A 56149-nucleotide genomic window follows, 5' to 3' on the forward strand; every position below is an offset into this window, starting at 1 on the left:
TCGAGGTCGGCGACGGCGTGAAGCTGGTGCGGCAGGCCGGCGACCAGCTCGCCCGCATCCTCGCGGCCTCGCAGAAGGTCGCGGCGACCATCGCCGACATCTCGGCGGCGTCGGGCGAGCAGGCCAACGGCATCGACGAGATGAGCCAGGCCGTCGCGCATCTCGACGAGATGACCCAGCAGAACGCGGCCTTGTCCGAGCAGAGCGCGGCCTCGGCGAACTCGCTGTCGGGCCGGATCGAGCAGCTCAACGCGCTGGTCGCGGCCTTCAAGACCCGACGCGAGCCTGCCGGCCAGACTTACGCCCAGCCGGTCGCGACGGCCCCGCGCGCGGTGAAGGCGCCGATGCGGGCGGCTCCCGCCGGCGAACCGGCGCGCCTGCGCCAGCTCGCCGAGGCCGCCTTCGTCCAGTCCAAGGCCATGCCCGCCCCGCGCAAGGTCGCCAATGGCGGCAACGGCCGGGCCAGCGATTCCGGATGGGAGGAGTTCTGAGGCCCAGCCTCCGAACCGTCCTCGATCAAGACACGCGCGGCGCCCGAAAGGGCGCCGCTGGCGTTTCCGGCGTCAGCCTGGGCTCGCCGATTTCACTGCGAACCACCGCCGTCATCCCGGGCTTGACCCGGGATCCATCGTAAGACGACGCGCTCTCCGATGGATCCCGGATCTCCGCTGCGCTCCGTCCGCGATGACGCGGTGGACCTAGCGCCGTTGGTGCTTCCGCGCGATTTTTCGCGGATCACATCTTGCGGAAGCCCGCTAGCGGCCTATCTCCGTGACAGGCGCCGGAGCTTTGCTCCATCACGACGCCGCCCTTGCACATTCATATCGCGACGTTTCTCGGCCGACTCACTGGAGTCGATCGATGCCGCACCGCTTGCTGACAGGTCCCGACGGGGATGTCTGCGACAAGCGGTTTCAGCCGTCACCACGACAGGGAGACGAAAACCATGCAGTTCAGCCAGGTTCTTCAGGCTCTCGGCCAGTTCGCTTCCGGCTTCGCGCCGGCCAGCCGTTCCGTCCGTCCGCTCGAGATCGATTTCGACACCGCCGACACCCTCGGCCCCTTCGAACAGGCCGCGATCGGCCAGTGGAAGACCGAGGACGGGTCGATCCTGATCGATCTCAGGCCCGATGGACAGTTCCACAAGGCCAAGCCCGCGGCCGGTGCCAAGCATGTCGGCCGCTATGCGGTCGATCGCTCGAAGCTCTATTTCGAGGGCGAGACCGGTTGGGTCGCCCTCGGCAAGCTGAAGCGCGGGACGCTCAGCATCGGCGAGAAGCGCTTCCGCAAGGCGTAAGCACGATCGCGAGCCGCTCCGTAACGAAGGGCCGCGCTTCCGGAAGGAGGCGCGGCCCTTCGTTTTATATACCGGGGGTTGCGCTTCCGGAAGGAGGCGCGGCCCTTCGTTTTATATACCGGGGGTTGCCCAATTCCGTCGGAACCGCCCCGTCATCCCGGGCTTACCCCGGGATGACGGCGTGGGCCGTCGAAATTCAGCCAACTCCGGACATGAGATCAATAGCCGACGGTGAAGCGGCGGCGGCCATGGGCCGGCTTCTCCAGCTCGTCCACCAAGGCGATCGCGTAATCCTCGGCCGAGATCGCGCTGTTGCCCTTGTCGTCGACAAGAAGTTGGTCCGTGCCGAGGCGGAACTTGCCGGTGCGCTCGCCCGGCTGGATCAAGGCGGACGGCGACAGGAAGGTCCAGTCGAGACCCTGCTCCAGCTTCAGCAGATCGAGAAAGACGCCGCCCTTCCTGGCTTCGTCGAGATAGGCGGCCGGGAATTGCGGCGTGTCGAAGAGCTTCACGCCCGGCGCGACTTCGAGGCTGCCGGCGCCACCGACGACGAGGTAGCGCTTCACGCCGGACTGCTTCACGGCCGCGAGCAGGACCTGCGGATCGCTCGCCGTGAAATGCACCGCGCTGATCACCGCATCATGGCCGGCGATGAGCCCGGCGAGGGCATCCTTGTCGAAGACGTCGCCCTTGACGGCGGTGACGCCGGGCAGGGCTGCGACCTTCTCGGGATTGCGGGTGATGGCGGTGACGGCATGGCCGCGGGCGGAGAGTTCGGCCAGCAGGCGCGAACCGATGAATCCGCTGGCGCCGATCAAAGCGACCTTCTTGGCGACGTTCATGACAGGGGCTCCTTGTTGTGGTATCCAACGGATACCTGCATTCCAATGGAACCTATGTGATCCTGCTGCGTGGCCCCGTAAAGAAGGCACTTTCACGCGACATGGTCACCTCCGGGAAACCGCCATGCTGAAACGCCCCGATCCTTTCCAGGCGCTTTGCCCGACGCGGCGCGTGCTCGACCGCATCGGCGATACCTGGGCGGTGCTGATCCTGATCGCGCTCGACGGCGGCACCTTGCGCTTCAACGCATTGCGGCGGCGGATCGAGAACATCTCCCAGAAGATGCTGTCGCAGACGCTGAAGAGCCTGGAGCGCGACGGGCTGGTGCGGCGAGAGGTTTTTCCGACGGTGCCGGTCACCGTCGAATACTCGCTGACCGAGCTCGGGCGGACGCTGGCGCAGACGGTGAACCAGCTCACCCTCTGGGCGGAGGCGCATATCGGCGAGGTCGAAGCCGCACAGCAGCGCTACGATCGCGGCGAGACCTCCGCCTAGTCCCGACTCCTGAACGCTGGCGTTTCCCCCGATTTCGTGTATATGCCCGGGCAACCGGCTTAACCTGCCGGCGGCGCGACCCTTCCGCGATGAGGGGATCGCGGACTTCGGACCTTGCTGGACGACATCCCGGCCTGGCCCGCCAGATCAACCCGAACACGAGGATCTCCCGATGTCGATCACCGCCGAGCGCAAGACCGCGCTGCTCCAGGAATACGCCACCAAGCCAAACGACACCGGCTCGCCGGAAGTTCAGGTCGCGATCCTGACCGAGCGCATCACCAACCTGACCGGCCACTTCAAGTCGCATGCGAAGGACAACCATTCGCGCCGCGGCCTGCTCAAGCTGGTTTCCCAGCGCCGTTCCCTGCTCGACTATCTCAAGGGCAAGGACCAGGCTCGCTACAAGACGCTGATCGAACGGCTCGGCATCCGCCGCTGATCGAAAGCTGACGGTTTCCGCCCGGTGCGACCTGCTCCGGGCGGCTCCTTTTCGGGCAAGGCTGCCATGGGGTGCCTGCCTGACTCTCGCGGCAGCCGCATGGGGCGGCCTTCCCGCGTGACCCGCCGGACGCCCAAGACGTCCATGGCAGGATCGCCGAGCGCTCGGGCGCATTCCCTCTCATACCCGAGCGTTCCGCCGTCTTGCCCATGGGCCTGAAGGCACCGGACGGGTCGAACCCGACCGAAAGACGAAACACATGTTCGACATCCAAACCGAAGAACTGATCTGGGGCGGCCGCAAGCTCGTCCTCGAGACCGGCAAGGTCGCCCGCCAGGCCGACGGCGCCGTGATGGCCACCTATGGCGAGACCGTCCTGCTCGCGACCGTCGTCTCCGCGAAGGAGCCGAAGCCGGGCTTCGACTTCTTCCCGCTGACCGTGAACTACCAGGAAAAGACCTTCGCGGCCGGCCGCATCCCCGGCGGCTATTTCAAGCGCGAAGGCCGTCCGAGCGAGAAGGAGACGCTGGTCTCCCGCCTGATCGACCGCCCGATCCGCCCGCTCTTCGTCGAAGGCTACAAGAACGACACCCAGGTCGTCGTCACCGTTCTCCAGCATGACCTCGAGAACGATCCCGACATCCTCGCGATGGTCGCGACCTCGGCGGCGCTCACCCTTTCCGGCGTGCCCTTCATGGGCCCGATCGGCGGCGCCCGCGTCGGTTATATCGACGGCGCCTACAAGCTGAACCCGACCATCGAAGAGATGAAGGAATCGGCTCTCGACCTCGTCGTCGCCGGCACCCAGGACGCCGTGATGATGGTCGAATCCGAGGCCAAGGAGCTGACCGAGGAGGTCATGCTCGGCGCCGTGATGTTCGGCCACAAGCACTTCCAGCCGGTGATCGACGCCATCATCCGCCTGGCCGAGAAGGCCGCCAAGGAGCCGCGCGACTTCAACCCGCCGAACGACTCCGCCGTCCTCGACGCGATCATGAAGGTCGGCGAGGCGGAACTCCGCGCCGCCTACAAGATCACCGCCAAGGCCGAGCGCTACAAGGCCGTCGACGCCGTGAAGGCCAAGGTCGTCGCCGCTCTCGTCTCCGACACGCCGGACGGCGTCGCCACCTTCCCGAAGGACAAGGTCGGCGCGCAGTTCAAGGAGGCCCAGGCCAAGATCGTGCGCTGGAACATCCTCGACGACGGCATCCGCATCGACGGCCGCGACGGCAAGACCGTGCGCCCGATCGTCGCGGAAGCGGGCGTCCTGCCGCGCACCCACGGCTCGGCCCTGTTCACCCGCGGCGAGACCCAGGCGCTGGTCGTGACCACGCTCGGCACCGGCGACGACGAGCAGTTCATCGACTCGCTGGAAGGCACCTACAAGGAAACCTTCCTGCTGCATTACAATTTCCCCCCCTACTCCGTCGGCGAGACCGGCCGCATGGGTTCGCCCGGCCGCCGCGAAATCGGCCACGGCAAGCTCGCCTGGCGCGCCATCCACCCGATGCTGCCGGGCAAGGGCGAGTTCCCCTACACGCTGCGCGTCGTCTCGGAGATCACCGAGTCGAACGGCTCCTCCTCGATGGCTACCGTCTGCGGCACCTCGCTGGCGCTGATGGATGCCGGCGTGCCGCTGAAGGCGCCGGTCGCGGGCATCGCCATGGGCCTCATCCTCGAGGGCGAGCGCTTCGCCGTGCTCTCGGACATCCTCGGTGACGAGGATCATCTCGGCGACATGGACTTCAAGGTCGCCGGTACCGGCGCAGGCATCACCTCGCTGCAGATGGACATCAAGATCGCCGGCATCACCGAGGAGATCATGAAGGTCGCCCTCGAGCAGGCCAAGGGCGGTCGCGAGCACATCCTCGGCGAGATGTCGAAGGCCCTCTCGGCCTCGCGCAGCCAGCTCGGCGAGTTCGCGCCGCGCATCGAGACGATGAAGATCCCGGTCGACAAGATCCGCGAAGTCATCGGCTCCGGCGGCAAGGTCATCCGCGAGATCGTCGAGAAGACCGGCGCCAAGGTCAACATCGAGGACGACGGCACCATCAAGATCGCCTCGGCCGACGGCAAGTCGATCGAGGCCGCGATCAAGTGGATCAAGTCGATCGTCTCGGAGGCCGAAGTCGGCGTGATCTATGACGGCACAGTCGTCAAGATCATGGAGTTCGGTGCCTTCGTGAACTTCTTCGGCGCCAAGGACGGCCTCGTCCACATCTCCGAGCTCGCTCCCCAGCGCGTCCAGAAGGTCTCGGACGTCGTCAAGGAAGGCGACAAGGTCAAGGTCAAGTTCCTCGGCCAGGACGAGCGCGGCAAGATCCGCCTCTCGATGAAGGTCGTCGACCAGGCCACCGGCGAGGACCTGACCGAGAAGCTCAAGGCCCAGCGCGAGGCCGAGAAGACCCGCGAGAAGCAGGGCGCGGCCGAGTAATCGCCGCAAGCCAGCTTGCGTGAGACAGGACGCCCCGCATCGGATGATGCGGGGCGTTTTTCGTTCGCGTCGGCCATTCGTCCCGCCATGTCTGGACGTTGGCTTTGGTAGTCTTCCGCAAACGTCGGAGTGCTTGCCAATGAAATCCTTCACCGTTCCAGATGCTGGCGGTTCGCTGCGCTACCATGACCTGCCGGGCGAAGGCCCGGCTTTGGTCATGATCCACGGCCTCGGCTGCGCTTCGTCCTGCGATTATCCGACCGTCGCGGCGGATCCGGCCTTGCGTGGCCGACGCATGCTGCTGGCCGATCTGCTGGGCTCGGGCTTCAGCGACCGGCCCGAGTCCTTCGGCTATACGATAGATGACCATGCCCGCTGCATCGTCGCGCTGGTCGAGGCGCTGGAACTGCCGCAGGTCGACCTCTTCGGGCACAGCATGGGCGGCGCCGTTGCGATTGCCGCTGCCGCGATGCTGGGACAGCGCCTGGGCAGGCTCGTCGTCGGTGAGCCCAATCTGGATCCGGGCGGAGGCCAGTTCAGCCGGGGGATCGCGGCGATCCCTGAGCCAGAGTATCGCGCCAATGGCCAGGACGCGATCGTTCGCGACGCCCAGGCGGAGGGCAACGATATCTGGGCAGCCTCGCTCGCCCGCAGCGCCGCCTATGCTGTGCAGCGAACGGCGCGTTCCCTTGTCGAGGGCAGCGACCCGACATGGCGGAGCATCCTCATGTCTCTTGCCGTGCCGCGCACGCTGATCATCGGGGAGCGGTCATTGCCTTATGAAGACGCATCGGGCCTCCCGGAAGCCGGGGTCGCGGTCGTCATCGTACCGCAGGCCGGGCATTCGATCCCCTGGGACAACCCAGCCGGTCTTGCCGCTGCCATCGCAGCGGGCTTGTCGACGCCAACTCGCTGATCGCGGGATGGTGACGCACCGCACACAATGGTCTAGACATATGCCGATCCATGGAGACCGGCATGTCCGACCACCGCATTGCCTCGCTCGACGACCTTGCCCGCGCCTATCCCAATCCGGTCGCGCCGGCTTCGACCTTCAAGGAGATCGACCACGTCGATGCGAACTATGCAGCGCTGATCGCGGCCTCGCCGTTTTTTGTGCTCGCGACGGTCGGTCCGGAGGGGCTGGATTGTTCACCGCGTGGGGATTTGCCGGGCTTCGTCACGGTCCGGGACGCGAAAACGCTCCTGATTCCCGACCGAAAAGGCAATAACCGTCTGGATTCATTGAAGAATATCCTGTTCGACGATCGAATCGGAATGCTCTTCCTGATCCCCGGTTGCGGCGAGACCCTGCGCGTGAACGGACGTGCGGAGCTTTCCTGCGATTCAGAGTTGTGTTCGCAGTTCGAGATGGCCGGGAAGCTTCCGGCGAGCGTCATGGTCGTCCATGTCGAGGCCGTCTACTTCCAATGCTCGCGCGCGGTGGTGCGGGCGGAGCTCTGGAACCCGGAGCGGCAGGTCGACCGGCGCAACCTGCCCTCGCCCGGGACAATGCTGCGCGACATCACGGCGCGCAACGCGGAGGTCGCGACCTTCGACGGCAAGGCCTATGACGAGGCGCTGCCGGGCCGGGTCAAGGCGACGCTGTATTGAGAGAGACTCTGGCCCTATCATTCCGAGGCTTCGCAGAGCGAAGAACCCGGAAGCCACGACCGGGTGAGACGGAGCGTTCCGCGGCGCGGCAGGAATTGTAATTCGGGCATCGCCCGGTCGTGGGTTCCGGGTTCGGCCCAGAGGGCCGCCCCGGAATGACAAGCCGTGGCGCTCTCAGAGCAGCCCTTCGTTGCCGGCCAGCGTCTTCAGGCTGACATCGGGGCGGGCGCCGATATGCGAGATGATCTCGGCCGCGGCCAACGCGCCGAGGCGCAGGCAGTCGCGGGTCTCGCGATTCGAAGTCAGGCCGTAGAGGAAGCCGGCCGCGAAGAGATCGCCCGCGCCGGTCGCATCGACCACGCGCTCGACCGGGAAGACAGGCTCCTCGACGATGCCATCCGGCGTCACCGCCAGCGCGCCCTTCTCGGAGCGGGTAACGACGGCGAGGATGTTCTCCGAGCGCAACCAGGACAGGGCGGTGTCGAAATCCGAGGTCTCGTAGAGGCTCTTGAGCTCATGCTCGTTGGCGAAGACGAGATCGACCATGCGGTTGCGGATCAGGCCGATGAACTCGTCGCGATAGCGGTCGACGCAGAAGGAATCCGACAGAGTGATGGCGACGCGGCCACCGGCCTTGTGCGCGATCTCGGAGGCCTTGCGGAAGGCCTCCTTCGCCGCCGGCGGATCCCAGAGATAGCCTTCGAGATAGACGATGTCGGCGGCCTCGACGGCCTTGGCGTCGACATCGGCGACGGAGAGACCCTGGCAGGCACCGAGATAGGTGTTCATCGTGCGCTCGCCATCGGGCGTGACGATGATGAAGGAGCGGGCGGTGGCCGGGCCTTCCGTCGCATCGGCCGTCCCGAAGGCGACGCCGAGCGAGGTCAGGTCATGGCGATAGAGCTTGCCGAGCTCGTCGCCCTTGACCTTGCCGATGAAGGCGCCCTTGCCGCCGAAGGAGGCGAGGCCGGCGATGGTGTTGGCGGCCGAGCCGCCGGAGATGATCCGGGCCGGACCCATGGCGGCGTAGAGCGATTCGGCGCGCGGCTCGTCGATCAGCATCATCGCGCCCTTGGTCAGCTTCTGGGCGATGAGGAAATCCTCCTCGGCCGAAGCCAGCACGTCGACGATGGCATTGCCGAGGGCGAGGACGTCCGTGCGGGTCTGGGTCATGGCTCTTGCTTGCTCTGTCCGGAAGGCGCGGCCCGTCGGCCGATGGGGAAGGTGCTGGCCCTGTCGCATCCGCCTGCCGTGCGGTCAAGCATCGCAGGTCAGGGCGGGCCGCGGCGGGTGGCGGCCTCGTCGAGGATGGTGGCGAGGCGGCGCAGGTCCTCGACCTCCATCAGGCCGATCTCGCGCGACAGCCGGTTGGCGAGGAGCGTCGCTTCCGGTTCCAGCCCGGCGGTGTCGATGACGACGCGGGGATGCGAGAGATCGGCGAGGCGGACGAGCTCGTCGGCCTCGTCCCAGATCACGCCGAGGAGATGGATCGCGCCCTGGATCAGGGTGAAGGTCGGCCGGCCGCGCTTGCCGTGCTCCAGCGCCGAGAGATAGGCCGGCGAGACGCCAAGGCCCTCCGCCATCTGCGCCAGGCTCATGCCGCGCGCTTCGCGCAAGGCCCGGACACGCTGGCCGAACGGCGTCACGGCCCGTGCTCCCGCAAGCGGCGCAGGCGGACATAGAGCGCGCCGGAGCCGCCATGGCGCTGCTCGGCCTCCTCGAAGCCGAGGACCAGCGTTCGCAATTCAGGGAGGCGCAGCCAGTGCGGCACCATCCGGCGCAGCACGCCGCGCTCGTCGCCGAACAAGGCCGGCGCCGGCGCCCCCTTGCCGGTCACCACCAGGGCGATGCGGCAGCCGCGGCGCTGCTCGCGGCGCAGGAAGGCATGGAGCGCCAGATGCGCCTCGTCCTGCCGCATGCCGTGCAGGTCGATGGAGGCGTCGACGCTCTGCTGGCCGCGGCGCAATTGCGTGCGCAAACGGCGCTCGATCGGCGCCAGCGGCGGGGCCGGGGGTGGCGTCATCTTCGCCGGCGCAGCTACCGCGATGGCGCGTGTGGCGGTTTCGATTGACGTCGGAGCTGCCTGTTCAGGCACCGGCTCAGGCTCGATCGGCGCGCGGCCTGGCAGCGGCTTCACCGAGCGCGCGACCTGGCGCCAGAGCGCGATATCGGCCTCCGTCAGCGTCTTTCCGCGGCGGGAGCGCATCTCAGCGCGGCCAGAGCACGGTGAAGGCGACGGGGTGGCGGATCAGCCCGGCGCGATGGCCGGCCGCGGCGCCGGAGCCGACGAAGATATCCATGCGGGCCGGGCCGAGAATGGCGGAGCCGGTATCCTGCGCGATCATCAGGCGCGCCAGATGCTCATCGCCGCCGATGCCGTCGGGGATCGTCGTATCGATCCAGACAGGCAGGCCATAGGGCCAGGCCGTGCGATCGACCGCGATGCTGCGCAGGGGTGTCAGCGGCAGGCCGGCGCCGCCGATCGGGCCGCTTTCAGCCGGCAGGTCGTCGCGGCGGGCGAAGAAGACGAAGGATCTGTTCAGACGGATCAGGTCGCGCGCGAAGCCGGCATCGGCCTTCAGCCGGGCGATCAGCCGGTCCATGGTCATCTGCTCGGGCGGAATGGCCTCGCGCTGGCTGAGAACGCGGCCGAGCGAGGTATAGGGATGGCCGTTGCGGCCTGAATAGGTCAGTCGCGTCACCGAGCCGTCCGGCAGGCGGACACGGCCCGAGCCCTGCACCTGCAGCACGAAACGATCGACGGGATCGCGCAGCCAGAGGATTTCGAGCCCCTGGCCGTCGAGCGCGCCGGTCTCGATCGCGGTCCGGTCCGGGAAGGGCTCGAAACCCCTGCCGGTGCGGCGCGCGGCCGACAGCGTTTTGTCGAGGCCGGGCCAGTCATCCTCGGAGAAGCGCGTCACCAGATCCTTCGGCCGGTCGTAGAGCGGCGTCGGGAAGGCGTCGGAGCGGGTCAGCGAACCCTCGAACTCCGGCTCGAAATAGCCGGTGGTGAAGCCGGTCTCGCCGCCTTCCGGCCGGATACGCCAGAAGGAGAAGTTCTGCTCGAAGAAGGTTCGTGCCTGCTCGCTGCCAAAGGGTCCCGTGGTCGCCAGCGCCTTGGCCTTCTCGCAGACGGCGAGAAGGCGCTCAGGCACCGGTACGCCCTGGCGCAGCGGTGGATCCGCCATGCAGCCCCTGGCGAAGATGGAGAAAGCCTTTGCGTGGTCGTCCTGCACCCAGCCGGGAAGCTCGGCTGGCGACAGCGCCTCGGCGCGGGCTCCTTGGGGCAGCGGGGGCGGCGAGGCCATGGCGGTCACGGATGCAAGGCCCAGGGCAACGGAGAACGCCAGTGCGACACCGGCGCCGCCGCGCTTCACGCGGCGGATTCGGTGGCGACGAGCAGCCAGTTGGGATCGCGGCTGCCGAGCTGGCGCGAGAAGGTCCAGATGTCGTTGACCTCCGAGACCTGCTCGGCGCTGCCGTCGACGACTGCGCCTTGAGCGTCGCGGGTGACGCTGATGAGCTGCGAGACGAAGCCGATCGTGATCTGCGCGGTCTTGCCCTTGACGTCGACGGCGGCGAGGTCGGCCTTGTCGATCGAGACGAAATTGGATTCCGCCTTTTCGCCGCGCTTCTCCCGCTCGGTGATCGCCTGCTCGAAGCCGTCATAGACCTCCTTGGCAAGGAGGCCCTTCAGCATCTTGCGGTCGCCGCGCGCGAAGGCTGTGACGATTGCCTCATAGGCGGCCTTGGCGCCGCCGATGAATTCATGCGGATCGAAGCTGGGCTCCTGGCGGATCACCGCCTCGATGCCGGCACTCACAGGCGAATCCGGGGCAGCCAGGTCCTTCCAGCGCTCGGCTGCCGGCGGCTCCGACGCGACGGGATCGTTGGCGGCGCCGGGCAGGCGGATGACGTTGTCGCGCTTTTCCGCGTTCTGCGGCTGGTCCGGCCGTATCGGCGGGGTCTCGCGGCGCGCGAAAGGATCCTTGGGCTGTTCATGCCCGGTCTTCTGGCCGAGCACGGAGCGAAGCTTCCAGGCTACGAAGACAGCGAGGACCAGGAAGACCAGAGTCTGCATGTCGAAGGAATTTTGCATCGAAAGCTGACCCGCGGCTCCCCGTTATTGGCTTGGCCCTGGCGCATCGCTGCGCCGGGCGTTCACCAATCATATGGTGAGACTGGCTCGTAACATCCACCCCCCCGCTTGTGAAGGCGACTTCTTGTGCCGGCACGGCGTCCATGATAGCCGACGCGCGCGCCGCTCCATAGCATGGAGCGCAGTCCCGCATGCCGGCGAAGGCACGGGATTTCCCGAGACAGCCTGCCAGAACAAGATGGGACCGATGGCCAACGAACTTCCCAACGGCAACGGCGCCGATGCAGAACAGGCTCCGAGCCTGAACGCCCTGATCCAGTACACGAAGGATTTCTCCTTCGAGAACCCGAAGGCGCCGCGCTCGCTCGCCCAGCAGGAAGCCCAGCAGGGTCCGCAGATGTCGCTGCAGGTCAATGTCGGCTCGACCGCGCTCGGCGACGACGATTACGAGACCGTGCTGCGCCTCGAGGGCAAGGCCGAGATCAAGGGTGAGACGCTCTTCGCCTTCGATCTAAGCTATGCCGGCGTGTTCCGCCTGCAGAACATCCCGCAGGAACATGTTCATCCGGTGCTGGTGATCGACTGCGCCCGCCTGCTCTTCCCCTTCGCCCGGCAGATCATCGCCGAGGCCGTGCAGAACGGCGGCTTCCCGCCCTTCTACGTTCCGCCGATCGACTTCGCCGCACTGTTCCAGCAGCGCCTGCAGGAGCTTCAGGGCCAGCAGGGCGCCGCGACCAACTGATCGGTCGACCCGCTCGGCAGAATTCCACGAAAGGGCCCTCACGGGCCCTTTTTTCGTTTATTGCCGATGATTGTTGTCCTTGCAGAGCACGATCACCCTCTCCATCTGATGGGCGCATCGGCGGACGCCCCAGCAGGGACGCCCGCCTTTTCCGTATCCGATGGAGACCCGATGGACCACCTGATGACGCTTGCCGCCGATCCCGCCGTTTGGGCCGCGCTCGGGGCACTGATCGCCATGGAGGTCGTGCTCGGCATCGACAATCTGATCTTCATCTCGATCCTGACCAACAAGCTGCCCGAGCATCAGCGCTCGAAGGGCCGCAAGATCGGAATTGGCCTGGCGCTGGTGATGCGCCTCGGCCTGCTCGGCACCGTCGCCTTCATCGTCAAGCTCACCGCGCCGATCTTCACGCTGTTCGGCCAGGCCTTCTCCTGGCGCGACCTGATCCTGATCGCCGGCGGCCTCTTCCTGGTCTGGAAGGCGACGAAGGAGATCCATCACAAGGTCGATCCCGATCCGGAATCGGTGCTCGCCGAGGGCGGCACGCGCGCCGCGACCCTGGGCTTCGGCGCGGCGATCTTCCAGATCCTGATCCTCGACCTCGTGTTCTCGATTGATTCGATCATCACCGCCGTCGGCATGACCGAACATGTCCCGGTCATGGTCATCGCCGTCATCGTCGCGGTGCTGACGATGCTGCTCGCCGCCGATCCGCTGGCGCGCTTCATCGACAAGAACCCGACGATCGTGATGCTGGCGCTGGGCTTCCTGCTGATGATCGGCGGCACGCTGATCGCGGAAGGCTTCGGCGTCCATGTGCCGAAGGGCTATATCTACGCCGCGATGGCCTTCGCGGCCCTGATCGAGGCGCTCAACATGCTGTCGCGCCGCCGGGCGCGATAGGCTCCGGGCCAATCGAACGCCGTCATGCTCGGACTTGACCCGAGCATCTCAAGACAGAAGGGCGCCCTTTCCGGCATGAGATTCTCGGGTCTGCGCTTCGCTCCGCCCGAGAATGACGCCAGGCCTACTGCGCCGCGTCGTCGGTGATGCCGAGATAGCCCTTCCAGAGCGGCGCCTTGAGCGAGCGGAGAATGAAGGCCTCGTGCGCCTTCCGCGCCTCCTCGCTGAGGCGCGGTGCCAAGGGACGCTGGCGCTGCGGCTTCTCCACCGTCGCCATCGCAAGGCCGGGGCGGCCTGCCGCCGCGTCGACACCCAGGCCGAGCGAGGCCTGCTTGCCGCCGATCAGCTCGATATAGACCTCGGCCAGGATCTCGGAGTCGAGGAGCGCGCCGTGCTTGGTGCGGCGGCTGTTGTCGATGCCATAGCGCGAGCAGAGCGCATCGAGGCTGTTCGAGGCGCCGGGATGCTTGCGGCGCGCCATCGACAGCGTATCGACCACGAAACCCTGCTCGATCGGCGGCAGGCCGAGACGCTTGAACTCCATGTTGATGAAGCCGACGTCGAAGGCCGCGTTATGGATCACCAGCTTCGCGCCGGCGATGAAGTCCGCGAATTCGTCGGCGATCGCGGCGAAGACCGGCTTGTCCGAGAGGAATTCTTCCGAGAGACCGTGGACGTTGAACGCCTCGATCGGCATCGAGCGCTCGGGATTGATATAGACGTGGAAGGTGCGGCCGCTCGGGCAATGGTTGAGCAGTTCGACACAACCGATCTCGACGATGCGGTCGCCGTTATTGGCTTCGACGCCGGTGGTTTCGGTATCGAGAACGATCTCGCGCATCGCTTCAGGACCTCGCTTGCGCACCGCGCCCGGGACGGCCGGCGAGCGCCATCAGGATAGAGCCGACCTGCCGCTCGGCGGCCACGAGGCCGCGCGAGGTGTCCACAAGGAAATGGGCGCGGCGACGCTTCTCCGCATCCGGCATCTGCCGCGACAGGATGGCGTCCAGCTTTTCGGCGGTCATGCCGGGACGAGCGAGAACGCGCTCCCGCTGGACTTCGGCCGGTGCCGTCACGACCAGGACGGCATCGCAGCGCGCCTCGCCCCCGGTTTCGAGCAGGAGCGGCACATCGATGATGGCAAGCTCGGCTCCTTTCTTCCGGCAGCGGGCGAGGAAGGCCTCCTCCTCCTCGCGCACCAGCGGATGGATGATCGCTTCGAGCCGGCGCAGCGCTTCAGGCTTGCCGAGTACGGCGGCGCCCAGCTTTACGCGATCGACCGCGCCATCGATCACCGTGCCGGGGAATGCGGCTTCGATCGGTGCTGCCGCCCGGCCGCGATGCAGGCGATGCACGGCCGCGTCGGCATCATGAAGCGGCACGCCGCGCTGCACGAAGAGCTGCGCGGTCGTCGACTTCCCCATTCCGATCGAGCCCGTCAGGCCCAGCACGAAAGTCATGGCGGCTCCGGCGAATCAGGACTTCAGGATATCGGCTTCGATGAGCGCGCGAAGCGCCGGCGTCACCTGCGGCGTCACGCCGAACCAGCGGGCGAAGCCGGGCACCGCCTGGTGCAGGAGCATGCCGAGCCCGTCGACGGGGACACCGCCGCGCTGTTCGGCCTCCGCCAGCAGTGCCGTCTTCAAGGGCACATAGACGATGTCATCGACGATGGTGCCTGGTCGCAGAGCGGTGAGATCGATGTCCAGTGGCGGCTTGGCGTGCATGCCGAGCGCCGTCGTGTTGACGATGAGATCGGCCACTCCGACGAGATCGCCCCGCCTCGCCCAATCCCCTGCTTCCAATGGATGGCCAAGTGAGGCGACGAGTTCGGTCGCCCGTTCCGGGCTGCGGTTGACCACGAGGATGCGGGCAACGCCTCTCGCCTTCAGGCCGTAGCAGATGCCGCGGGCTGCGCCGCCGGCGCCCAGGACGAGGGCCGTGTCGACCTTGCCCTGCCAGCCCGGCACGCTGGCATCGAGATGAGCGAGGAAGCCCGGCACGTCGCTGTTATCCGCGATGATCCGGTCGTTCTCACGCCAAAGCGTATTGACCGCGCCGACCGCGCGGCCGGCAGCGCTGACCTCGTCGACCAAGGCCATGACCGCTTCCTTGTGCGGCACCGTGACATTGCCGCCGGCGAATTCGCCGGCACGCAAACGGGCGATGAAAGCCGGAAGATCGGCTGGGGCGACATCGATCCGCTCATAGGCGCCGGGAAGCCGATGTTCGCGCAGCCATTCGCCATGGATCAGCGGCGAGCGCGAATGCGCGATGGGATGTCCGATGACGAAGCAGCGAGGCGCCATAAGGGAATCCGTTAGCGGGCGAGGCAATCGAGATCGCGCAACGCGGCGAGCACTGCGAGCAGCGGCAAGCCGAGAATGGTGAAATGGTCGCCCTCGGCCTTGTCGAAAAGCTGAGCCCCCGGCCCTTCCAGTTGATAGCCGCCGACGCTGGTCAGGGCAGCCGAACCGGCGACCGCGAGATAGCGCGCGATGAAATCGGCCTGGAGCGGGCGCATGGTCAGGCGCGCGGCCTCTAGCCCCTCAGCCAGTGGTGCACCGTCGCGGGCGATGACGAAGGCGGAATGGAGCTCATGGGTCCGGCCGGCCAGCGATGCGATCTGCCGTTCCGCTGCGGCGAGATCGGCGGGTTTGTGAAAAGCGGCGCCACCACAGGTCAGGGTCTGATCGGCCGCGAGGACGACACGGCCCGGATGATCGTGGGAGACGGCGAGCGCCTTGGCACAGGCCAGTGCGGCCGCGACCTGATCGGCGGGAACGCCGCGATCGACCAGCGGCTTCTCGACCGCGCGTTCGTCGATCTCCGGCTTCACGACCTCGACGGGAACGCCCGCGGACAGGAGCATGTCGCGCCGGGTCGCGCTGCCGGAGGCAAGGATCAGCGGCTGTGGGTCAAGCCAGAGGCCGGATAAGGGGCTCATGTCGCGATGAACTTCATGCGGTGGTCGCGTAGCAGATCGACGATCGAGGCGGCCGTCTCCTCGATCGAACGACGGGTCACATCGATCACCGGCCAGCCCTTGCGGGCGCAGAGACGGCGCGATTGCGTGACCTCGTCGGCGACCGCGGTCGGATCAACATAGGAGGTGTCATCGTCTGCACGCAGCGACAGCAACCGGTTCTGGCGGATCTGGACGATGCGGTCGGCACTCGCGATGAGGCCGACAATCAACGGCTTCTTGGCGCTTTCCAGTTCCGGCGGCAGCGGAATGTTCGGCACCAGCGGGATGTTGGCGGTCTTGATGCCGCGATTGGCGAGATAGATGCTCGTCGGCGTCTTCGAGGTCCGGCTGATGCCGACCAGGATGACGTCGGCATTGTCGAGATCGCCGCCCATCTGCCCGTCATCATGCAGCAGCGTGTAGTTCATCGCGTCGATGCGGCGGAAATATTCGGTGTTGAGCACGTGCTGCGCGCCGGGCTTCGTGGTCTGGGCCTGGCCGAGATAGGACTGGAACAGCGACAGCACGGGCTGCAGGACCGAGAGGCAGGGGCAGCCGAGCTCGCGACAGAAGCTTTCGAGCTTCTCCTGCCATTCCGGCTCGACCAGCGTGTAGAGCACGACGCCGGGCGAAGCCTCGATCTCGGCGAGGACGCGGGCGAGCTGCGCCTCCGAGCGAACCAGCGGATAGACATGCTCGATCGCCGAGACGCTTTCATATTGCGCGGCCGCGGCCCGGCTGACCGCTATCAGCGTCTCGCCGGTCGCATCCGAGACCAGATGCAGATGGAAATAATTGCGGACCACGGCATCCCCCGGCCAGAAGCGTCCTCTTCCTCTAGCGCGCTTTGAGCCGGACCGGAATCGCCTCGAGGCGAATTGATGCCGGCTCGGCTTTTCGGGCTCCACGAGGCCGAACCGCCGGATGGTTCGGGAATGCGCATTATCCCGGGGCATGGGGAGCGATGTGGACAACTGGTCAGAAAACGGACGGCGGGCGGCGGCTCTGTATAACCCGCCCGGACCATCAACAGGCCGCCGGCTGTGAATGGTAAAGAAAGTGTTTCACGTGAATCATTTCGGAAGCCGGCCGGGTGACCGCCGATTCCAATTCGTTAATAAAGCCTTAACAGCCGGGCAAGGCTCCTCCGGACCCGCGACTCGCTGTCCCAGTGGCTGTGGACTGGTTGTGGACGGAATTGCGGCGGGCTATCTCCCTGCCTCCAAGAGTCAAAACAAAAGATTCTCTCTAGGAATCTTAATTGATGAGAGAGCGGGATGGATGGCCCGTCAGGCATGACGAGAACCGAGACCCCTGCCCTGATCCGTGTGCTTGGCGGCGAAGCCCTTCCGACGCCTCCAATCTGGCTGATGCGACAGGCCGGGCGTTATCTCCCCGAATATCGCGAGCTCAGAGCCAAGGCCGGCAGCTTCCTGGCGCTCTGCTACAATCCCGAATGGGCCGCCGAGGTGACCCTCCAGCCGATCCGGCGCTTCGGCTTCGATGCTGCGATCCTGTTCTCAGATATCCTGGTCGCGCCGCAGGCGCTGGGCCAGAAGCTCTGGTTTGCCGAAGGCGAGGGTCCGCGGCTGGAGCCGGTGGCCGATGCGGCCCGCCTGGCGGAGATCGATCGCGAGGCGGACCAGAGCCGGCTCGATCCGATCCTGGAGACGGTGCGCCGGGTTCGCGCTGCCCTGCCCTCCGGGACCGGGTTCATCGGCTTCTGTGGCGCGCCCTGGACCGTGGCGACCTATATGGTCGCCGGCCGCGGCACGCCAGACCAGGCACCGGCCAAGGAGCTGTTTGCTCGCGATCCCGCGCTGTTCCAGGCGATCATCGATCGGCTGGTCGATTCATCGATCGCCTATCTGAATGCGCAGATCGCCGCCGGCGTCGATGCCGTGCAGATCTTCGACAGCTGGGCGGGTTCGCTCGGGCCGGAGGATTTCAGGCGCTGGTGCATCCTGCCGACGCGGCGGATCGTCGAGGGCGTGCGCGCGGTGCATCCGCGGGCGCGGATCATCGGCTTTCCGCGCGGGGCCGGGCGGCTGATCCCTGAGTATATCGCGGGCACGGGCGTCGATGCGGTCGGGCTCGAAACCGATATCGATCGTGACTTTGCCCGGCATGCGATCCAGTCCAAGGTGCCCGTGCAGGGTCATCTCGATCCGCTGGTGCTGCGTGCCGGCGGCGACGCGCTGGAGCGGGAGGCCGATGCCATCCTGACGGCTTTCGGAGGCCGGCCCTTCATCTTCAATCTCGGCCACGGCATCCTGCCGGACACGCCGATCGCGCATGTCGAGCGCTTGCTGAAACGGGTACGGGGCTGAGGGCTCAGGCAATGTACGAGTGGATCAAGGCTTTCCATGTCATGGCGGTCATCTCCTGGATGGCCGGCATGCTCTATCTGCCGCGCCTGATGGTCTATCACGCGGAGGCGCAGACCGGTTCGATCCAGTCCGAGACCTTCAAGATCATGGAGCGCCGGCTGCTCAGAGGCATCATCAACCCGGCGATGGCGCTGACCTGGGTGCTCGGCCTCTATCTCGCCTGGTATGGATTCGGCTTCAAGGGCGGCTGGCTGCACGCCAAGCTGCTGTTCGTCTTCCTGCTGTCCGGCATCCACGGCGTGCTGGTGAAGCATGTCCGCAACTTCGCGGAAGATCGCAACGTGAAGTCGCCGCGCTATTTCCGCATCCTCAACGAGGTGCCGGCGGTGATGATGGTCGTTATCGTCATCCTCGTCGTCGTGAAGCCGTTCTGAGGCCCTCGCGCTTTCCCGCTTGAGCCTGAACCCGATTCCCGCTATCAGGACGCTGCGCTTCTCCAGCGTCCTCCCTTGTTGTCGACTGTTCGTGAGCCGCCTGCCCTCGCAGAAGCTCATGTCGCGCAACCCCAGCGCAGGTCCGGCCAGGACCGACTAAGTCGATCAATCCAGTACCGTCCCAACCCCTGCCGGTTCGCAGGGCGTTCATGATCCGGGTGCCCCATGCGGGAAATCAAGCTTCAAGAGCTCAAGAGCAAGTCACCGACCGAACTCCTTGCTTTCGCCGAGGAAGTCGAGGTCGAGAACGCCAGCACCATGCGCAAGCAGGAGCTGATGTTCGCCATCCTGAAGCAGCTTGCGGCACGCGAGACCGAGATCCTGGGCGAGGGCGTGGTCGAGGTCCTGCAGGACGGCTTCGGCTTCCTGCGATCCTCCGATTCGAATTACCTGCCCGGGCCGGACGACATCTATGTCTCGCCCTCGCAGATCCGGAAGTTCGGCCTGCGCACCGGCGACACGGTCGAGGGTCCGATCCGCGGTCCGAAGGATGGCGAGCGCTATTTCGCCCTGCTCAAGGTCAACTCGATCAATTTCGAGGACCCGGAGAAGATCAAGCACAAGATCCATTTCGACAACCTGACGCCGCTCTATCCGGATCAGCGTCTGAAGCTCGAGGTGCAGGACCCCACGAAGAAGGATTTCTCGCCGCGGGTCATCGATATCGTCGCGCCGATCGGCAAGGGCCAGCGCGCGCTGATCGTGGCGCCGCCGCGCACCGGTAAGACGGTCCTGCTCCAGAACATCGCGCAGTCGATCACCAGCAATCATCCCGAGTGCTATCTGATCGTCTTGCTGATCGACGAACGCCCCGAGGAAGTCACGGACATGCAGCGCTCTGTGAAGGGCGAGGTGGTGTCCTCGACCTTCGATGAGCCGGCCTCGCGTCACGTCCAGGTCGCCGAGATGGTGATCGAGAAGGCCAAGCGCCTGGTCGAGCATGGCCGCGACGTCGTGATCCTGCTGGACTCCATCACCCGCCTCGGCCGCGCCTACAACACGGTCGTGCCGTCCTCCGGGAAGGTCTTGACCGGTGGTGTCGATGCCAACGCCCTGCAGCGCCCGAAGCGCTTCTTCGGCGCCGCCCGCAATATCGAGGAAGGCGGCTCGCTGACCATCGTCGCGACCGCGCTGATCGATACGGGATCGCGCATGGACGAAGTCATCTTCGAAGAGTTCAAGGGCACCGGTAACTCGGAAATCGTGCTCGACCGCAAGGTGGCGGACAAGCGCATTTTCCCGGCCATCGACATCCTCAAGTCGGGCACCCGCAAGGAAGAGCTCATCACGCCGCGCTCGGACCTGCAGAAGACCTATGTGCTGCGCCGCATCCTCAACCCGATGGGTCCGCAGGACGCGATCGAGTTCCTCATCGACAAGCTGCGCCAGACCAAGCAGAACTCGGAATTCTTCGACTCGATGAACACCTGACGATCGTCAGATCTCATTGGCGCTTCGATTCGCCGCCGTACCGATTCCCGGTGCGGCGGCGAAATCGTTTTGGGTCAGACCAAGGGTGGCGGTGGAAGCTGGCGCTGGGCGCCCTCTTCCGATTCGTATCCGTGACGATTCCCGCGCGAGGCCTCGGGCGAGTTGCATGAGCCAGCTTGCAGACATGTAACGGGAGTCGGTAAGCGGTAGGGCTGGTCGCCGAAATCGGGTCTGACCGAGTCAGACCCAGACTGAGGTTGCGATACCTGTCCAGGCCGTCTCCTGAACGCCGCGGTGGCTGCTGACTCAATCCCGAGCGCATCCGCCTAGCGGCTGCGAGCGCCGCAACACCCTTCACGGCCGTAGCTTTCCGCGATCTGCCCCTCTTGGGTTTTCGCCGTGTGGGAGGTTGATGCGGCCAGCGAAACCGCTCCTTCCGAAGCTGAGACAGCGGTATGACATGGTAGTGCTTGGCAATTCCAACCGAGTCATACCGCGTTGATCACGGTCCCGACGTTGGTTTTGAGCTCCTGGGGTGCTCGCAGCTGGTCTTGATGTCGGGCCTCACCTCGTCCATGACGTCGCTCTCCAGCGCATTTGACCGGTATTAATGGACTCGCACACCTTCACGACGATTGTGGCCCTGTCATCGGCACCCGGCAAAGCGGGCGTCGCCGTGGTCAGAATATCCGGATCGCGCGTTCGATTCGTTCTCGAAACATTTTGTGGGATCGTACCCCGGCCACGCGTTGCGACCTTGCGCAGGCTGACTGACGCCCAAGGCGAGACGATCGACACGGCGCTCGTGCTTTTCTTCGCGGCGCCGGCGAGTTTCACCGGAGAGGATGTGGCCGAGTTCCATGTCCACGGCTCGCGCGCCGTTCTGGCGCGGCTTCTGACCGCTCTCACGGCCTTGCCGGATATCCGCCTGGCGGAAGCCGGCGAATTCACCCGGCGTGCTTTCGAAGCCGGCAAGCTCGATCTGGCGGCCGTGGAAGGCTTGGCGGATCTGATCGATTCGGAAACGGAATGGCAACGCCAGCAGGCTCTGCGGCAAATGGACGGTGCCCTGAGCAGCTTCGTGACGGACTGGCGCAGCTCCCTGATCAAGGCCATGAGCCTGCTCGCCGCCGAGCTCGACTTCTCCGATGAGGGCGACGTCACTGGCCCCCTGCAGCAGCAGGCGCTGGCACTGGCTGCAGATGTCCTGGTTTCCCTCCGGCAGGCCCTAGCTGGCTTCAGCATGGGAGAGCGAGTTCGCGAAGGCTTCGTGGTGGTTCTGGCGGGGCCGCCCAATGCCGGCAAATCGAGCCTGCTGAATGCCTTGGCCCGGCGCGACGTCGCAATCGTCTCGCCTATCGCGGGGACGACACGGGACTCGCTCGAAGTGCGATTGGACCTCGCCGGACTTCCGGTCATCCTGATCGATACGGCCGGCCTGCGCGACAGCTCCGATCCAATCGAAGCCGAGGGCGTCCGGCGTGCCCGCGCCCTGGTCGACCGGGCAGATCTTGTTCTTGGCTTGCGCAGCATCGATTCGGAGCCGTATCGAATCGAAAACGATGGCCGATTGCTCAAAGTCGCCACCAAAGCCGATCTTCCAGGTCCGGTACTGGCAGACGAGCGAGCGATCTCTGTGAAGACCGGCGAGGGCGTGGCCGAACTGCTAGCCGAGGTCGCCCAGCGCTTGCAGCAATTGGGGGCAGGCGAACCCGCCCTCCTGACGCGAGAGCGACATCGCGTTGCCGTGATCGACGCGATTGCCGCGCTGGAACGCGCCGTTACGGCACGACACGGGCAGGCGGAACTGCTCGCCGAAGATATCCGTGTTGCTGTGGTGGCGCTCGAGCGCCTTGTCGGCCGCATCGATGTCGAGGATGTGCTCGATCAACTCTTCGCGGGATTCTGCATCGGCAAGTGATGTGGGCGCGGCGCGCGCCCGGATTCGCCGCGATTGTCGTTGACCGGCCCGCCGGGCTTCGTTAGCGAAATTGCATGTCAATTCATCGGCAGCATTACGACGTCATCGTCGTCGGCGGCGGCCATGCCGGGGCCGAGGCAGCTGCGGCTGCCGCGCGCTACGGCGCCCGCACGGCCCTGGTCACGCATAAGCCGGAAACCATTGGCGTGATGTCCTGCAACCCTGCCATTGGCGGGCTTGGCAAGGGACATCTCGTCCGTGAGATCGATGCGCTCGACGGCATCATGGCGCGGGCAGCCGATCTCGGCGGTATCCAGTTCCGCATGCTCAATCGCCGGAAAGGCCCGGCCGTTCGCGGTCCCCGTGCCCAGGCGGACCGGAAGCTCTATCGCCAGGCCGTGCAGCACCTGCTGGCGGCACAAGACAATCTCGACATCGTCGCCGGCGAGGTTTTCGATCTGGACGTCGAAGCCGACCGCGTTGTCGGCGTGATCCTGGCGGACGGGCGTCGATTCGCCACCGGAACGGTCGTGCTGACAACCGGAACCTTCCTGCGGGGCCTGATCCATATCGGCGAGAAGCGAATTCCCGCCGGGCGCGTCGACGAGGCACCTTCCCTCGGCCTTTCAGCGACGCTGGAACGCTACGGCTTTCCGCTCGGCCGCCTGAAGACGGGTACGCCGCCACGACTCGATGGGCGCAGCATCGACTGGGCGGCGCTGGAGATGCAGCCCGGCGACGAGCCCCCCGAGCCGTTCTCTGCACTCACATCGGCCATCGCCAATCCGCAAATCTCCTGCAGGATCACGCGAACGACGCTGGCGAGCCACGATCTCATCCGTGCCAATCTGCATCGCGCGCCGATGTTCTCCGGCCAGATCGAAGGCCGCGGGCCGCGTTACTGCCCGTCGATCGAGGACAAGGTCGGGCGCTTCGGCGACCGCGATGGCCACCAGATCTTTCTGGAGCCCGAAGGCCTCGATGACGATACGGTCTATCCGAACGGGATTTCGACCTCCCTACCCGAGGACGTCCAGCTCGAACTGCTGAAGACCATTCCGGGCCTCGAACGAGCCGCGATGCTGCGACCGGGCTATGCGATCGAATATGACTTCGTCGATCCGCGCGCCCTCAAGAACAGCCTGGAGACGCGCGCGATCTCCGGGCTTTTCCTCGCCGGGCAGATCAACGGCACAACCGGTTACGAAGAGGCGGGCGCGCAGGGCCTGCTGGCCGGCCTGAATGCGGCCCGTATGGCGGGCGGATCGGAAGCCGCGGTATTCGACCGAACGCAATCGTATATCGGCGTGCTCATCGACGACCTCGTGACGCATGGCGTTACGGAACCGTATCGAATGTTCACCTCGCGCGCCGAGTTTCGACTGTCTTTGCGCGTCGACAATGCGGATGAGCGTCTCACGCCGCTGGGGCAGCAGCTCGGCATCGTCGGCTCAATCCGCCAAGCGGCCTTCGAAACCCGGGACCGCGATATTTCCGACCTGAGGGCGACGCTCCAAGGCCTCTCGCTCACGCCGCAGCAGGCCCAGGCAGTCGGGCTCCAGCTGAATCATGACGGACTTCGCCGCAGCGCCTACCAGATCCTGTCCTATCCGGACGTCACATTCGAGCAGTTAGCGGCGGTCTGGCCGCAACTGAATGACTATGCCGCGCCCGTCGTGGCTCGGGTGACGGCGGATGCGGTCTACTCGGTCTATCTCGACCGGCAGGCGGCGGAGATTCAGGCTTATCGCCGCGACCAGTCTCTCAAGGTCCCGACCGATCTCGACCTCGACGCGATTTCGGGGCTATCGAACGAATTGAAGCTTAAGCTGGCGGCACAGCGCCCGGCCGATCTGGCGCAAGCCGGCCGGATCGAGGGCATGACACCGGCGGCTTTGACCTTGCTGGCGGCCCACGCCCGGAAAGGCCGGGCGGCCGCATTATCCACAGGGTCGACGTGACTGTTGATAAGAACGACCGCCAGCGCGCTTTGAGCTTGACGCCTGTTTCACGTGAAACAGAGGAGCGGCTGGCGCTTCTGGTTGCGGAGCTCGGGCGCTGGCAGGCGGCGAAGAACCTCGTCTCCTCCGCCACGCTTGCCGATGTCTGGACACGGCATATCGCCGATTCTCTCCAGATCTTTGGCTTGGCCGAGGGGCGCGAGCGCTGGCTCGATCTCGGTTCGGGTGGCGGTTTTCCGGGACTCGTGATCGGCATCTGCCTGGCGGAACAGGGCAAAGGCCAGATCGATCTGGTCGAGAGCAATGCGCGAAAATGCGCGTTTCTGCGCCATGCGGCCCGCGTCACCGGGGCTCCGGTCAAGGTTCACACGGCCCGTATCGAAGATGTGATCGGCGATTTCACCGGCAAGGTCGATGTGGTGACGGCGCGGGCCCTGGCGCCCCTGCCCCAATTGCTCGTCTGGTGCGAAGAGCTGTTGAGAACCGGCACGCTTGGACTCTTTCCCAAGGGACAACATCTAGATACGGAATTGACCGACTCAGCCAGATATTGGAAGATTCAAGCGACAACGGTTTCCTCCGTGACTGACGCTGCCGCGCGAATCCTGATGGTGCGCTCGGCCGAGAGACGAGCCGATTCATGACAGAGCTCACATCCGTGACGACACCGCGCCGCCCGCGCGTGATCGCGCTCGCCAACCAGAAGGGTGGCGTCGGCAAGACGACGACGGCGATCAATCTCGGCACGGCCCTGGCAGCCATCGGCGAGAAGGTCCTGATCGTCGATCTCGATCCACAGGGCAACGCCTCGACGGGGCTCGGCGTCGATCGCCGCAGCCGCAAATCCTCGACCTATGACGTGCTCTGCGGCGATGTCGGGTTGGGGCAGGCCCTTCAAGCCACCGCGGTTCCCGGCCTGTCGCTCGCGCCCTCGACGCTCGACCTTCTCGGTGTCGAACTGGAGATCGCTTCGGCTAAGGACCGTGCGCATCGGCTGAAGAATGCGATCGACGAGCTCGTCTATGACCAGCGCTGCCAGGACCTCACCTATATCCTGATCGACTGCCCGCCTTCCCTCAGTCTGATTACGATCAATGCGATGACTGCGGCAGATGCGGTGCTGGTGCCCTTGCAGTGCGAGTTCTTCGCATTGGAAGGTTTGAGCCAGCTTCTGAAGACCGTCGAGCAGGTGAAGGCCGGCCTCAACCCGCGCCTCATCATCCAGGGTGTGGTGCTGACGATGTTCGATCCGCGCAACAACCTTTCCGGGCAGGTGATGGCGGATGTGAAGAGCTTCCTCGGCGACAAGGTCTACGAGACCGTGATTCCGCGCAACGTGCGGATTTCGGAGGCGCCGTCCTATGGTAAGCCGGCGCTGCTTTACGATCTCCGCTGCTCGGGGTCGCAGGCCTATCTGCGCTTGGCGTCGGAAGTGATCAAGCGCGAGCGCGCCCTGCGCGCAGCTGCCTGAAAGACAAGTTTTAGAGGTTGATGAGGATGGCGATGGCCGAAGAACAGGGGCGTTCCCGCCTGGGCCGCGGTCTGGCGGCGCTGATCGGCGATGTGGGTGACGAGATCGGGGCGATCGAGCGTGCGCGTGGACAGCGCCGCGTTCCCGTTGAGTTCCTGCGGCCGAGCGCCCGCAATCCGCGTCGCAATTTCGTTGAGGAGGATCTCGAGGATCTGACGACCTCGATCCGCGAGCGCGGCATCCTCCAGCCGATCATCGTTCGTTCCATTCCCGGAATGATGGATGCTTATGAGATCATCGCCGGCGAGCGTCGCTGGCGCGCGGCGCAGCGCGCCGAGTTGCATGACGTGCCGGTTATTCTGGTCGAGGCGGATGACCGGGAGGCGCTGGAGATCGCCATTGTCGAGAACGTGCAGCGCACGGATCTCAATGCGATCGAGGAAGCCGCCGGCTATGAGCGCTTGATCGCCGAATTCGGCTACACGCAGAACGACTTGGCGCGCGTCATCGGCAAGAGCCGCAGCCACGTCGCCAATACGCTGCGCCTGTCTAAATTGCCAGAGCCGGTGCGGAAGCTGGTGAGCGAAGGCGCGGTTTCGGCCGGCCATGCCCGCGCGCTCCTGTCCGTTTCGGACCCGGAATTCATGGCGCAGAAGATCATCGACGAAGGCTTGAGCGTTCGCGATATCGAGCGGATCGTGCAGGACGAGGCGCGTGGCGAGACCAAGAGCGCTGTCCCGAGCAAGCCGAAACCGGTGAAGGATCCGGACACCCGGGCCCTGGAGAAGGCGCTGGAAGAGGCGCTAGGCCTCTCCGTCTCGATCGGGCACAAGGCGAATGGCTCGGGCGAGGTCAAGATCGGCTACAAGACGCTCGAGCAGCTCGACGCGCTCTGTCACCGCCTGAAGTCCTGACCGAGGGCATTTCCGCGGGGAGCCGACTGACGTCGAAGGCGGGCAGTCGCGTCTAGTCGCCCCGGCCGGCGCGTCCGAGCCGGGCGAGGGTCCACAGCGCGCGGGTCGCAATGGCCCGGCCCATATCGGCGTTCTGCCGCGTCGCCAGAACGGCATTGCCGAGCAGGCCGACAGCTTCGCTCAATTTCGCGCTCGACCAGGCGTTCAGCGCCGCTTCCGTGGTCGCGATGCGCGGATAGGGCAGGCGCATCGTCGCGACGACATCGCGGAGCCCCTTGCCGGCATCGATCGACTGGCGCGCCTTCAGAAGCGTCAAGGCCTGGCGCAGGACAGCGCCGAGCATCACGCCGGGATCCAGCCCCTCGCTGCTGAGTTTGGCCTGGGCCAAGTCCAGGACCGGCAGCTTTCCAGTAAACACGGCATCGACCAGCATGGCCTGCTCGCGCTGGGCGGTGTCGCCGACGATCGCATCGACATGCTCGACCTGCACGGCGGCGTCCGTGCCGACATAGAGCAGCAGCTTCTCGATCTCGCGGCGCGAGGTCTGCCGGTCGCCGCCGAGCAGGCCGGCGAGATGATCGCGCGTCACACGGTCGATCGACTTGCCGGCCGCGCGAACCATTTCATCGATGATCGAGCCGAGATCGCGCGCTGCGTCGCCATAACAGGGCACGGCCAGCGCCGTCTTCGCCTTCTCGCAGGCGGTGCGGATGGGGTTGCTGCGCTGGAGGTCGCCGGCTTCGATGATGACGAGCGCATCCTGCGACGGGGTCGCCAGCAGGGGTTCCAGGGCAGCGAGCAGCGGCTTCGAGGTCGGAGAGACCCTGATGGCCCGGCGACCGCCGAAGAGCCCGATCGTATTGGCCTCGTCGGCCAGCTTGAGCGGATCGGAGGCGATGGCGTCGCCATCCATGCGCACGAGCTGGAACGCATCCTGCGGATCGTCGACGCTGGCACGGGCCAGACCCGCGGCCCGTTCCGAGACGAGGCCCGCGTCGGGACCGTAGATCAGAACCAGCCGCCAGGCGGGATCGAGTCGTGCGAGCGTCCGCTCGGCCTCGTGCGCCTTGATCGCAACCATGGCGCGTCAGGAGGTCAGATCGGCGGCGATCTGTCCCTTGACGATGGTGGCGAGGTTCTTCGCCGCGCTGACCTGCGCATTGCGCGCCGCGCGAACGGTGGCGAAGCGCTGCGAGGATCGCTCATAGGGAACGCGGACCGAGTTCGTGCCGGAGGCGAGAACCTTGCCGGTGCCGTTCTGGGTGAGCTTCCAGGTGATCGTCGCCACAAGGACGGCCGAATCGGCCCGGCCATTGGCGTAGTCGACCGTGACAACCTCGACCGATTCAGCGACGGCTGCCTCCAACTTAGAGGTCCTCGGGGCGTCCGGGTCGCCGCTGCCGTCGAGCTCGTAGACCAGCTCGTTGCGGAAATAGTGACCGATCAGGCCCTTGATCTCCGGGATCTCGACGCCGCGCAGCGCCGTCTTGACGCTGCTGCCCAAGATCGTGCTGGCGGTGGAGTCGGAATAGAGCGGCTGGAAGCAGCCGCCGGCCAGGGCCGCGACCGTCAGCGCGGCCGCAAGCAGGCCGCGGCGGGAGAGAGCTTCAGACGACGACATTCACGATTCTCCCGGGAACCACGATAATCTTGCGGATCGGACGCCCTTCGAGGGCCCGCTGGACGGCCTCGTTGGCACGAACGGCCGCTTCCACCGCCACCGTATCGGCATCGGCAGCCACGGTCACGTCCGCCCGCTTCTTGCCGTTGATCTGGACCGGCAGCGTGATGCTGTCATCCTTCAGCAAGGCAGGATCGACCTCAGGCCAGGACGCTTCGCCGGCGAGGCCCTGCTGGCGGAGCGCCTGCCAGCATTCCTCGGCCAGATGCGGCATCATCGGCGCCACAAGCTGGGTGACGATCGTGGCAGCCTCAAGGAGCGCGAAGGCGATATCGGCATCGAGCTCGGGTTTCTCGGCCGCGGCGTCGAGCGCCTTACCGATGGCATTGGTCAGCGTGTAGATATGAGCGACGCAGCGGTTGAAGCCGAGGCGCTCGATATCGGCACCGACGGCATCGAGCGCACGATGGCTGGCCTTGCGCAAGGTGAGGGCGGCCTCGCCGATCTCGGCGGGCTTGCCGGCCTTGCCGCCGGTGCGTTCGGCGATCTCTGCGACCATGCGCCAGAGACGCTGGACGAAGCGGGCCGCGCCCTGCACGCCCTCATCGGTCCAGATCACGTCGCGATCCGGCGGCGAATCCGAGAGCATGAACCAGCGCGCGGTATCCGCGCCGTAGGAGGCGATGATGTCGTCGGGGTCCACGACGTTCTTCTTGGACTTCGACATCTTCTCGATCGAGCCGATCTCGATCGGCGCGCCGGTATCGACGTCGAAGCCGCGCCGGTCGGTGCCGGAGACCTCGATGCGGACATTGCCCGGCTCGACCCAGTCGCCATTGGCGGCGCGATAGGTCTCGTGCACGACCATGCCCTGCGTGAACAGACCGGCGAAAGGCTCGTCCAGCCCGGCATGGCCGGTTTTCTTCATCGCGCGGGTGAAGAAGCGCGAATAGAGCAGGTGCAGGATCGCGTGCTCGACGCCGCCGATATACTGGTCGACCGGCAGGAAGCGGTCGACGGCCTTGCGGTCAGTCGGGCTCTCCGTCCGCCACGGATCGGTGAAGCGGGCGAAATACCAGGACGAATCGACGAAAGTGTCCATCGTGTCCGTCTCGCGGCGGGCCTCCTTGCCGCATTGCGGGCAGGCGACGTGCTTCCAGGTCGGATGATGGTCGAGCGGGTTGCCCGGCTTCTCGAAGGAGACGTCATCCGGCAGCTTTACGGGCAGATCGGCATCCGGAACCGGCACCGTTCCGCAGGCGGAACAATGGATGACCGGGATCGGGCAGCCCCAGTAGCGCTGACGCGAGATGCCCCAGTCGCGCAGGCGGAAATTGACCTTGCGCTGGCCGACCGGGCGGTTGCCGCGGATCTCGGCTTCGAGCCTGCGGGCGACTTCCTCCTTGGCTTCCGCGATGGTCAGGCCGTCGAGAAAGCGGGAATTGATCATGCGGCCGTCGCCGTCATAGGCGGTGCCGGTGATGACGAAGCTCGCGGGATCGGTGCCCTCGGGCGCGACGACCGGGATGTTGCCCAGGCCGTATTTGTTGACGAAGTCGAGATCGCGCTGGTCATGCGCCGGGCAGCCGAAGATGGCGCCGGTGCCGTATTCCATTAGCACGAAGTTCGCGACATAGACCGGCAGCGTCCAATTCGGATCGAGCGGGTGGATAGCGCGTAGGCCGGTGTCGAAGCCGAGTTTCTCGGCCTTGTCGATCGCTTCCTGCGCCGTGCCGGTGCGCTTGCACTCCTCGATGAAGGCCTGCAGCGACGGGCTCTTCGCCGCGATCGACTTGGCGATTGGGTGATCGGGCGCGATGGCGACGAATTTCGCACCGAACAGCGTGTCGGGCCGGGTCGTATAGACCTCGACCTCGTCCTGTCCCGCACCATTCGATTCGAGAGCGAAACGAACCAGCAGGCCTTCCGAGCGGCCGATCCAGTTCTTCTGCATAAGCCGGACTTTTTCGGGCCAACGCGTCAGGCCGTCGAGCGCGTCGTTCAGCTCCTGGCCGTATTCGGTGATCTTGAAGAACCACTGCGTCAGCTCGCGGATCTCGACCGGGGCGCCGGAGCGCCAACCACGGCCGTCGATGACCTGCTCGTTCGCCAGCACGGTCTCGTCGACCGGATCCCAGTTGACCTTGGCGGTCTTGCGATCGACCAGCCCGGCCTTCAGGAAGTCCAGGAACATCTTCTGCTGATGGCGATAGTAGCTGGGGTCGCAGGTCGCGAGCTCGCGGCTCCAGTCGAGCGACAGGCCCATCGACTTGAGCTGCTTGCGCATCGTCGCGATGTTCTCGTAGGTCCATTCGCGCGGATGGACCTTCTTCTGCTTGGCGGCGTTCTCGGCCGGCAGGCCGAATGCGTCCCAACCCATCGGGTGCAGCACCGAGAAGCCCTTGGCGCGCTTGTAGCGCGCAACGACGTCGCCCATCGCGTAGTTGCGGACATGGCCCATATGGATGCGCCCCGACGGATAGGGGAACATCTCGAGGACGTAGTAGCTCGGCCGTGTGTCGTCGTTCTTCGTCTCGAAAAGCTTGCGCTCTTCCCAGACGGTGCGCCATTTCGGCTCGGACTCTTTCGGATTGTAGCGTTCGACGGCCATGTCAGCGGGCAATTCTTGCGGGTTTGCCGGCTCCCGGAGGCAGGCCGGCGCAGGGGCTGAATGCAAAAACCGGATGTCGGAATCTTGCAACCTGCTCTAGGACACCATTGCGCGCACGCGGTCAACGGCGTGCAGGGCATGAGAGGCTGGCAGATGAGCGATACGGTTACGCGTTTGGCTGAGATTCGAACGGCGATCGGCCGCGCGGAGCGCGATTTCGGGCGTGAAGCTGGCGCGGTCGCGCTGATCGCGGTCTCCAAGACCAAGCCGGCCGAGCAGATCACCGAAGTGCTCGAAGCCGGGCAGCGCATCTTTGGCGAGAACTACGTCCAGGAGGCCAAGGCGAAATGGCCGGCGCTGAAGGAGCGCTTCCCGGATGCCGAGCTGCACATGATCGGCCCGCTGCAATCGAACAAGGCGCGCGAGGCGGTCGAGCTCTTCGACGTCATCCAGTCGCTCGATCGCGAGAGCCTGGCGAAGGAGCTGGCGCGCGAGATCGCGCGGGTGGGGCGGACCCCGCGGTTGTTCGTTCAGGTCAATACCGGCGAGGAGGCGCAGAAGGGCGGCGTGCTGCCGGCCGAGGCCGATGCCTTCATCGCCCGCTGCCGCGAGGTTCACGGTCTCGCGATCGAGGGGCTGATGTGCATTCCGCCGGCCGAGGAGCCCCCCTCACCGCATTTCGGGCTGCTCGCCAAGATCGCCGCCCGCAACGGGCTCAAGGGCCTGTCCATGGGCATGAGCGCCGATTACGAGGCGGCGATCCAGCTCGGCGCGACCTATGTGCGCGTCGGCAGCGCGATCTTCGGGGCGCGGGGGTGACGGTAACCAGGGCGTCATCCCGTACGCGCCGCAGGATGAAATGCTGCTGCGCAGACACGGGATCGTCCTCCGGAAAAGGCGCCTTCTCGTCACGCGGTCCCGTGTCTGCGCAGCGGCACTGCGCGCCGCGGCGCGCACGGGATGACAGCGCGTTTCAAGCCCGCTGCAATGGTTCGCCGACATCGATGCGGTTGCCGTCTGGGTCTTCGAAGACGAAGGCGCGCAGGCCGTAATCCTTGTCGCGCAGGCCCTTGACGATGCGCAGGCCGCGCGAGCGGATCACGGCGTGCACCGCGTCGATATCCTCGACCATCATGTGGACGACGTTGAAGGGCACGGCCTTGTGGCCGGGCTGAAGCGTCAAGTGCAGTTCGGCTGCGTCGCGCTTCAGGATCATGAAGCCGACGGGGTCGCCGTTCTCGAAGGTTTTTTGGAAGCCGAGGGCGCCGACATAGAAGTCGCAGGCGCGGGCCATGTTGGCGACAGGCAGCATGGCGGCGATCCGCCCGAAGCGGAAGCCGGTGGAGACCGAATCAGTCATCGCAGTTCTCAAGCTGGGAGCGGCCTGCGATGCAGGACGGTGCCTGGCATGCGCCGGTCGATTCCGGAGAGGATGGTCGAGACGGTGCTCGGCGTCCGTCCTAGCTCACCTCACCACGATCCGGCAATGGCGGGCGAGCCGCGGCAGCAGCTTGGCGAAGACATGGCCCTCGACCGCGACGCAGCCGGCGGTGGGGGTGAAGCCGGCGCGGGCGAGGTGCCAGAAGATCGCGCTGCCGCGCCCGCGCTGCACCGGCCGGTCGTTCCAGCCGAGCTCGACGATCACATCATAGAGATGATCCTCGCGCTTGAGCCGTTCCTCGGCTTCGCCCGGCGGACGGTCGATCAGGCGGTTGTAGCGCCGGTCCTTCTGGTCGTCGCACCAGGCATCGCGGGGGCCGATCCGCCTCAGCGGCAGCAGCGTGCGGGGGCGAGGCAGGCGGTCGGCCCGGTAGAAAACGCTGCGCAGGGGCAGATCGAAGCGCGGTGTGCGACCATCGCCCTCGCGTTTGACGGTGCCGATGCCGGAGCGGCCGAGCGCGCAGGGAAACACCGCGCCACCGGCGACGAGAAAGCCCTTGCGCCGGTCCTGGACCGAGGCGAAGACGCGCAGAGCGGTGAGGTTGCGCGGCCTGTCATGCGGCGCGGCGGGGTGATCGATGCGGTTTCTCACGGGAATTCCAGGCGGCCTCACTTGCGATGACGACTCAGCAGGCTCATGTTGCCGCAATCCCTGCGTCCGAGCGAACCCCATTCATGTCCGCCGCCCATCATATTCTGCTGGTCGATGACGATCAGACCCTGCGCGACACGCTGTCCGAGCAGCTTTCGCTCTACGAGGAGTTTCGCCTGTCGACGGCCGATACCGCGACGGCGGCGATCAAGGCCGTGCAGGGCGACCGGGTCGACCTCGCCGTCATGGATGTCGGCCTGCCCGACATGGACGGGCGTGAGGCCGTCAAGGTTATGCGCAAGAACGGCTTCAAGAGCCCGGTGGTGATGCTGACGGCACAGGGCTCGGATGCCGATACCGTGCTCGGGCTCGAGGCCGGCGCCAACGACTATGTGGTCAAGCCGTTCAAGTTCGCCGTGCTGCTGGCGCGCATCCGCGCCCATCTCAGGCAATACGAGGCGAGCGAGGACGCCATTTTTCAAGTCGGGCCTTATACCTTCCATCCGGGTTCCAAGCTGCTCGTCAGCGAGAAGGGCTCGAAGACCAAGCTGACCGAGAAGGAGACGGCGATCCTGCGTTTCCTCTATCGCGCCGGCCGCAAGCCGATCGCGCGGGAGGTGCTGCTGCAGGAGGTCTGGGGCTATAACAGCCAGGTGACGACGCATACGCTCGAAACCCATATCTACCGGCTGCGCCAGAAGATCGAGCCCGATCCCGGCAATGCCCGCCTGCTGGTCACCGATGCCGGCGGTTACCGGCTGAATCCCTGACGGATGGCACTCGACGAAGACATGGCCCTGCTGGCCCGGCAGCCGCTGCTGAGCCTGATGGATCGCGATGCGCTGAGGCTGCTCGCCTTCGCGGCCGAAAGCCGCATCCTGCGCGCCGGGGACGTGCTGTTCCGTGCCGGCGAGCCCTCGGACGGGGCGGTGCTGGTGGTGTCGGGTGCGGTTGCTCTGACCGTGCAGGATGACGGCAAGCCCGCGACCGAGATCGTCGGGCCCGGCGCGATGATCGGCGAACTTGCCTTGTTCACCTCGGTGCCGCGTCAGGTCACGGCCATCGCGCGCGAGCCGACGCAGGTGATGCGATTGCCGCGCAGCGTGATGCGGCGCGTGCTCGGCGAATCGCCTGATTCGGCCGAGGCCATCGCGGCTGCGATCGGAGCTCGGTTACAAGGCTTCGTCGGCGAGCTCACGGCCGTCCAGGAAGCGCTGGATGCAATCGACCGGACGTAGCTCTCGTTCAGGACGAGGGCGGGTGCCGGGCTGCCCGGATTGCGGCGAAGCGCGGCCACAGGATGTTGATGCACAGGCCCGACATCACGAGCCCGGCCGCGACGAACTTCCAGACCGGCAGGGGCTCGCCGAGCCAGATCGCCGCGGCACCCATGCCGAAGACCGGGACGAGCAGCGCCGTCGGCGCGACGGTGGCGGCGGCATAGCGCGAGAGCAGCCAGCCCCAGACGGCATAGCCAAACATGACATTGCCGACCGCCTGCCAGATCGCGGCAGCCCAGGCGGCGGCCGGAGCCGTGGCGAGGCCCATGCGGATCGCCGGCCAGCCCTCGATCAGCCAGGAGAGGGCAAGGAGTGGCGGGATCGCGAACAGGCTGGTCCAGACGACATAGGCGAGCATGTCGACCTTGGGCGTGCTGCGCGCGACGATATTGCCGGCTGCCCAGCAAATCGCGGCGCCGAGCACGAGGACGATGCCGAGCGGCGTGGTCGAGCCGTCAGTGTGCCAGAGAATCACGCCGATCCCGACGGCGGCCAGCGCAAGGCCGGCGACCTGGAAGGGCTGCACGCGCTCATGCGTGATCGCGGCCGCCAGCAGGATCGTGAAGAAAGGCTGCGACTGCACCACGAGCGAGGCGAGGCCCGGCGCGATATAGCCCTTGATCGCGAAGAATAGCAGGCCGAACTGCCCGGCGCCGATCAGGACACCATAGGCGGCGAGTTTGCTCCAGGGCGCGTCCGGGCGCTTGAGGAAGAAGACAGCCGGCAGGAGCGCGAAGGTGAAGCGCAGCGCCGCGAACAGCAGCGGCGGGAAATGCTCCACGCCGATATGGATGACGACGAAATTCGTGCCCCAGACCACCATGACGGCCAAGGTAAGCAGCGCATCGCGGAACGAGAGCGAGGTGGGGAGAGCTGGCTGCACGGGACTGGCTTCGCCTGACGTTTCGCGAAGCCAATACCACGCGGGCGGGCCTGGCGGTTAGGACGGCCCGGCATGGCGGAGGGACCGATGCGGCATGGAAGGCCGCGTGGCCTGCGTCAGAGCTCCAGCGTCACGGTAACCGGGACGTGGTCGGAGGGGCGCTCCCAGCCGCGGGCCTCGCGCAGGAAGGTGAGGTCGCGCAAAGCCGGCTTCAGCCCGTCGGAGAGCCAGATATGGTCGAGCCGGCGGCCCTTGTTCGAGGCCGCCCAGTCCTGGGCGCGATAGCTCCACCAGGAATAGAGTTTTTGGGGTTCGGGCCGCAGCGTGCGCGCTGCGTCGGTCCAGCCGAGCTCGCTGCGCAGCTTCTCCAGCGTCGTCGTCTCGATCGGCGTATGGCTGACGACGTCGAGGAGCTGCTTGTGGCTCCAGACATCGTGCTCGTATGGCGCGATATTGAGATCGCCGAGCAGGATCGCAGGCCGGTCGGTCGGCTTCTTGGTCACGCCCCAGGCGCCGATCTCGTCGAGGAAGGCGAGCTTATGGGCGAACTTGTCGTTCTTCTCGGGGTCGGGCAGGTCGCCGCCGGCCGGGATATAGAAATTATGGATCGCGATGCCGGCGGCGGGGCCGGCCGCCTTGTCGAGCGTCACCGTCATGTGCCGGGCGTCGTTGCGGCCGCACATCGACATCGCCTCCTTCTCGCTGAAGGGCAATTTCGAGACGATGGCGACGCCGTTATAGCCCTTCTGACCGATGAAGGCCTGGTGGACATAGCCGAGCTGGTGAAAGGCCTTGGCCGGGAACTGCTCGTCCGGAGTCTTGGTCTCCTGCAGGCAGAGCACGTCGGGAGCGTGCGCGGCGAGGTACTCCCCGACCATGCCGATGCGCAGGCGAACGGAATTGATGTTCCAGCTGGTGACGGTGAGTTGCACGCGAGAATTCCGGCGGGGAGGAGGCCGGAAACTGGGTCGTCGAGCCGCAAAAGGCAAGCCGTTTTCGGCTTGCCGCGGGCCGTCAGAGCTTGCGCTGGTAGTCGATCACGAAATTCTGCGGATCGGGCCGGCGGCGGGTGTCGAGATTGTAAAGCGAGATCGCGGTCTCGTAGCCCTGCGGATCGACCACGACCCATTGCCGGAGCTCGTTGGCGACGAGATCGAATTTCAGGGTGATCTTCGAGGTGCCGCCGAGCGTCGAGCGGTCCTCCAGTCGCACGGTGAGCAGGTCGCCGTCGACGCTGGCGCCCTTGAGCGTGCCTTCTCGCGCCAGATCCATCTTCTCGCGCACGAGGAACTTCAAGGGCGTCTGGCCGATCGAATAGAGATCCTGCGTCGCGAGGCGCTTGTCGCGAATGGCGACCGAGGTACCGTCCGCGATCACTTCCGTGGTCGTCGGCGGCTCGTATTCGAAACGCATCTTGCCGGGGCGCTGGATATAGATGCGACCTTCCAGGCGCCGGCCATTGGCGGCGTGCTGGATGAAATTGCCCTGCAGGGTCTGGAAGCTGTTGAGATAGGCGTTCAGCCGCTCGACAGCCTCTTCCTGGGTCGCAGGAGGGGCTTGCTTCCCCTTGGCGGGAGCGGCAGCGGGCTTTACCGTCTCAGCCACGGGGGCGGCCGCGGCCGGCGCGTTGGTCGCCACAGGCTGGACGGGAGCGGCCTCCGCCGCGGCGCTGCGGGCCTCGCCGAGACCAGCCGGCCGGGGCGGCGGCAACACGAGGCGCGGCGCCGCCGGCTTGGCGGCGACAGGCTTCGGCGGCTGCAGCTGGAGCGGCTGGGCTGCGAGCGGGCCGGCCGCCAGCGCGCCGCCGGCGAGCGTCGCCACCAGAACCGAAGCCCGAACGGCCGGGGTCAATCTGTCGAGCAAGGCTGCTCCATTCCTTGTGCCGCGGTCATTCCTGCCGAAGCTTAGAGATCGCTGAGCCGGGGATCATGCGATGGCTGATCCACCTTTCGCTTAAACGCCGGGTCTGCCGCGTAAGTTGCAGCAACGTCATGGCAATTTGAGGACTGGCGCAGGCGCCCGCAAGGGCGCGCCGTTGTCGCAAGCCTCATTCGTCGTGCTGATTCTGGCCCTCGACGAGGATCTCGCGCTTTCCGGCGTGGTTTGCGGGCCCGACGATGCCCTCGTTCTCCATGCGCTCCATGATGGAGGCGGCGCGGTTGTAGCCGATCTGGAGGCGGCGCTGGATATAGGAGGTCGAGGCCTTCTTGTCGCGCAGCACGACCGCCACCGCCTGCTCGTAGGGATCGTCCGAGTCGGTCGAGCCCATGCCGGTCTTGTCGAAGACGGCGCCGTCCTCGTCCTCGCCCGCTTCCTCCTCCTCGGAGGTGACGGCATCGAGATATTGCGGCCGGCCTTGCGTCTTCAGATGGGCGACGACCTTCTCGACCTCGTTGTCCGAGACGAAGGGGCCGTGGACGCGGGTGATGCGCCCGCCGCCGGCCATGTAGAGCATGTCGCCCTGGCCCAGAAGCTGCTCGGCGCCCATCTCGCCCAGGATCGTGCGCGAGTCGATCTTCGAGGTCACCTGGAAGGAGATACGGGTCGGGAAATTCGCCTTGATCGTGCCAGTGATGACGTCGACCGAGGGGCGCTGCGTCGCCAGCACGACATGGATGCCTGCGGCGCGCGCCATCTGGGCGAGGCGCTGGATCGTGCCCTCGATCTCCTTGCCGGCGACCATCATCAGGTCGGCCATCTCGTCGACGATGACGACGATATAGGGCAGAGGCTCGAGGTCCATGACCTCCTCCTCATAGATCGCCTCGCCCGAATGCTTGTCGAAGCCGGTCTGGACGGTCCGCGTGATGACCTCGCCGGCCGCCTTGGCCTCGCCGACCCTGGCATTGAAGCCGTCGATGTTGCGCACCGAGAGCTTCGACATCTTCTTGTAGCGCTCCTCCATCTCGCGCACCGCCCATTTGAGGGCGACGACCGCCTTCTTGGGATCGGTGACGACGGGGGTGAGCAGATGCGGGATGCCGTCATAGACGGAGAGCTCGAGCATCTTGGGATCGACCATGATCAGGCGGCACTCCTCCGGCTTCAGCCGGTAGAGGATCGACAGGATCATCGTGTTGATCGCGACCGACTTGCCCGAGCCGGTGGTGCCCGCCACGAGCAGATGCGGCATGCGCGCCAAATCCGCGATCACCGGCTCGCCGCCGATGGTCTTGCCGAGGCAGAGCGCGAGCTTGTGCTTGGTCGATTCGAAATCCTGACTCGCCAAAAGCTCGCGCAGGAAGACGGTCTCGCGGCGGGCGTTGGGCAGTTCGATGCCGATCGCGTTCTTGCCCTGAACCACCGCCACGCGCGCCGACACCGCGCTCATCGATCGCGCGATGTCGTCGGCAAGGGAAATCACGCGGGAGGATTTCGTGCCGGGAGCCGGTTCCAGCTCGTAGAGCGTCACGACCGGACCGGGGCGCACTTGCGAGATCTCGCCGCGCACGCCGAAATCCTCCAGCACGCCTTCGAGCAGCGTGGCGTTCTGCTCCAATGCGTCGGTCGAGACCGCGTTGGCGGCGACCTTCTTCGGCTCGGCCAGATAGGTCAGCGGCGGCAATTCGAACGTGTCGCGGTCGAGCAGGGAGGGCTGCGCCTCGCGCTGCATGCGCTTGCCGGGCTTGGGCGCCGGGCGCGGCATGGTCACGCGCGGTGCGTTGAGATCGCGCAGATCCTGCGGCTCGTCGTCGAGATCGAAGGGCGCGTCGTCATCGTCGGACGCTCGATTCGGAGCCGAAACGGGGCGCGCGCCCGGCAGCGGCGCGGGATCGAAATCGGGCAGGCTGCGGCGGTCGGCCGGGGCCTCGCCAAATTGCGGCTCGCGGCGCACGCGGTTGCTGTCACGGGTCGGAACGACGCCGGTATCGACCGCAGGCTCCGGCGGCTGCGGCAGGCGGCGCAGGATCGCGGCACGTAGCGCCATCGCGCCATGGGCGAGCCAGCCGATCAGGATGACCGCGATGCCGGGCTCGTCGTCGCGGCGCTCGTCGCCATCGGACCAGCTATCCTCGGCCTCGTAATTGTCGAGCGCCGGGTCCTCGTCGGTGACGAAGCCGAAGCCGGCGGCAGCGGTGACGGCGAGAATGGCGATGCCGGCATAGAGGAAGCCGACGAGACTGCCGACCGCACTGCCGGCGATGCCCGCGATATTACGGGTGCCGAAGAGCAGGCCGTCGCCGATCACGCCGCCCATGCCGGTGGGCAGGGGCCAGCGTGGCGTCGCGGGCAGGGCGCTGGCGACGGCGGCGGTCGCGGCGACGCCGACGACCCAGAGGCCGAGCTTGAGGGCGCCGCGATCGAAAATATGGAAGCGGACGAGCCTGAGCGCCCAGATCACCGGCGGGAACAGCAGGGCGATGACGCCGATGCCGATGAGCTGCATCAGGAGATCGGCGACCATGGCGCCGGGCCGGCCGAGCCAGTTGCGGACGGCGCCGCTGGTGGCGTTGTTGAGGCTGGGATCGTCGACCGACCAGCTCGCGAGCGCGACCGAGATCGCGACCATCAGGGCGAGAACGCCGAGGCCGGTGAGTTCCGACGCGCGGCGCGACAGGAACTCGCGCACCGGGTCGGGCAGGCGGTCCATGAGCGATTGGGAGCGGCGGATCGTGCGCATGCGGTTTCGGGTCTTGTCCGGACTTTCGGGCCGCACCATTCCGGCCATCCGCAGAAGGTTAGGAAGCCGAGGTTAAGACCCGCTTAACCTTGCCGGGCGGCGCTTCGTCATTCTCCATTTCCAGCCCGAGCAAGATGGGCCGGGGCCATAAAAAAGGCCCCGGCGGAGCTGCCGGGGCCGAGTTGCCGCTGGGAGCGGCGGGAGGATCAGCTATGGTAGGCGCGCTCGCCGTGCTCGGCGATGTCGAGGCCTTCGCGTTCCTGATCGGTGGTGACGCGCAGGCCGACGATCAGGTCGACGATCTTGTAGAGGATCGCCGAACCGACACCGCTGAACACGATGGTGAACAGCACCGCCTTGACCTGGGACATCACCGCGGGACCGAACTCATAGGCGCCGACTGCGAGTTCGCCGGGCTTGCTGGAATAGTCGGGGATGCCGGCGCCGCCGAGCGTGGTGTTGACGAGGATGCCGGTCGCGATCGCGCCGATGATGCCGCCGACGCAGTGGATGCCGAAGACATCGAGCGAATCGTCGTAGCCGAGCGCGTTCTTCACCGTCGTGCAGAAGACGAAGCAGACGGCGCCCGCAACGAGGCCGAGCACGATCGAGCCCATCGGGCCGGCGAAGCCGGCGGCCGGGGTGACGGCAACGAGGCCGGCGACGGCGCCCGAGACCATGCCGAGCATCGAAGGCTTGCCCTTGACCGCCCATTCGACGAAGAGCCAGGCCAGCGCCGCCGCCGCGGTCGCGACGAAGGTGTTGAGCATGGCGAGCCCGGCGGTGCCGTTGGCCTCGAGGTTGGAGCCGGCATTGAAGCCGAACCAGCCGACCCAGAGGAGGGCTGCGCCGATCAGCGTCATCGTCAGCGAGTGCGGCGCCATCAGTTCCTTGCCGAAGCCGACGCGCTTGCCGATCAGGATACAGCCGACGAGGCCGGCGATGCCTGCGTTGATATGGACGACCGTGCCGCCGGCGAAGTCGAGCGCGCCCCATTTGAAGAGCATGCCGGCATCGGCATTGACGGCGTCGAGCGCGGCCTGAGCGGCGGCCTTGCCATCCGCGCCGGCCTCGGCGAGCGCCTTGGCAGCATTGCCGACGGCGTCAGGACCGCCCCAGTACCAGACCATGTGGGCCATCGGGAAATAGATGAAGGTGACCCAGAGCACGGTGAAGAGCAGCAGGGCCGAGAACTTCATCCGCTCAGCGAAGGCGCCGACGATTAGTGCCGGCGTGATGCAGGCGAAGGTCATCTGGAAGCAGACATAGACGAATTCGGGGATATAGACGCCGTTCGAGAAGGTGCCGGCGACCGTGGTGGCGTCGACGCCCCTGAGGAAGGCCTTGGAGAAACCGCCGACGAAGTCGTTCAGGCCGCCGCCATTGGTGAAGGCGAGCGAGTAGCCATAGGCGACCCAGAGGATGCAGACCATGCTGACGATGGCGAAGACCTGGGTCAGCACCGAAAGCATGTTCTTGGTGCGAACAAGGCCGCCATAGAACAGCGCGAGGCCGGGCACTGTCATGAGCAGGACGAGGATCGTCGAGCTCATCATGAAGGCAACGTCGCCCTTGTTGGGGACGGGCGGTGTGGCGGGGGCCTGGGCCAGCGCGACGCCAGCCGTGAGTGTCGCTAGCGCGAGACCCGTCAACCCGGCCCGCAGGGAAGTCCTGAAATTCATCGTCGAAAACTCCTGAAGGGTCGGGCTCAGAGGGCGTCGGTGTCGGTTTCGCCGGTGCGGATGCGCACGGCCTTTTCGATCGACGAGACGAAGATCTTGCCGTCGCCGATCTGGCCGGTGCGGGCCGCGGCGGTGATCGTCTCGATCACCCGGTCGACGAGCTCGTCGGAAACCGCGACCTCGATCTTGATCTTGGGCAGGAAGCTCACGGCATATTCGGCGCCGCGGTAGATTTCCGTATGACCCTTCTGGCGGCCGTAGCCCTTCACCTCGGTCACGGTCAGGCCGTGCACGCCGACGGCGGTGAGCCCGTCGCGCACCTCCTCCAGCTTGAACGGCTTGATGATCGCCATCACGATTTTCATGTGCTGGGTTTCCCCGTCTGCGCCGCCCGGTCGTCAGCCCCGGCGATCTCGTTGCACCTCTCGCGCCTGCGGGACCGCAGTTGCGTCGCAACATGCAATTCAAGGGACGTGCCAACGCATTCCGGGCACGGCAAAGCCGCATCCGGAGGCCGAATCAGCGAGCATGAAGAGAAAAAGGCGGCAAGTTTGCCTAATAATCAGGCAGGTGGTCGGTTTCTACGCAGCTGCCCGAAATCCGGTCAGCCGAGATCGGGCCGGGGCCGAACGAGTCCTTCCTGCGCCACCGAGGCGACCAGATGGCCTTCCCGGTTGAAGACCAGGCCCCGCGAAAAGCCGCGCGCGCCGGAGGTCGACGGGCTGTCCTGCGAGTAGAGCAGCCAGTCGTCGGCGCGAAACGGCCGGTGGAACCACAGGGCGTGGTCGAGGCTCGCAGCCTGGATCTTCCGATTGAAGACCGAGGTGCCATGGGCGATCAGGCTGGAATCGAGCAGGAGCAGGTCGGAGGCGTAAGCGAGGACGCTCTGGTGGAAGGCAGGCTCGTCGGGCAGGGGCTCGACGGCCCGGATCCAGACATTGAACTTCGGCTCCAGGCTGCCGCCGCCGCGATAGCGCTCGAGCTCGACGGGGCGAATCTCGATCGGTCGCTTGCGTTGGTAAAAGGTTTGCAGCGGGTTGTGCTCCGGCGCGCTGAACAGCTTCACCATTTCCTCGCGATCCGGCAGCTCCTCCGGCATCGGCACCTTCGGCATTGGCATCTGGTGCTCGTAGCCGGGCTCCTCGACATGGAAGGAGGCGGACATGGCGAAGATCGCCTCGCCCTTCTGGATGGCCAGGACGCGGCGCGTGGTGAAGGAGCGGCCGTCGCGCAGCCGGTCGACCTCGTAGACGATCGGCACCTCTGGGTCGCCGGCCAGCAGGAAATAGGCATGCAGCGAATGCGGCTGCCGGCCCTCGACCGTCTTGCAGGCGGCATAGAGCGATTGCGCGATCACCTGCCCGCCGAAGACGCGTGGCCAGCTCGATTTCGGGCTGCGACCGCGGAACAGGTTGCGCTCGAGCGGCTCGAGGTCGAGGATCGCCGTCAGGGAGGCGCTGATCTGGGACATGGTCGGCGGTATCGCGGTCAGGTTGACGGAGCGGCCGGCGGCCCGCACAGGAACACCGGTTTCGCCTGGCATCAGCACCGAGGCATCCCGTGGCGTCAAGTCGACGCGGAGAGAAGGACGAGATGGCTATCGAAGAGAGGCCCGCCATGCGGATCGTCATCGCCGGCGGCGGCATTGCCGGGCTGGCATTGGCGCTCGCGCTGAAGCAGGGTTTGGGCGCGGATTTTGCGGTCATCCTGGCCGATCCGGCGCTGTCGGCCGCGCCGCGCGCCGACAACCGGGCTTATGCCGTCGCGGCCGGCGGCCGGGCGATGCTGAAGACGCTCGGCATCTGGGATGTGATCGCGCATACCGCCCAGCCGATGCTGGAGATGATCGTCTCCGACAGCCGCACCGAGGATGCGGTCCGCCCGGTCTTCCTGACCTTCGACGGCGAGGTCGAGCCCGGGGAGCCCTTCGCCCATATGGTCGAAAATGCGGCCCTGATGGCGGCGCTGAAGGCGGCCTGCGAGGCTGCCGGCGTCGAACTGCGGCGTGCCGGCGTGCGGCGTTTCACGGCCGAGGATGCATCGATCGCGCTGGTTTTCGGCGATGGAACGCGCTGCGAGGCGACTCTGCTGGTCGCGGCCGATGGCGCGCGCTCGAAACTGCGCGAGCAGGCGGGTATCGGCTGGGTCGGCTGGGATTACGGCCAATCGGGTATCGTTGCGACGATCGGGCATGAGAGGCCTCATGACGGGCGCGCGGTCGAGCATTTCCTGCCGTCGGGGCCGTTCGCGATCCTGCCGCTGGCCGATGGCGGGGCGCTCGGACACCGCTCCTCGATCGTCTGGACGGAGCGGACGGAGAATGTCGAACCGCTGCTCTCGCTCGATACGGCCGACATGCTGGCCGAAATCGAGCGGCGCTTCGGGCTCGAACTCGGCGAGATCGCGCTCGAAAGCGCAGTCGGCGCGCATCCCCTCGGCTTCGGGGTTGCGCGCCGCTTCGTCGGCGAGCGGCTGGCCCTGCTGGGCGATGCCGCCCATCTGATCCACCCCATCGCCGGGCAGGGGCTGAATCTCGGCCTGAAGGACGTCGCGGCGCTGGCCGAGGCGATCGTCGATGCGGCGCGGCTCGGCCTCGATCCCGGCTCGGCCGATGTTCTGGAGGATTATGAAAAGGCGCGGCGCTTCGACACCGTGGCGATGGGCGCTGTAACCGATGGGCTCAATCGCCTTTTTTCGAACGATGCGACACCACTCAGGCTGGCACGCGATCTCGGGCTCGGCATCGTCGATCGTTTGCCGGGGCTGAAGCGCTTCTTCATCCGCGAGGCCGCTGGTGTCGCCGGTGCGCCGCCGCGGCTGCTGCGGGGCGAGGCGCTTTAAGAGCCGCGCTTACGCGGGCCAATCCTCTTCGCGCCAGTCTCGCGCCGTATGGATGACGCGCAGGATCGCTACGACCTCACGCTCGCCTTGGGATGCGATGGTATAGGCGAGGATATAAGGCAGGCCGGGAACCAGCTTCTCGTAAGTGCCACTCACGCGGCCGGGCCGCCCGGTCGCGAACTCGCCGAGCATATTGCCAGCCTGCTCAATGGCATCGACGGTTCGTTCGGCGGCGTCCGGATTGTCTTGGGCGATGTATCTGAGGATCGCAAAATAGTCGCGTCTGGCGTTATCCGACCAGATGACCCGCTTCATTTCCGGTCGGCTCGTTCGCGACGCACCTCCGCGATGATCCGGCGAGCCTCCGCCATGGCTTCGTCATGCGGAACGACCCGCCCGGCCTCGACATCGGCAAGGCCGCGCTTGATCCCCTCGATGATCTCAAGCTCACGGTCGACATAAGCGGAAACCGCTTCGCCAGCGAGGAAGGACTTGCTGCGCCGGGTGCCGGCCGCGATGCGTTCGAGCTTGCGCTTGGTTTCGGCAGAAACCCGGATTGTCATGGTTTCCGTCGCAGCCATGTTCTCGATCCTTGTGTTGGGATGTGTACATCCTAACACGGAGGCGCGTGGGGCCCAAACGGGCTCAATCTTCGAGCTGACGCGCCTCTTCCGGCAGCATGATCGGGATGCCGTCGCGGATCGGGTAGGCCAGTTTGGCGGCGCGGCTGATCAGTTCCTGCTTCGCGGCGTCGTATTCCAGCGTCGCCTTGGTCAGCGGGCAGACCAGGATTTCGAGCAGCTTGGGGTCGATGCGGGTGGTCGTGTCGGCTTCGCCGGTCATCGGTCTTTCCGTTCAAGGGTGCACAAGCGGGTGCCGGTTTGCGTATGGAAACGCCGCCGTCATTTCGGACAAGCCGCGATAGCGGCGCCGATCCGGAATCCATCCCAGGGCTTAAGCGCTCTAAGACGGATCCCGGGTCAAGCCCGGGATGACGGCGCGTTTGGTCGTCAAAACACCATGCCTTCTAATGCTTGCGCGGCAGGTCGGCCAGCATGCCGGCGGCGACCATCAGTTTCGGCAGGGTGAGGCCGGAACTTGCGATCGCGTTGACGGTGGTGCGGGTGCGTTCCGCATCCTCGCCGCGCTCGGCTAGCCAGCTCTCCAGCGTGCCCTGCCCCTTGGCCGAGGCGGAGACCTCTTGCGTCAGGTTGGACTGGGCGTCGTCGAGGGTCTCGATCGCCCGCTCGCGGGCCAGGCGCTCGTAATCGTCCGTCGCCGGCACCGCCGCTGCCGCCGCCTTCAGGCTCGACAGGCCGAACAGCGCGTCGATGCCGAAATGGATGCGGGCGACCTCGCCGATCTCGCGCTTGCTGCGCTCGGCGATGTCGACGATGTCGGTCGCCTCGGCGAGTGCCGGCAGGCTGGCGATGCGCGTGGCCAGCGCCTCCGGCACGCCTTCCGAGGTGAGCACGGCGATGCGCGCGAGCCGTGCCTGCGAGGCGGCCTCGGGCAGCAGGCTGCCGAGATGTTCGGACAGTTCCTTCACGCCCTTGGCATAGCGCGCGATGGTCTGCTCGATCGTGCCGGGCTTGGCGACGCCGCGCCGCAGGAACCAGCCCATGCGGTTGGTGACGAGCTCCTGCGCTGCCCCGTAAAGGCCGAGCTGGGTCTTGCCGGGGATCTTGGCATCGAGCGCGTCGATCTCGCCGTTGAGGGCGATGAGATCGAAGGAATCGCGGGCGATCGCGTAGGCGGCGGCGATGGCCGGTGCGTCCGAGCGGGTCAGCGCCGCCAGCACCGGCACGAGGGCCGGGCCGCCGCGGTTGACGATGGCGTTGGCGAGCTGGGTCGCGACGATCTCGCGGCGCAGCTTGTGGCTGGCGATCGCGTCCGGATAGGCCTCGCGCAGCGCCTTCGGGAAGTAGCGGACGAGTTCGCTGGCGAGATAGGGGTCATCCGGCACCGAGGATTCGAGCAGCGCGTCGTGCAGCGAGAGCTTGGCATAGGCCAGGAGCACGGCGAGCTCCGGCCGGGTCAGGCCTTCGCTGCGCTTCTCGCGCTCGGCGATCTGGGCATCGCTCGGCAGGTACTCGACCGAGCGATCGAGTTTCCCGTCCTGCTCCAGCGTCTGCATCAGGAAGCGCAGGCCGGGCGTTGCGGCCGAGCCTTGCGCCTCGGTCAGCGAGAGCGCCAGCGTCTGCAGGTAGTTGTTGCGCAGGACGAGATCGCCGACCTCGTCGGTCATCGCCGCCAGCAATTCGTTACGCTTGTCTTCCTTCAGGCGGCCGTCCTTCACCGGGCCGGCGAGCGCGATCTTGATGTTGACCTCGACGTCTGAGGTGTTGACGCCGGCGGAGTTGTCGATCGCGTCGGTGTTGAGCTTGACGCCCTTGCGCGCCGCCTCGATGCGGCCGCGCTGGGTGACGCCAAGATTGGCGCCCTCGCCGATGACCCGCGTCCGGAGATCGTTGCCGGTGATGCGGATCGCGTCATTGGCGCGGTCGCCGACCTGCGCATCGGTCTCGTCGGAGGCGCGGATATAGGTGCCGATGCCGCCGAACCAGAGCAGGTCGACGCGCGCCTTCAGGATCGCCGTCATCAGCTCCGGCGGCGAGACCTCCTTCTTGTCCAGGTCGAGCAGCGCGCGGACCTCGGGAGAGAGCGGGATGCTCTTGGCCTGGCGCGAGAAGATGCCGCCGCCCCTGGAGATCAGGCTCTTGTCGTAATCCTGCCAGGAGGAGCGCGGGAGGGCGAAGAGGCGCTGGCGTTCGGCCTGGGACTTCGCCATGTCCGGATCGGGGTCGAGGAAGATGTCGCGGTGGTCGAAGGCCGCGACCAGCTTGATCGCCGGCGAGAGCAGCATGCCGTTGCCGAAGACGTCGCCCGACATGTCGCCGACGCCGGCGACGGTGAACGGCGTGGTCTGGATGTCGATATCGACCTCGCGGAAATGGCGCTTCACCGCTTCCCAGGCGCCCCGCGCCGTGATGCCCATGCCCTTGTGGTCGTAGCCTTGAGAGCCGCCGGAGGCGAAGGCGTCGCCCAGCCAGTGATGCTTCTCCAGCGAGATCGCGTTGGCGGTGTCGGAGAAGGTCGCGGTGCCCTTGTCGGCGGCGACGACGAGATAGGGGTCGTCGCCGTCATGACGCACCGTGTCCGGCGGCGGCACGATGGTCTCGCCGTCGAGATTGTCGGTGAGCTCGAGCAGGTTGCGGATGAAGATGCGGTAGCTCTCGGTGCCCTCGGCCAGCCAGGCGGCGCGGTCGGAGGCCGGCGGGAGCTGCTTCGGAAAGAAGCCGCCCTTGGCGCCGACCGGCACGATCACGGCGTTCTTGACCTGCTGCGCCTTGACGAGGCCCAGCACCTCGGTGCGGAAATCCTGCGGCCGGTCGGACCAGCGCAGGCCGCCGCGCGCGACCTTGCCGAAGCGCATATGGATGCCCTCGACGCGCGGCGAATAGACGAAGATCTCGTAGAGCGGGCGCGGCAGCGGCAGGCCGTCGACTTTGGCGCAGTCGAACTTGAAGGTGATGGTCTGGCGCGGCTGGCCGTCGGGACCGATCTGGAAGAAGTTCGTGCGCAGGGCGGCATCGACCAGATTGACGAGGCGGCGCAGGATGCGGTCGTCGTCGAGGCTGGTGACGGCGTCGAGCGCTTCCTCAATCTCGGCATGCTTCTGGGCCATGCGCTGCTCGCGCTCGCCCGCCGGAACGCGCGGATCGAACTTGGCGGCGAAATAGGCGACGAGCCCCGCTGCGATGCCGGCATGGCGGGTCAGGGCGTCGGCGATATAGCCCTGCGCATAGGGCGCGCCGGCCTGCCTGAGATAACGGCCGAAGGCGCGCAGCAGAGCCGCCTCGCGCCAGGCGAGGCCGGCGACCAGCACGAGCTGGTCGAAGCGGTCGGATTCCGCGAGGCCACGGAACTGCGCCATCAGCGCCGCCTCGATGGTCGGATCGAGATGCTCGATATCGATCTCGCCGTCGTCGGCGCGCTCCAGCGTCATGTCGTGCAGCCAGATGCGGACCGCGTCGCCATTGCCCTGGGGCATGACGTTGTAGGTCCGCTCGTTGACGACGCGGAAGCCCATGTTCTCCAGCACCGGGACGCGGGCCGAAAGCGAGATCGGCGCGCCGCGCGAGAAGACCTTGAGATTGGCGCGCTTGGCGTCGTCGCCCTCGCGCCGATAGAGATTGACGGCGCGGCCGCGCTCCGGCGTGAGCTGCTGGAGCATCTCGATATCGACCAGCGCATCGGCGGCCGAGAAGCGCTCGCGATAGGCGGCGCCGAAGGCCTCGGCATAGCGCTCGGCCAGCGCGCGGGCGGCCGGGCCGGCCTTCTCCTGGTCGAGAACGTCCTTCAGCCCGTCGCCCCAGGTGCGGACGATGGCGCTGATGCCGGCTTCGAGCGTCGCACGCTCGACGCGCGGGGTTTTGCCCTCGTCGCGGCCGATGATGTAGTGGGTACGCGAGAGCGGTCCCTCGGGATATGCGGGGTAGGCGGCCGAGAGGCGCCCGCCATAGATCCGCGCCAGGAAATCGCCGACGCGCAGGCGCACCGTGGTGTCGTAGCGGTCCTTCGGGATGAAGACGAGGATCGAGACGAAGCGGTCGAACTCGTCGACGCGGGCAAGCGCGCGGATGCGCGGCCGCTCGGTGAGCTGGAGGATATCGAGCGCGAATTGCTCCAGCGTCGGGGTGTCGATCTGGAAGAGCTCGTCGCGCGGATAGGCGTCGAGCACGTTCATCAGCGCCCGGCCGGAATAGCTCGCCGGGTCGAAGCCGATATTCTTGGCGACGCGTGCGACCTTCAGGCGCAGATAGGGAATGCCGCGGGCCGAGCCGGTATAGGCGTTCGAGGTGAGCAGGCCGACGATGCGCAATTCGCCGTCGAGCCGCCCGTCAGCGGTGAACAGCTTGACGCCAACATAGTCGAGATGGACGCGGCGATGCACTAGGCTCTTGACGTTGGCCTTGGTGATGATGAGCGCCTGGGGCTTGGCCAGGAAGGAGCGGAGCTCCGGCGTGACCGTGACCAGCTCGCGGCCCTTGCGCAGCACCTTGACGGTGGGATCGCGGAGGATGCCGAGGCCCGAGCCCTCGATCGGGTCGGCCGCGACATCGCCGCCGGGGAAGCGATAGGCGCGGATGCCGAGCAGGGTGAAATTGTCGCCGGCGATCCATTCGAGGAATTGCAGCGCCTCGTTGATCTCGTCTTCCGGCAGCGGCGGCGGATTGGCGCGATAGGCCTGGATCACCTCGGTGATGCGGCCGCGCATTGCGGCCCAGTCGTCCACCGCGAGCGAGACGTCGTTATAGACGCGCTCCAGCCCGGCGCGCAGCTTCTCGCGCGCTTCCGGCGTATCGATGCGCGGGACATGGATGTGGAGCAGGCTCTCGCGGCGCGTGCCCTCGGGCGCACGGCCGGCCGCTTCGCCGGCCAGCGCGGTGAACTTGCCCTTGGCGTCGCGGGCGACCGCCAGGATCGGATGGGCGACGAGACGCGGCTCATGACCCTGCTCCTGCAACTCGGCAAGCGTCGAATCGAGCAGGAACGGCTTGTTGTCGTTGACGACTTCGAGGACGGTGAGCTGGTTCTTGCGCTCGCCCTCGCCGTATTCCTCGTCGCGGAAGCGCAGGTTGATCGTATCGGGCTTGCGCGGCTGGGCCAGGTGCTCGAACGCGGCAGCGGCGGTGCGGGCGAGCATGTCGGCCGGAAGGGCCTCGAGATCCTCGGCGACGGATCGACCAAAGAGCAGGCGGGGGAACTCGGCGGGCATCGAACTCTTCAGTCCGGTGGCTGCGGCCTCGATCGCTGCGATTGCACCCGCAGTCGCGTTCGTCACCCGTTTGCCCATGGTTCACCCCAGTTGTTTTGCCGCAGCGATGACATAGGCTGCGCAGGCTTTCAACTTGCCGTGCCCGAAAAAGCGGCAAGCTGACGCTCCCCCCGGATTCGACAGGACGCACCATGGCAACAAAGCATGACAAACCCAAGGTGGGAGAAGAGCCGACGCGCCAGGATTCGCCGCCTGCCGTCATGGCGCTGGACCTGAAGCCGGGGGCGTTGTCGCCGGAGAACCAGGCCTATTTCGCGAAATGCCAGGAAAAGCTCGGCTTCGTGCCGAACGTGTTGACCTCCTATGCGCATGACGACGCCAAGCTCACGGCCTTCGCAGCCTTCTACAACGACCTGATGCTGGCGCCGTCCGGCCTGTCGAAGCTGGAGCGGGAGATGATCGCGGTCGCCGTCTCCAGCGTGAACCGCTGCTATTATTGCCTGACCGCCCATGGTGCTGCGGTGCGCCAGCTCTCCGGGGATCCCGTGCTGGGCGAGCTGCTGGTGATGAATTACCGGGCGGCCGAGCTGTCGGTGCGGCACCGCGCCATGCTCGATTTCTCGGTCAAGCTGACGGAGACGCCGCATCTGATCGGCGAGGACGATCGCGAGGCGCTGCGCAAGGCCGGCTTCGGCGAGCGCGACATCTGGGATATCGGCGCCGTCGCATCCTTCTACAACATGTCGAACCGGATGGCCTCGGCGGTCGATATGCGCCCTAATGCCGAGTATCACGGGCAGATGCGGTAGAGCGCACCGGCCACGCCGTCTTTCCGGGGCTTCGCGTAAGCGAAGAGCCCGGAATCCAGAACCGATGCCGGTGAAGACTAGCTATGCCGCAATACAGCCCTTCCAAAGAGCAGCATCGGTTCTAGATTCCGGGCTCGCCGCTTAGCGGCGACCCGGAATGACAGCGGTGGTGCCTGCATCCCAAAAAGAAAACGGCCGGCGCAATGCCAGCCGCTAGTTGGCCTCGATGAAGATGACCCGGCTCCGCCCGAACTCCGGGGGGCTGGGGGGCTGACAAACCGGCGATCAGCGAAACCGGGCCGTCGAGGCAACGAGGAGAGTTGAACGGCGCAACTTGGCGCTCGCTTGACGCGTTCGCGGCGAAAATGGGGCATTCGCGCAAAACGCATTCCGGGTGCCAGCAGCGATCCCTTGCCAGCGCAGGACCGCAGGCGCATCATTCCCCGATGATTTGGTGAGGCCCCGACCAGGGAGGCGCCATGAGCGACAGCGAAACGCCACAACCGCAATCCGCCGGCGCGGTGGTCCATTTTCCAGCGCCGGCGCGATCCACGACCGTGACCTTCGACAGGCGCGAACTCAGCGAATTGCTCAATCTCTACGGCCGCATGGTCGCGGCTGGCGAGTGGCGCGACTACGCCATCGATTTCCTGAAGGATAAGGCGCAGTTCTCGGTGTTCCGGCGCTCGTCTGAGATGCCGCTCTACCGGATCGTCAAGGATCCGGCGCTGGCGCGGCGGCAGGGCGCGTATTCGGTCGTCGCAGCGACGGGCTTGATCCTGAAGCGCGGCTCCGAACTCTCGCGCGTGCTCAAGGTGCTCGACAACAAGCTCAGTGTCGTGAGCTGACGCGCCGAGGCAGGCTTTTCATTCGAGCCCTCATCCTGAGGAGCAGCCGAAGGCTGCGTCTCGAAGGGTGCTCCAGATGATTCCCGAGCCTCCTGGAACATCCTTCGAGACGCCGCTACGCGGCTCCTCAGGATGAGGGCTTTGAGGTCTATAGAGCGGGTGGCGTGCCGTCGCCCTCGCCTAGTTCCTTCTGCATCAGCATCTGGTCGAGCCAGCGGCCGTGCTTGAAGCCGACCTTCTCGGCGACGCCGATCAGCCGGAAGCCGGCGCGCTCATGCAGGCGGCGCGAGCCGACCGAGGCGCCGGTGCCGTCGCCGATCACCGCGATCATCTGGCGGAAGCCGCGTTCGGTGCAGGCCTGTATCAGCGCATCGAGGAGGAGGCCGCCGATGCCGAGCCCCTGTGCTGCCGGCGCGATATAGATCGAGTTCTCGACGGTCGCGCGATAGGCCGGGCGCGGCCGATAGGCTCCGGCATAGGCATAGCCGAGGATGACGCCGTCCCGCTCCGCGACGAGATAGGGATAGCCGCCGGCCAGGATCGCCTCGTAGCGCCGCTGCATCTCCGCCTCGCCCGGCGGCTCCAGCTCCCAGGAGGCCGTGCCGTGCAGCACCGCATGGGCGTAGATCGCCGTGATGGCGGGTATGTCGGCAGGGAGGCCCGAGCGGATCGTAGGCGTCGTCATGCCCAAAGCATGAGCAATGTGCGTGCCAGAAAGAAAGCCCCCACCAAAGAAAAAGCCCCGGCCGTGAGGCCGGGGCTCGTATGTTCCCGTTCAGGAACCTGTCGTTCTCACTCGCGGTTGCCCATCAGCGAGAGCAGGAACTGGAACATGTTGATGAAGTTCAGGTAGAGCGACAGCGCGCCGTTCACCGAGAGCTTCGCAGCCTCCTCCGGGCCGAGATCGGAGTAGAGATACATCTCCTTCAGGCGCTGGGTGTCCCAGGCGGTCAGGCCGGCGAAGATGCCGACGCCGACCAGCGAGATGACGAAGCCGAGCCCGCTCGAAGCCAGGAAGATGTTCACGATCGAGGCCAGCATCAGGCCGATCAGGCCCATGACCAGGAAGGAGCCCATGCCGGAGAGCGACTTCGAGGTGGTGTAGCCGTAGAGGCTGAGGCCACCGAAGGCCGCCGCGGTGATGAAGAAGACCTGCACCACCGACGCGCCGGTATAGCGGATCAGGATCGTCGAGAGCGAGACGCCCATCACCGCCGCGAAGGCGAAGAACATCGTCCGGGCGGACGATGCGGACATCTTGTCGGCGCGGAACGAGAAGAAGAAGATGAAGGCCAGCGGCGCCAGCGCGACCACCCACATCAGCGGCGTGCCGTAGAGCAGCTTGCCGAAGGCGGTGAGATAGGTGTTGCCGATCTTGGCGACGGCGTTGGCCTGGTCGGTCACGGCCATCTTGTTGACGCCCAGCGCGAACAGCGCCGAGATCGCCAGGCCGATCACCATGTTGTTGTAGACGCCGAGCATGAACGAGCGCAGGCCCTGATCCATCTCGACGGCGCTGGTCTGCTGTGCGCGGCCGGCACCCCAGACTGGAGCATTGCGGTCGAAGTTGCTCATTAAGAGACTTTCCCCTGACGGTGTTTCGGACGACGGACCAGCGCGCAGGCGCCAGCCGTCCTCGCGCACGAAAAGTCGCGATAAGCGGAATATGAGGGGCTTTGCCGGTTCTTACAAGGGCCGCCCATGGTTAGGGCCGGCCAGATCATAGAAGTTCGGCGCTGCACCAATGCAGAATTACAGGATTTTAATGTCTATCGAGAGTCGATCTCAGACAGTCATCATAAATTCCTGAGATGAGAAGCCGGTGCTTTCGTCAGTATTTTTATCGTCCCGACAAGCCCGAACAGGACGGTAACCCCGATTGCTGCAGTCGCGGCCAGTATCGCCCCCGTGGGATCACTGACGAATTCGATCCGCATCACTTGCGTGACGATGCCCCAGCCGGCCGCTGTACCCGCGACAACGCCGAAGACGGCCGCGACGAACCCGATGGCGGCGTATTCAAGGGCGTACGACGAAAGTATGAAGCGGCGGGTCGCGCCGAGCGTCTTCAGGATCATCGCGTCATAGAGCCGCGCCCGCTGTCCGGCGGCGAGCGCGCCGCCCAGGACGAGCAGGCTCGCCGCGATGGCGAGGCCCGAGGCGCCGCGGATCGCGGTGGCGAGCTGGGCGACGATGGTGTTGACCGCTTCGAGCGCGTCCTTGACCCGCACCGCCGTGACGGCCGGGAAGTCAAGCGCGAGGCGGCGCATCAGCGCGGCATCGGTCGCGCCCTTGCCGTCCGGGCTGGTGGCGACGGTGGCGAGATTGGTGTGGGGCGCCCCGGCAAAGGTGTTGGGCGAGAACACCATCACGAAATTGATGCCGAAGGAGCGCCAGTCGACCGTGCGGAAATTGGCGACGCGGGCGGTGATGTTGCGGCCGAGCACGTTGACCGTCAGCCTGTCGCCGATCTTCAGGCCGATGCCGGCGGCGTTCTGGGCATCGAAGGAGACCAGCGGCTCACCGCGATAATCGGCCGGCCACCATTCGCCGGCCGCGATGCGCGAGCCTTCAGGCAGCGTGGCGGCATAGGTGATGCCGCGATCGCCATCGAGCACCCAGGCGGATTGCTCGCTCGCCTTGATGTCCTCGGCGCGGGTCTCGTTCACGGAGACGATGCGGCCGCGCATCATGGGCACGCGCTCGGTCTTGGCGCCCGGCCGCTCGGCCGCGAGGAAGGCGTCGAACCGCTCGGAATCGCGGCTGGGCACGTCGAGGAAGAAGAAGCTCGGCGCCTTGTCGGGCAGGGCGCCGGTGAGCTGCCGGGTCAGGCTGACATCGATGAAAGACAGCGCCGAGAGCAGGGCGACGCCTAGCCCCAGCGAGAGCACCAGCGACGGCGTCAGCGCGCCCGGCCGGTGGCTGTTGGCGAGCGCCATGCGCAAAGCCGGCCGGCGCGGGCGCGGGAGGCGGCGGGCCAGCGCCATCAGGCCGAGCGAGACGGCCCGCAGCAGCAGGAAGACGCCGAACATCACGCCGATATAGATCAGCGCGATGCGGCGGTCATAGGCGAAGCCGATGGCGACGCCGGCAAGACCGGCGAGCGCGAGCGCGCAGAGCACGAGATAGATCGCGCGCGGGCGGCGCGGGTCGGGCTCGACCTTGTCGCGGAACAGGGCGGAGACCGGGATGTCATGGGCGCGGCCGAGCGGGATGATCGCGAAGACGAACGCGGTCAGCAGGCCGTAGAGCGCGGCGATGGCAAGCTCGCCCGGCGCCAGCGTCGGCTCGAAGGGCACGGGCAGGATGCTCTGGACGATCGCGCCGAGGCCGAAAGGCGCGGCGGCGCCGAGCACGAGGCCGATCGCGGTGCCGATCGCGGCGACGAGCATGACCTCGGTGAGATGGATCGCGACGACGCGACCGCCGGTGGCGCCGACCGCTTTCATGGTGGCGAAGTCGAGCTTCTTGGCCTCGACGAAGCGGCGCACTGCATTGGCGACACCCACACCGCCGACGAGCAGGGCCGTGAGGCCGACCAGCGTCAGGAACTGGGTGAAGCGTTCGAGATTGCGCTGGAAGCTCGGTGCGGCATTGGCGCGGGAGCGGATTTCCCAGCCGGCCTCGCGCTGCTGCGTGCCGGCATCGGCGATGACCTTCTCAAGCTCGGCATCGCTCGTCGCGGTCTGCGGAAGCTGGAGGCGATAGGTCCAGCGAATCAGGCTGCCGGGCTGGATCAGGCCGGTCGCCTTCAGCGCCTCCTGCGACATCAGGAGGCGCGGACCGAAGCCGACGCCGGCCGCGATCTTGTCGGGCTCGGAGACGAGATTGGCGCGGAGCTGAATCTTGGCGCCACCGACCGTGACGATGTCGCCGGGCTTGAGATCGAGCCGACCGAAGAGGACGGGGTCGGCGACGGCGCCATAGGCCCCGTCGCGCTGGTCGAGCAGGCCGGGCAGCGGCGCCTGCGGATCGATTTCGACCGCGCCGATGCTCGGATAGGCAGCATCGACCGCCTTGATCTCGACCAGAGCCGCGCCCTTTTCGCCGGCATTGGCCATGCCGCGCATGGTGGCGATGCTGGAGACGGTGCCGCGCGCGGTCAGGAAGGACAATTCCGCAGGCGAAGCTCCGCGATGGATCAGGCTGAAGGCGGCGTCGCCGCCGAGAATGCGCCGGCCTTCGCGGGCGAGCCCCTCGGTCAGGCCGCGCGAGGCGGAGGCGACGGCGGCGATGGTCATCACGCCAAGCGCGAGGCAGGCGATGAAGATGCCGAAGCCGCGCAAGCCCGCACGCAGGTCGCGGATGGCGAGGCGCAGCACGAGGCCGATGCCGGGAGACCAAAAGGCGGGAGTTTGAGGCGGCTTGACGGGGGCGTGCATCGTCAGGCGACCGCCGTCTCGGGCTCGGGCTCGATCACGCCGGAGCGCAGCTGGACCGTGCGTTCGCAGAGCGCGGCGAGCGAAAGATCGTGGGTGACGAGCACCAGCGTGGCGCCGCGCTCGCGCTTCAAGGCGAAGATCAGGTCGACGATCGAGCGGCCGGTCGATTCGTCGAGATTGCCGGTGGGCTCGTCGGCGACGAGGATCGCCGGATCCGGCGCGACGGCGCGCGCGATGGCGACGCGCTGCTGCTCGCCGCCCGAGAGCTGGGCCGGGTAATGGTCCATGCGATGGCTTAAGCCCACATTGCGCAGTTCCGCTTCGGCGCGGGGGAAGGCGTCGGGGTGGCCGGCGAGCTCCAGCGGCAGGGCGACGTTCTCGCGCGCCGTCATGGT

General features: G+C 66.4%; 54 protein-coding genes (1 of these 54 cut by a window edge). 23 read left to right on the forward strand and 31 right to left on the reverse strand.

Features of this window, described 5'->3' with window-relative positions; translation table 11 throughout:
* Together JHD80_RS07270 and JHD80_RS07275 are read left to right on the forward strand one after the other, a co-directional pair.
* A partial coding sequence (locus JHD80_RS07270; protein ID WP_248311430.1) for a methyl-accepting chemotaxis protein occupies positions 1-491 on the forward strand: 491 nt, incomplete at its 5' end.
* A 455-nt stretch (positions 492-946) separates the two neighbouring features.
* Positions 947-1297 (forward strand): Atu4866 domain-containing protein, encoded by a 351-nt coding sequence (locus JHD80_RS07275; protein WP_199085709.1) that lies wholly within the window; start codon positions 947-949, stop codon positions 1295-1297.
* Between the two features lie 218 nt (positions 1298-1515).
* Here JHD80_RS07275 and JHD80_RS07280 read toward each other — a convergent pair whose 3' ends face one another.
* Entirely contained in the window at positions 1516-2139 is a 624-nt protein-coding gene (locus JHD80_RS07280) for an NAD(P)-dependent oxidoreductase (protein WP_199085710.1), read from the reverse strand.
* A 124-nt stretch (positions 2140-2263) separates the two neighbouring features.
* Here JHD80_RS07280 and JHD80_RS07285 point away from each other — a divergent pair, with 124 nt between their 5' ends.
* The 5 genes from JHD80_RS07285 to JHD80_RS07305 all read left to right on the forward strand — a co-directional run bounded on the left by JHD80_RS07285 (position 2264) and on the right by JHD80_RS07305 (position 7125).
* On the forward strand, positions 2264-2635 hold the full coding sequence (locus JHD80_RS07285; protein ID WP_465246501.1) for a winged helix-turn-helix transcriptional regulator: 372 nt from the start codon (positions 2264-2266) through the stop codon (positions 2633-2635).
* 172 nt (positions 2636-2807) lie between these two features.
* The gene (gene rpsO / locus JHD80_RS07290) at positions 2808-3077 is read left to right on the forward strand and encodes a 30S ribosomal protein S15 (protein ID WP_047579443.1); all 270 of its coding nucleotides are present in this window, start codon (positions 2808-2810) and stop codon (positions 3075-3077) included.
* A 259-nt stretch (positions 3078-3336) separates the two neighbouring features.
* A complete protein-coding gene (pnp, locus tag JHD80_RS07295; RefSeq protein ID WP_199085711.1) occupies positions 3337-5511 on the forward strand; it encodes a polyribonucleotide nucleotidyltransferase in 2175 nt (724 codons plus the stop codon).
* A gap of 43 nt (positions 5512-5554) precedes the next feature.
* A complete protein-coding gene (locus tag JHD80_RS07300; RefSeq protein ID WP_199085712.1) occupies positions 5555-6427 on the forward strand; it encodes an alpha/beta fold hydrolase in 873 nt (290 codons plus the stop codon).
* Positions 6428-6489: 62 nt separating this feature from the next.
* Complete coding sequence (locus JHD80_RS07305) at positions 6490-7125, forward strand: pyridoxamine 5'-phosphate oxidase family protein (protein WP_199085713.1); 636 nt, start codon at positions 6490-6492, stop codon at positions 7123-7125.
* A gap of 174 nt (positions 7126-7299) precedes the next feature.
* Here the strand turns inward: JHD80_RS07305 and JHD80_RS07310 are convergent, their stop codons facing one another.
* The 5 genes from JHD80_RS07310 to JHD80_RS07330 all read right to left on the reverse strand — a co-directional run bounded on the left by JHD80_RS07310 (position 7300) and on the right by JHD80_RS07330 (position 11224).
* A complete protein-coding gene (locus tag JHD80_RS07310; RefSeq protein WP_199085714.1) occupies positions 7300-8298 on the reverse strand; it encodes an adenosine kinase in 999 nt (332 codons plus the stop codon).
* A gap of 98 nt (positions 8299-8396) precedes the next feature.
* Positions 8397-8771 carry a helix-turn-helix domain-containing protein gene (locus tag JHD80_RS07315; RefSeq protein ID WP_199085715.1) on the reverse strand — a complete coding sequence of 125 codons (375 nt, stop codon included), beginning with the start codon at positions 8769-8771 and terminating at the stop codon, positions 8397-8399.
* Positions 8768-9331 (reverse strand): Smr/MutS family protein, encoded by a 564-nt coding sequence (locus JHD80_RS07320; protein ID WP_199085716.1) that lies wholly within the window; start codon positions 9329-9331, stop codon positions 8768-8770. The genes JHD80_RS07315 and JHD80_RS07320 overlap by 4 nt, the downstream gene beginning before the upstream one ends.
* 1 nt (position 9332) lies before the next feature.
* Positions 9333-10433, reverse strand: a complete 1101-nt coding sequence (gene mltA, locus JHD80_RS07325) for a murein transglycosylase A (protein ID WP_199085717.1) — start codon at positions 10431-10433, stop codon at positions 9333-9335.
* Positions 10434-10498: 65 nt separating this feature from the next.
* Positions 10499-11224 (reverse strand): Tim44/TimA family putative adaptor protein, encoded by a 726-nt coding sequence (locus tag JHD80_RS07330; protein ID WP_199085718.1) that lies wholly within the window; start codon positions 11222-11224, stop codon positions 10499-10501.
* Positions 11225-11471: 247 nt separating this feature from the next.
* Between JHD80_RS07330 and secB the strand changes: the two genes are divergently transcribed.
* Together secB and JHD80_RS07340 are read left to right on the forward strand one after the other, a co-directional pair.
* The gene (gene secB, locus JHD80_RS07335; RefSeq protein WP_199085719.1) at positions 11472-11966 is read left to right on the forward strand and encodes a protein-export chaperone SecB; all 495 of its coding nucleotides are present in this window, start codon (positions 11472-11474) and stop codon (positions 11964-11966) included.
* A 171-nt stretch (positions 11967-12137) separates the two neighbouring features.
* Positions 12138-12872, forward strand: a complete 735-nt coding sequence (locus JHD80_RS07340) for a TerC family protein (protein ID WP_199085720.1) — start codon at positions 12138-12140, stop codon at positions 12870-12872.
* A gap of 124 nt (positions 12873-12996) precedes the next feature.
* Here the strand turns inward: JHD80_RS07340 and dnaQ are convergent, their stop codons facing one another.
* From dnaQ to JHD80_RS07365, 5 genes are read right to left on the reverse strand one after another with little or no spacing between them, the layout of a single operon-like run.
* A complete protein-coding gene (gene dnaQ, locus JHD80_RS07345; protein WP_199085721.1) occupies positions 12997-13713 on the reverse strand; it encodes a DNA polymerase III subunit epsilon in 717 nt (238 codons plus the stop codon).
* A 4-nt stretch (positions 13714-13717) separates the two neighbouring features.
* Positions 13718-14332, reverse strand: a complete 615-nt coding sequence (gene coaE / locus JHD80_RS07350; protein WP_199085722.1) for a dephospho-CoA kinase — start codon at positions 14330-14332, stop codon at positions 13718-13720.
* Positions 14333-14347: 15 nt separating this feature from the next.
* Complete coding sequence (locus JHD80_RS07355) at positions 14348-15181, reverse strand: shikimate dehydrogenase (protein ID WP_199085723.1); 834 nt, start codon at positions 15179-15181, stop codon at positions 14348-14350.
* 11 nt (positions 15182-15192) lie between these two features.
* The gene (locus JHD80_RS07360) at positions 15193-15819 is read right to left on the reverse strand and encodes a Maf family protein (RefSeq protein ID WP_199085724.1); all 627 of its coding nucleotides are present in this window, start codon (positions 15817-15819) and stop codon (positions 15193-15195) included.
* Positions 15816-16646 carry a pyruvate, phosphate dikinase/phosphoenolpyruvate synthase regulator gene (locus JHD80_RS07365; RefSeq protein ID WP_199085725.1) on the reverse strand — a complete coding sequence of 277 codons (831 nt, stop codon included), beginning with the start codon at positions 16644-16646 and terminating at the stop codon, positions 15816-15818. Before JHD80_RS07365 ends, JHD80_RS07360 begins: the two co-directional genes overlap by 4 nt.
* 489 nt (positions 16647-17135) lie before the next feature.
* On the opposite strand from JHD80_RS07365, the gene hemE reads away from it, so the two are divergent.
* The 8 genes from hemE to JHD80_RS07405 all read left to right on the forward strand — a co-directional run bounded on the left by hemE (position 17136) and on the right by JHD80_RS07405 (position 26362).
* Positions 17136-18170, forward strand: coding sequence for a uroporphyrinogen decarboxylase (gene hemE / locus JHD80_RS07370; RefSeq protein WP_199085726.1), 1035 nt, complete (start codon positions 17136-17138; stop codon positions 18168-18170).
* Positions 18171-18181: 11 nt separating this feature from the next.
* Positions 18182-18604, forward strand: coding sequence for a protoporphyrinogen oxidase HemJ (gene hemJ / locus JHD80_RS07375; RefSeq protein ID WP_199085727.1), 423 nt, complete (start codon positions 18182-18184; stop codon positions 18602-18604).
* Positions 18605-18829: 225 nt separating this feature from the next.
* Positions 18830-20095 (forward strand): transcription termination factor Rho, encoded by a 1266-nt coding sequence (gene rho / locus JHD80_RS07380; RefSeq protein ID WP_199085728.1) that lies wholly within the window; start codon positions 18830-18832, stop codon positions 20093-20095.
* 610 nt (positions 20096-20705) lie between these two features.
* On the forward strand, positions 20706-22016 hold the full coding sequence (gene mnmE / locus JHD80_RS07385; RefSeq protein WP_199085729.1) for a tRNA uridine-5-carboxymethylaminomethyl(34) synthesis GTPase MnmE: 1311 nt from the start codon (positions 20706-20708) through the stop codon (positions 22014-22016).
* A 74-nt stretch (positions 22017-22090) separates the two neighbouring features.
* On the forward strand, positions 22091-23977 hold the full coding sequence (gene mnmG / locus JHD80_RS07390) for a tRNA uridine-5-carboxymethylaminomethyl(34) synthesis enzyme MnmG (protein WP_199085730.1): 1887 nt from the start codon (positions 22091-22093) through the stop codon (positions 23975-23977).
* A complete protein-coding gene (gene rsmG / locus JHD80_RS07395) occupies positions 23974-24621 on the forward strand; it encodes a 16S rRNA (guanine(527)-N(7))-methyltransferase RsmG (RefSeq protein WP_199085731.1) in 648 nt (215 codons plus the stop codon). The genes mnmG and rsmG overlap by 4 nt, the downstream gene beginning before the upstream one ends.
* Complete coding sequence (locus JHD80_RS07400) at positions 24618-25448, forward strand: ParA family protein (RefSeq protein WP_199085732.1); 831 nt, start codon at positions 24618-24620, stop codon at positions 25446-25448. The genes rsmG and JHD80_RS07400 overlap by 4 nt, the downstream gene beginning before the upstream one ends.
* A 32-nt stretch (positions 25449-25480) precedes the next feature.
* Positions 25481-26362 (forward strand): ParB/RepB/Spo0J family partition protein, encoded by an 882-nt coding sequence (locus JHD80_RS07405; protein ID WP_199085733.1) that lies wholly within the window; start codon positions 25481-25483, stop codon positions 26360-26362.
* A 52-nt stretch (positions 26363-26414) separates the two neighbouring features.
* Here the strand turns inward: JHD80_RS07405 and holA are convergent, their stop codons facing one another.
* Genes holA through leuS form a run of 3 tightly spaced genes read right to left on the reverse strand, consistent with a single transcriptional unit; the run spans position 26415 to position 30594 of the window.
* Entirely contained in the window at positions 26415-27443 is a 1029-nt protein-coding gene (holA, locus tag JHD80_RS07410) for a DNA polymerase III subunit delta (RefSeq protein WP_199085734.1), read from the reverse strand.
* Positions 27444-27449: 6 nt separating this feature from the next.
* On the reverse strand, positions 27450-27983 hold the full coding sequence (locus tag JHD80_RS07415) for an LPS assembly lipoprotein LptE (protein WP_199085735.1): 534 nt from the start codon (positions 27981-27983) through the stop codon (positions 27450-27452).
* Complete coding sequence (gene leuS, locus JHD80_RS07420) at positions 27970-30594, reverse strand: leucine--tRNA ligase (RefSeq protein WP_199085736.1); 2625 nt, start codon at positions 30592-30594, stop codon at positions 27970-27972. Before leuS ends, JHD80_RS07415 begins: the two co-directional genes overlap by 14 nt.
* A gap of 153 nt (positions 30595-30747) precedes the next feature.
* On the opposite strand from leuS, the gene JHD80_RS07425 reads away from it, so the two are divergent.
* The gene (locus JHD80_RS07425; RefSeq protein WP_199085737.1) at positions 30748-31413 is read left to right on the forward strand and encodes a YggS family pyridoxal phosphate-dependent enzyme; all 666 of its coding nucleotides are present in this window, start codon (positions 30748-30750) and stop codon (positions 31411-31413) included.
* A 154-nt stretch (positions 31414-31567) separates the two neighbouring features.
* Here the strand turns inward: JHD80_RS07425 and JHD80_RS07430 are convergent, their stop codons facing one another.
* The gene (locus tag JHD80_RS07430) at positions 31568-31954 is read right to left on the reverse strand and encodes a glyoxalase superfamily protein (RefSeq protein WP_199085738.1); all 387 of its coding nucleotides are present in this window, start codon (positions 31952-31954) and stop codon (positions 31568-31570) included.
* 105 nt (positions 31955-32059) lie between these two features.
* Positions 32060-32626, reverse strand: coding sequence for a L,D-transpeptidase family protein (locus tag JHD80_RS07435; protein ID WP_349237225.1), 567 nt, complete (start codon positions 32624-32626; stop codon positions 32060-32062).
* Positions 32627-32709: 83 nt separating this feature from the next.
* On the opposite strand from JHD80_RS07435, the gene JHD80_RS07440 reads away from it, so the two are divergent.
* Both JHD80_RS07440 and JHD80_RS07445 read left to right on the forward strand, forming a co-directional pair.
* Positions 32710-33396 (forward strand): response regulator transcription factor, encoded by a 687-nt coding sequence (locus tag JHD80_RS07440; protein ID WP_199085740.1) that lies wholly within the window; start codon positions 32710-32712, stop codon positions 33394-33396.
* A gap of 3 nt (positions 33397-33399) precedes the next feature.
* Positions 33400-33864 (forward strand): cyclic nucleotide-binding domain-containing protein, encoded by a 465-nt coding sequence (locus JHD80_RS07445; protein WP_199085741.1) that lies wholly within the window; start codon positions 33400-33402, stop codon positions 33862-33864.
* A gap of 7 nt (positions 33865-33871) precedes the next feature.
* Here the strand turns inward: JHD80_RS07445 and JHD80_RS07450 are convergent, their stop codons facing one another.
* The 7 genes from JHD80_RS07450 to tesB form a co-directional block, all read right to left on the reverse strand.
* Positions 33872-34789 carry an EamA family transporter gene (locus JHD80_RS07450; protein WP_349237226.1) on the reverse strand — a complete coding sequence of 306 codons (918 nt, stop codon included), beginning with the start codon at positions 34787-34789 and terminating at the stop codon, positions 33872-33874.
* 116 nt (positions 34790-34905) lie between these two features.
* Positions 34906-35721 (reverse strand): exodeoxyribonuclease III, encoded by an 816-nt coding sequence (gene xth, locus JHD80_RS07455; RefSeq protein WP_199085742.1) that lies wholly within the window; start codon positions 35719-35721, stop codon positions 34906-34908.
* Positions 35722-35803: 82 nt separating this feature from the next.
* Positions 35804-36652 (reverse strand): LolA family protein, encoded by an 849-nt coding sequence (locus tag JHD80_RS07460; protein ID WP_199085743.1) that lies wholly within the window; start codon positions 36650-36652, stop codon positions 35804-35806.
* 184 nt (positions 36653-36836) lie between these two features.
* Complete coding sequence (locus JHD80_RS07465; RefSeq protein ID WP_199085744.1) at positions 36837-39410, reverse strand: DNA translocase FtsK; 2574 nt, start codon at positions 39408-39410, stop codon at positions 36837-36839.
* Between the two features lie 206 nt (positions 39411-39616).
* The gene (locus JHD80_RS07470) at positions 39617-41092 is read right to left on the reverse strand and encodes an ammonium transporter (protein WP_199085745.1); all 1476 of its coding nucleotides are present in this window, start codon (positions 41090-41092) and stop codon (positions 39617-39619) included.
* A gap of 26 nt (positions 41093-41118) precedes the next feature.
* Complete coding sequence (locus JHD80_RS07475) at positions 41119-41457, reverse strand: P-II family nitrogen regulator (protein WP_199085746.1); 339 nt, start codon at positions 41455-41457, stop codon at positions 41119-41121.
* A 239-nt stretch (positions 41458-41696) separates the two neighbouring features.
* Positions 41697-42563: an acyl-CoA thioesterase II gene (gene tesB / locus JHD80_RS07480; protein WP_199085747.1), complete on the reverse strand. Its 867-nt coding sequence runs from the start codon at positions 42561-42563 to the stop codon at positions 41697-41699.
* A gap of 122 nt (positions 42564-42685) precedes the next feature.
* On the opposite strand from tesB, the gene JHD80_RS07485 reads away from it, so the two are divergent.
* On the forward strand, positions 42686-43933 hold the full coding sequence (locus tag JHD80_RS07485) for a ubiquinone biosynthesis hydroxylase (RefSeq protein ID WP_199085748.1): 1248 nt from the start codon (positions 42686-42688) through the stop codon (positions 43931-43933).
* 9 nt (positions 43934-43942) lie between these two features.
* On the opposite strand, the gene JHD80_RS07490 is transcribed toward JHD80_RS07485, so the two are convergent.
* From JHD80_RS07490 to JHD80_RS07505, 4 genes are all read right to left on the reverse strand, one after another.
* Complete coding sequence (locus tag JHD80_RS07490) at positions 43943-44248, reverse strand: type II toxin-antitoxin system RelE/ParE family toxin (protein WP_199085749.1); 306 nt, start codon at positions 44246-44248, stop codon at positions 43943-43945.
* Entirely contained in the window at positions 44245-44514 is a 270-nt protein-coding gene (locus JHD80_RS07495) for a CopG family ribbon-helix-helix protein (RefSeq protein WP_199085750.1), read from the reverse strand. The genes JHD80_RS07490 and JHD80_RS07495 overlap by 4 nt, the downstream gene beginning before the upstream one ends.
* 64 nt (positions 44515-44578) lie before the next feature.
* On the reverse strand, positions 44579-44776 hold the full coding sequence (locus JHD80_RS07500; protein ID WP_199085751.1) for a Trm112 family protein: 198 nt from the start codon (positions 44774-44776) through the stop codon (positions 44579-44581).
* A gap of 184 nt (positions 44777-44960) precedes the next feature.
* Positions 44961-49715, reverse strand: coding sequence for an NAD-glutamate dehydrogenase (locus JHD80_RS07505; RefSeq protein WP_248311431.1), 4755 nt, complete (start codon positions 49713-49715; stop codon positions 44961-44963).
* Positions 49716-49975: 260 nt separating this feature from the next.
* Between JHD80_RS07505 and JHD80_RS07510 the strand changes: the two genes are divergently transcribed.
* Both JHD80_RS07510 and JHD80_RS07515 read left to right on the forward strand, forming a co-directional pair.
* A complete protein-coding gene (locus JHD80_RS07510) occupies positions 49976-50524 on the forward strand; it encodes a peroxidase-related enzyme (RefSeq protein ID WP_248311435.1) in 549 nt (182 codons plus the stop codon).
* 479 nt (positions 50525-51003) lie between these two features.
* Positions 51004-51372 (forward strand): DUF2794 domain-containing protein, encoded by a 369-nt coding sequence (locus JHD80_RS07515; RefSeq protein ID WP_199085754.1) that lies wholly within the window; start codon positions 51004-51006, stop codon positions 51370-51372.
* A gap of 148 nt (positions 51373-51520) precedes the next feature.
* On the opposite strand, the gene JHD80_RS07520 is transcribed toward JHD80_RS07515, so the two are convergent.
* The 4 genes from JHD80_RS07520 to JHD80_RS07535 form a co-directional block, all read right to left on the reverse strand.
* Entirely contained in the window at positions 51521-52057 is a 537-nt protein-coding gene (locus JHD80_RS07520) for a GNAT family N-acetyltransferase (RefSeq protein WP_199085755.1), read from the reverse strand.
* A 107-nt stretch (positions 52058-52164) separates the two neighbouring features.
* Positions 52165-52947: a Bax inhibitor-1/YccA family protein gene (locus tag JHD80_RS07525; RefSeq protein ID WP_199085756.1), complete on the reverse strand. Its 783-nt coding sequence runs from the start codon at positions 52945-52947 to the stop codon at positions 52165-52167.
* Between the two features lie 221 nt (positions 52948-53168).
* Entirely contained in the window at positions 53169-55754 is a 2586-nt protein-coding gene (locus JHD80_RS07530; RefSeq protein ID WP_199085757.1) for an ABC transporter permease, read from the reverse strand.
* Positions 55755-55756: 2 nt separating this feature from the next.
* Positions 55757-56149, reverse strand: partial view of an ABC transporter ATP-binding protein gene (locus JHD80_RS07535; protein ID WP_199085758.1) — the 3' portion only. 309 nt of this gene lie beyond the right edge of the window; the window shows 393 of its 702 coding nt (coding positions 310-702); the start codon falls outside the window, past its right edge; its stop codon occupies positions 55757-55759.

The sequence above is a fragment of the Allobosea sp. ASV33 genome (assembly GCF_016428755.1).
In the GTDB taxonomy this organism is placed as follows: domain Bacteria; phylum Pseudomonadota; class Alphaproteobacteria; order Rhizobiales; family Beijerinckiaceae; genus Allobosea.

Coding starts and splice junctions, on each gene's coding strand:
- JHD80_RS07275 (WP_199085709.1), top strand. CDS start 947: ATGCAGTTCAGCCAGGTTCTTCAGGCTCTCGGCCAGTTCGCTTCCGGC.
- JHD80_RS07280 (WP_199085710.1), bottom strand. CDS start 2,139: ATGAACGTCGCCAAGAAGGTCGCTTTGATCGGCGCCAGCGGATTCATC.
- JHD80_RS07285 (WP_465246501.1), top strand. CDS start 2,264: ATGCTGAAACGCCCCGATCCTTTCCAGGCGCTTTGCCCGACGCGGCGC.
- rpsO (WP_047579443.1), top strand. CDS start 2,808: ATGTCGATCACCGCCGAGCGCAAGACCGCGCTGCTCCAGGAATACGCC.
- pnp (WP_199085711.1), top strand. CDS start 3,337: ATGTTCGACATCCAAACCGAAGAACTGATCTGGGGCGGCCGCAAGCTC.
- JHD80_RS07300 (WP_199085712.1), top strand. CDS start 5,555: ATGATGCGGGGCGTTTTTCGTTCGCGTCGGCCATTCGTCCCGCCATGT.
- JHD80_RS07305 (WP_199085713.1), top strand. CDS start 6,490: ATGTCCGACCACCGCATTGCCTCGCTCGACGACCTTGCCCGCGCCTAT.
- JHD80_RS07310 (WP_199085714.1), bottom strand. CDS start 8,298: ATGACCCAGACCCGCACGGACGTCCTCGCCCTCGGCAATGCCATCGTC.
- JHD80_RS07320 (WP_199085716.1), bottom strand. CDS start 9,331: ATGCGCTCCCGCCGCGGAAAGACGCTGACGGAGGCCGATATCGCGCTC.
- mltA (WP_199085717.1), bottom strand. CDS start 10,433: ATGGCCTCGCCGCCCCCGCTGCCCCAAGGAGCCCGCGCCGAGGCGCTG.
- JHD80_RS07330 (WP_199085718.1), bottom strand. CDS start 11,224: ATGCAAAATTCCTTCGACATGCAGACTCTGGTCTTCCTGGTCCTCGCT.
- secB (WP_199085719.1), top strand. CDS start 11,472: ATGGCCAACGAACTTCCCAACGGCAACGGCGCCGATGCAGAACAGGCT.
- JHD80_RS07340 (WP_199085720.1), top strand. CDS start 12,138: ATGGACCACCTGATGACGCTTGCCGCCGATCCCGCCGTTTGGGCCGCG.
- dnaQ (WP_199085721.1), bottom strand. CDS start 13,713: ATGCGCGAGATCGTTCTCGATACCGAAACCACCGGCGTCGAAGCCAAT.
- coaE (WP_199085722.1), bottom strand. CDS start 14,332: ATGACTTTCGTGCTGGGCCTGACGGGCTCGATCGGAATGGGGAAGTCG.
- JHD80_RS07355 (WP_199085723.1), bottom strand. CDS start 15,181: ATGGCGCCTCGCTGCTTCGTCATCGGACATCCCATCGCGCATTCGCGC.
- JHD80_RS07360 (WP_199085724.1), bottom strand. CDS start 15,819: ATGAGCCCCTTATCCGGCCTCTGGCTTGACCCACAGCCGCTGATCCTT.
- hemE (WP_199085726.1), top strand. CDS start 17,136: ATGACGAGAACCGAGACCCCTGCCCTGATCCGTGTGCTTGGCGGCGAA.
- hemJ (WP_199085727.1), top strand. CDS start 18,182: ATGTACGAGTGGATCAAGGCTTTCCATGTCATGGCGGTCATCTCCTGG.
- rho (WP_199085728.1), top strand. CDS start 18,830: ATGCGGGAAATCAAGCTTCAAGAGCTCAAGAGCAAGTCACCGACCGAA.
- mnmE (WP_199085729.1), top strand. CDS start 20,706: ATGGACTCGCACACCTTCACGACGATTGTGGCCCTGTCATCGGCACCC.
- mnmG (WP_199085730.1), top strand. CDS start 22,091: ATGTCAATTCATCGGCAGCATTACGACGTCATCGTCGTCGGCGGCGGC.
- JHD80_RS07400 (WP_199085732.1), top strand. CDS start 24,618: ATGACAGAGCTCACATCCGTGACGACACCGCGCCGCCCGCGCGTGATC.
- JHD80_RS07405 (WP_199085733.1), top strand. CDS start 25,481: ATGGCCGAAGAACAGGGGCGTTCCCGCCTGGGCCGCGGTCTGGCGGCG.
- holA (WP_199085734.1), bottom strand. CDS start 27,443: ATGGTTGCGATCAAGGCGCACGAGGCCGAGCGGACGCTCGCACGACTC.
- JHD80_RS07415 (WP_199085735.1), bottom strand. CDS start 27,983: ATGTCGTCGTCTGAAGCTCTCTCCCGCCGCGGCCTGCTTGCGGCCGCG.
- leuS (WP_199085736.1), bottom strand. CDS start 30,594: ATGGCCGTCGAACGCTACAATCCGAAAGAGTCCGAGCCGAAATGGCGC.
- JHD80_RS07425 (WP_199085737.1), top strand. CDS start 30,748: ATGAGCGATACGGTTACGCGTTTGGCTGAGATTCGAACGGCGATCGGC.
- JHD80_RS07430 (WP_199085738.1), bottom strand. CDS start 31,954: ATGACTGATTCGGTCTCCACCGGCTTCCGCTTCGGGCGGATCGCCGCC.
- JHD80_RS07440 (WP_199085740.1), top strand. CDS start 32,710: ATGTCCGCCGCCCATCATATTCTGCTGGTCGATGACGATCAGACCCTG.
- JHD80_RS07445 (WP_199085741.1), top strand. CDS start 33,400: ATGGCACTCGACGAAGACATGGCCCTGCTGGCCCGGCAGCCGCTGCTG.
- JHD80_RS07465 (WP_199085744.1), bottom strand. CDS start 39,410: ATGCGCACGATCCGCCGCTCCCAATCGCTCATGGACCGCCTGCCCGAC.
- JHD80_RS07470 (WP_199085745.1), bottom strand. CDS start 41,092: ATGAATTTCAGGACTTCCCTGCGGGCCGGGTTGACGGGTCTCGCGCTA.
- JHD80_RS07475 (WP_199085746.1), bottom strand. CDS start 41,457: ATGAAAATCGTGATGGCGATCATCAAGCCGTTCAAGCTGGAGGAGGTG.
- tesB (WP_199085747.1), bottom strand. CDS start 42,563: ATGTCCCAGATCAGCGCCTCCCTGACGGCGATCCTCGACCTCGAGCCG.
- JHD80_RS07485 (WP_199085748.1), top strand. CDS start 42,686: ATGGCTATCGAAGAGAGGCCCGCCATGCGGATCGTCATCGCCGGCGGC.
- JHD80_RS07490 (WP_199085749.1), bottom strand. CDS start 44,248: ATGAAGCGGGTCATCTGGTCGGATAACGCCAGACGCGACTATTTTGCG.
- JHD80_RS07495 (WP_199085750.1), bottom strand. CDS start 44,514: ATGGCTGCGACGGAAACCATGACAATCCGGGTTTCTGCCGAAACCAAG.
- JHD80_RS07500 (WP_199085751.1), bottom strand. CDS start 44,776: ATGACCGGCGAAGCCGACACGACCACCCGCATCGACCCCAAGCTGCTC.
- JHD80_RS07505 (WP_248311431.1), bottom strand. CDS start 49,715: ATGCCCGCCGAGTTCCCCCGCCTGCTCTTTGGTCGATCCGTCGCCGAG.
- JHD80_RS07510 (WP_248311435.1), top strand. CDS start 49,976: ATGGCGCTGGACCTGAAGCCGGGGGCGTTGTCGCCGGAGAACCAGGCC.
- JHD80_RS07515 (WP_199085754.1), top strand. CDS start 51,004: ATGAGCGACAGCGAAACGCCACAACCGCAATCCGCCGGCGCGGTGGTC.
- JHD80_RS07520 (WP_199085755.1), bottom strand. CDS start 52,057: ATGACGACGCCTACGATCCGCTCGGGCCTCCCTGCCGACATACCCGCC.
- JHD80_RS07525 (WP_199085756.1), bottom strand. CDS start 52,947: ATGAGCAACTTCGACCGCAATGCTCCAGTCTGGGGTGCCGGCCGCGCA.
- JHD80_RS07530 (WP_199085757.1), bottom strand. CDS start 55,754: ATGCACGCCCCCGTCAAGCCGCCTCAAACTCCCGCCTTTTGGTCTCCC.